The sequence below is a fragment of the Myxosarcina sp. GI1(2024) genome (assembly GCF_053543375.1).
This window is the reverse complement of sequence record NZ_JBKGTY010000004.1, coordinates 128,247-185,917: the sequence shown is the minus strand read 5'-3', so window position 1 is coordinate 185,917 and position 57,671 is coordinate 128,247. Positions and strand designations below refer to the sequence as shown.

Here is a 57,671-nt window from a genome sequence, read left to right as displayed (position 1 = left end):
AACGGTTTCTTCTTCCTGTACGACAACGACTTTAGGCACTGTAACCCTGCGCTCGGTTACTCCAACATTTACATCAGGTCCCTCAATATCGAATTCTGGTAACCTTCCGGGTTCTACCTCTACATCAGGTAAGCGACCTGCTTGTTCTTGCTCTACTCGACACGATGTTAGAGGAAAAAGGAGCAGAATTAGCGATAAAGGTAGAATTTTTGCTAGATTTAAATCTTTTCTTTGCAACATAATTGTAATTTATAAGCTGTTAAGAGTTTTTAAGTATTAAAAGAGTTCTGAAAAAACATAACATTACCAGTTCAGCCATGCTTTCAGTAAAAGTAAATCGATCTGTTTGTCTTTGATAATTTCATACTAATTAATTTGTATTCGCTTTGCATCACCCTAAAGTTACATAAGAATTTATTTATAAAGGTTTCAGCACTTGAGTTTTCCTTATCGACCAAAATTCTCGGTTGCTATATAAAGACGTTATCGCGTTTATCACTGGCAAGTAAAAGCTGGTTTAAAAGTAAAGGGTTACTCGACGATTTAGAACTCAAGATGCATTCTAATATACGCCTAATTGAAGGTCGATGGCCGTGATAGGAAGCTCACAATCGCTAACAAATTAACTATTTATTCCTCTCAATGTCGTTCTGTCCCGTCTCCAAACAAAATACTGGTTTCACTCTCATAGAGATGCTCGTTACCGTCATTGTAGTTGGCATTATCGCGATCGCTGCTCCTAGCTTCTTAGGATTACTCAATCGCAACCGAATTAATTCGGCTTGAAGCTTAACAATGCTGTCATCGCTGTAGAAGCATAATTAGTTCATACTTATCCAAAAACAGTAGTAAACGTCTATGAAAAAACAACCGCAAGGAGCGCTTTCTGGCAATGGGAGCAGTTATAGATAAAATTATTTCTAGCAGCCAGGGTGCAAAACGCTGACACCATAACGCTAAATGACTCTGCCACCCGAGACAGATTTCTTCCTGGTCTCGCTTTAATCCTGAGATCAGAGCCAGAGCAACTTGTCGAGCAGTCATCGGTTTAACCAAACGAAATCGCTTGAGTCCCCGTACCATATCGGTGTCAGTTAAAGAAGGTAGCAAAGCAACCACACGCACATTGTCGGGAGCTAGTTCGACTCTCAAAGCTTGGGTAAAACCTAATAAAGCAAATTATTTGGTGGCCGAATAAGTAGCCATAGTAGGAGCGGCAATTTTTCCCATTAGGCTAGAAACGTTGACTATAGTTCCTTCTTGCTGATGAACCATCCGTTTGGCGATTAAACGAGTGATGGTATAAGTTCCCATCAAGTTGAGGGAAACTTCGGCTTCTATCTGTGACGGGTTGGTTTGTAAAAATGTACTTTGGTGTGCTACTCCCGCACAGTTGATTAGTAACTGAATCGGACCCTCTTCACGCCAAGCTTTGATTAGAGTGATGCTAACTTCTTTGATTTGAGTTAAATCCAAGGGAAGGACAACAACTTCGATCCTGGAATTGCTCCCGTGAATTTCTGTGGCTAATTCCTTTAATTTAGTTGCATCACGGGCGACTAATAAGAGTTTTTTAAAGTCTTGTTGAGCTAAGGCTAGGGTGATCGCTCGCCCAATACCGCGAGAAGCTCCTGTGATTAGAGCAGTTTTCTGGGAAAATTTCATAGCACAAACCTTTGATCGATTATGGTTGCATTGCTTGAGAATAAAATACAAAGCTAGTAAATTAGTCCAGAAAGATTAGCTAGAGGATTAAACAAAAAATATTTTGAACGAGTCTTGAATTTATTTGGAGTTTGGCTCGTTGGCAAAGTAAGCATAAGTGCCGATAGTAACAGCTAAAAGCCAGCCTAAAAGTAAAACGCTAACTAATGCGATTGTCATGATGTTTCTCCTCAGTCAAACACTGAATTTGAGCTATAAACACAAGGTAACAATTTTGTCTAGCGATTTTAGTGTTTTTTAATAAACCAGGGAAATTGTCACATAGAGCAATAGAATTCTCAGACTGGTAAAGAACTCGAAAGTTGGCAGTTGTGATGTGGGATCGCCAAACTTTGATAGTTTCGCGATCTAGGTTGTTTGTATTTCAACACAATTGTTATGAGAAACTGATTATGCTCCGAGGTGTTTATGAGTTAAAGGTAAACCTCAATCTCGCTCAGGTGTACGACCCTAATTAAAATAAGTAAGTCCTGACGTTTGTGCCAGGACTTGTTTTTAATATAGAGATTAATATAGGTTTGTTGTTTATCCAGATTAATTATCGGCTTGAAAATCTTGAAGAGGTGCGATCGCTCTCACCGCTCAAATAATTAATGAACATCGACACCAATCCCGAAATCCAAGAGTTCCTTCAAAAATACGATTACGCTCCGCGTAGCCTACGGATCGCCTGCTCCTAGACGAACGGGGAATCATTAAACTCAAACCTGCGGATTTCTATCAGACTCTAGATTACGACGAATTTAGAGTTTGGTGTATCTGTGGGGCTATATATCAAATCCCAACTATCGAACTAATCGACTGGCTAAAAGCTAATTTTAATCTCGACAAAGCCATAGAAATCAGTGCGGGTAATAACTATCTCTACCATCACCTCGGCATCAAGGGCATTGACAACTATTCAGAGCAAATACCAGCAGTAAAGAAAGTCCATCAGCTTCTCATGTCACCTTCCACTAATCCACCACCAGCAGTAGAAAAGATTGAGGCGATAAGCCTTCGGCATAGCTTCGCTACGCTGCCATCGAGAAATACCAACCCGAGAGGTAATTACCTCTTGGATGACTTTAAAGACTGAAGATCCAGAAGATATCGATGCGGGTCATAAATACGCCCCAGATGAGGAGGAGATTTTAGATAGAGGCGTATTTTATGTGTTTATCGGTAACGAAGATATTCATGGCGACAGAGAAATTATGAATAAACCTCATAAAAACTATCACTTCGATTGGTTAGTTTCTAGAAGTAAGTATCTAGAACAGAATCGTATTTATGTATGGAATAATTTACTATAAAATTTCCGAGTTCAAATACTAAAATTGTTCGGAAGTTTTTTCAAAAGCCCAGAGGATAAGAGCCTAAATTTAGTTGAAAAAGTCTTAAAATGCCTAAATATCAAGATATATATCCATCTGAGCCACTAATACAAAGCGTTAATTTAGTGCGTCCTCTAGCAGCAGATTTACTTACTTTAGAGTATTTTGAAGCCGAACCAGCCTCAATGCCTACAGATAGGTACGAACAGCATCATATTATCCTCAATTTAAGAGATGGGCCTCATCGTTTGGAGAACTGGCGCGATGGCAAACATCGAGATTTTATCTATCACAAAAATGAAATTATCGTCACTCCTGCTGGCGTGGAAAGCGGTTGGAGATGGCACGTTAAAACCAAATGTATTATTATCACTCTCGATCCTACTAAATTTGAGAGGTTCGCTCAAACTGAACTGGGAATTCTGTTAAGCGATCGCGCCTTAAAAGATTTACCTCAGTTTCTCGATGAAGATATTACCCAGTCTGGAATTCAGCTTTTAGAAGCTCTACAAAGTGAGATGGGTTCGCAAGTAATGTTTGAATCCTTTGCCCGTGTTTTTCTTACTAAACTAATTCTCAAATACGGCTTACAGGAGGAAGAATATGATTTTTCTAAGAGCTTTACCGCCCAACACTACAAGCAGGTATTGGATTACATAGCAGCTAATTATGGCAAAAATATTTTACTAGAGGATTTAGCGGCACAAGCCGATCTTAGTACTTCCCATTTTTCTCGATTATTCAAACAAACTATCGGTCAGAGTCCCTATCAGTACTTGATGGCTTATCGAGTGGAGCAAGCTAAAAAAATGCTCGACAAACCTAACGTATTGATGATTGATATTGCCTTGAACTGTGGATTTTCCGACCAGGCGCATTTCTCTCGTACGTTCAAAAAGATCGAAGGTTTGACTCCCAAGCAGTATCGACGCAAATAACGACCGAGATTTTGTTCGGTTAGTAAAAGTAAGAATCTTCAAAAAATTAGATAAAAGCCTTCAAGAGATATGTTTTCGGCTTCTGTAAATTGAACATATAAGGTTCAACTGAAGGGGTGACAAGGGAGCTAGAAAGATTGCTGGATAATAAACATAGCTCGTAGACCCCTCTGGTAAAAAGGCAGCTTATTGAGATTGAGCCACATCAATTTGTTTATCCATTCCTTCATCAAGGTAAATGAAACCAGCCAGCTACTACCATATAAACCAAGCCAAAAGTAGCTGTTGCGAGTCAAAGATTGTTTAATTTTTCGATGGCGACCGATGTATTTAGACTGACCTCGAAGGCTAAGAGTATGTCCTTTGAACACCGAGTGAGTGTAAGCAATGGCGATGAGCAAAACTAGACGAGTAAGGCGTTCAATCTGAGCTTGCGACCCCTCGAGATTGTAGCCACCTGACTTGCAATCTTTAAACATCGCCTCAATCCCTACGCGCTTTTTATAGGCTTTGACAGCTTCAGGTAAATTGGGTAAATTTGTCAGCAGATACCAGGGTTCCTTTGCCCCCATGCCTCGGTAAATACGTCGCCAATAGACCCCTAAATAAATCCCCGAAACTTGATGCAGTTGAGTGACTTTAGTTTCTTGATAAAACCGTTGGTCTCCTGGATTAACGTCTAGGTCTTTTAAGGGAGTAAAACCTAATTGAGTTACCATTATCTTCGTACTCTTTCTCTGTCGAAGCACAAAGTAGACCTGCTGCTGGGTCAGCCACTTAGCTAGTTCAACACTCTGGAATTCTCTGTCTCCTAAAATAACGATTTGGTGTTGTTTAAACAGCTTCAATACTGGACGTAATATGGCTTTTTGTTGAGCGAAGTTACTGGCTCCTTTCTTCTCTAGAAACTGCCAGTATATAGGCAAAGCTCTTTTCGCCATCACTACTCCAACCATGAACAGATTTTTATCTTGCCATTGAGTTCTATCTAAGACTAGATAAATTGTCTGGTCTGGCAAGAATTTCTTTTGAACTACTTCTTTGACTATGGGAAACCAGACTAACGAAACTGATAAAGCTGAGGACTTCAAAAACCTTTGGATTCGGCGACGACGGCTCTCATATTTAATTGGTAAAGGGAAGTATGCAGCTAGTCTTTCTATCTTTACTTGTTTGTAGGTCTGGATAAGGTATACCAGCACTTCCAAAGTAATTAGTTGGTCATCACTCAGATAACGTGAAAGATGATTGCGGTACAATTGGTTTAACATTTTTTAGGGTTCGGTCGGATTCTCAATAACTGACCGAATCTTTTTTACCATAGGTTGTCTCTGTTCCCTACACTGTCTGACTTCTCACAGGGTTGTCACCCCGTCAGAAGGTTCAAACACAAAGAAGCAAGAATTATGAAAAATCTACTTTTAGTCACTGCCACTGCTGCCACACTACAGTTAGCACTTGTCAACAATGCCGAAGCAGCAGAGGTCAAAGAAGTTACTTTTGAGAGCAATAATCAAAACTTGGTCGGCGATCTCTATCTTCCCGACGATTACCAAGCAGGAGACAAATTACCAGGAGTAGTAGTAACTGGTGCTTGGACGACGGTAAAAGAACAAATGCCAGCAACTTATGCTGAAGCAATGGCAAATCGCGGTTATGCAGTTTTGGCTTTTGAATTCCGTAATTGGGGAGAATCAGAAGGAAACGAGCGTCAATTAGAAAATCCTGCCAACAAAACTCAAGATATTGTCGCTGCTGCTAATTATTTGACTACGCGCCCTGAAGTAATGCTAATCGGATTGCTGGCTTGGGAATCTGTGCCAGTGCTGGATACATAGCAGATGCGGTAGTACAAAGTGACGATATTAAAGCGATCTCTCTAGTTGCTCCTTGGCTACACGACCGCTAAATTGTCAACGAGGTGTATGGTGGCGAAGAGTCGGTACAAAGCTTAATTGCAACTAGTCGTGAAGCGAAAGCTAGCTACGAAGCAACTGGAGAACTGTCTTTAGTACCTGCTGCGAGTGATACCGATCCCAATGCCGTGATGCAGCAAGCACCATACTATACCGACCCAGAGCGAGGAGCAATTCCCGAATACGTCAATCAATTTAAACTTGCCTCTTGGGAAGGCTGGTTAACTTACAATGCTATTGCTACTGCCGATGAGTTGGATAAACCAGTAAAGATAATTTATTCAGAAGATGCGGCAATTCCTCAAGGGGCAAAAGAATTTTATAACCGTCTCACAGTAGAAAAACAAGAACTGTGGTTGGAAAATACTACTCAGTTTGACTTTTATAATTCTCCCGAAGTTGTTTCAAATACTAGCGATGCGGTTGCTGTATACTTCGAGCAAATTCTTTAATTTAAATAGATTATTTATTTCGCTCCACAAAATCAATTTCATTCACTAATTTCAATAACTTAATTATTCAGGAGTACATTACAAAATGCAATACAAATTACTGGGAAAAAGCGGACTTAGAGTATCCGAACTCTGTTTGGGAACAATGACTTTTGGTGAAGACTGGGGTTGGGGTTCATCGAAAAAAGAAAGTCAAAGAATTTATGATACATTTCGCGAAGCTGGCGGTAATTTTATCGATACCGCCAATGTTTACACTAATGGGACGAGTGAACAGTTTCTCGGTGAGTTTATCTCCTCCGAAAGAGAAGCTGTAGTTTTAGCAACTAAATACACTAATGGATTGGGAAATAGCAATCCTAACGGTAGCGGCAACCAACGCAAAAGTATGGTGCAGTCGGTAGAAGGTAGTCTTAAACGCCTGAATACTGATTATATAGATGTTTTATGGCTACACACTTGGGACTTTATGACTCCAGTAGAAGAAGTAATGCGAGCTTTTGACGATCTAGTGCGGGCAGGAAAAGTATTATATATTGGTATTTCAGATGCTCCTGCTTGGGTCGTAGCTCAATGTAATACCTTAGCTGAATTAAGAGGTTGGACCCAATTTATCGGTTTACAAATTGAGTATAGTCTGATTCAGCGTACTCCAGAAAGAGAACTTTTACCAATGGCTCGTACCCTCGACATCGGCGTTACGGCCTGGTCGCCTCTAGCCAGCGGTTGGTTGACTGGTAAATATACAAGGGGTAACGCAACTCAAGAAGAACGCAGATTGGATAATGAAATGATGAAAGGGTTTGTAGATAAGAGCGAGCGCAACCTAAGCATTGCTAAAGAAGTGGATAAAGTTGCAGAACAAATAGAAAATAGTTCTTCGCAAGTTGCTTTAGGTTGGTTATTGAGTAAAGGCGTAATTCCCATCATCGGAGCCAGAAAACTTTCTCATCTTCAAGACAATCTCCAATGTGTAGATGTAAACTTATCAGCAGCACAAATTAAACAACTCGATACAGTAAGTCAAATCGAACTAGGTTTTCCCCACGATTTCTTTAAAGCAGATATGGTCAAAAACTTTGTTTATAACGGTACATTTGACAAGATTTACAATCATCGTTACTCACAACTAACAGATTAAGTGGTTTTAAACCCTTCTATCAGTTAGCAGTAGGGGGTTGGCGAATCGATTCATTTCCCTTAATTAATTTAATGCCTACCGCATCTAAACAAAAGATTGGAATTTTATTTAAATAAACAGCAAGACCGATGAAATTTATTACAGGAGCTATTATAGGTGCATTGGCTATGACACTTGCAGTCAATCCCTCTAATTCTTTTAGCGTCAAAACAGCAGATCGAGCTGCGATCGACACAATTGTCGAAAGCGTTGCTAACGGTACTCAAACAAAAATTAAGCCCAAATATAGCCCAAACTATCTTTATAAGCTATGAATACGTCACGATTATGGTTGAGCCATTCAACAAAACGATACGGACAGCTCACGATTCTGAGCCAAGCTCAGAATCCGTGTCCTCAAGATATAGCTGTACGAAAAGCTTCCAAAGCTTCAGAAAAAGTGTTCAAAGGTGCGGAATGCACTGCCGCTTTCCACCTCGAATTCAATTCGAGGTGGGTCGGCAGATTGTTTGCCCAGCTTCTTCTTAATCCTCCAGTTAGCTTATGCCAAAGAATAAAAGTATAAGCACTTTAGCTTGTTTATTTCTAATTGCTTCAGAAAAGATGTATTGTTGCCATAGGATGAATCTATTAAAACTATTCCTGGTCTATATCCTCGTTTCAAACTTTTATCTATTAACTCTAGGTTCTGTTGACGTAAAGAGGCAAAGATGAGAAAGTACCTGAAGTTGCTGATTTTAGTCAAAAAATTCTTCATGAAATCTCGTGTTAAGTTGGACGATTCTGCTTGGCAGCAAATTTTCGTTGTTCTGAGCCACCAACAAGACATCCGTATCAAAGACCCCAAAGCTTGTCGTCGTTTTCTGAATGCGGTTCTCTGGATTACTCGCACAGGTGCTCAATGGCGTGAATTACCCAAACGTTTTGGCAACTGGAACAGCCTCTACAAACGATATCGGCGTTGGTGTCAGAAGGGAGTTTGGCATCGTCTCTTGCAAGAAATGTCCCACTCTGCTGACTTAGAAAGTTTAATTCCCGATAGCACCATGATTCGTGCTCATCCCTGTGCAGCAGGAGCAAAAGGGGGTCAGAAAAACACTCTTTAGGAGGTTCTTGTGGCGGATTTAGTACCAAGTTACATGCTGTGGTAGATGCGTTGGGCAATCCGCTGCGGTTGCTTCTGACTCCAGGGCAAACCGCCGATATCAGTCAAGGAGAGGCATTGGTGGCTGGTTATCGAGCTCAACAGGTAATTGCCGATAAAGGCTATGATTGTGATGCTTTTGTGGTCTTGATTGAGGAAACTGGTGCTCAAGGCGTGATTCCGCCTCGTTCTGGTCGCCTCAACCCTAGAGATTACGATTCACATCTGTACAAGGAGCGACATCTAGTTGAGTGCTTTTTTAACAAACTTAAATACTATCGTCGCGTTTTCAGCCGTTTTGACAAAACTGACGAATGTTATTTGGGATTTGCCGAATTTGCTTCGGCTTTAATTTGGTTGCGTTAATTGTGTCAACAGAACCTAAGGCTATGGCAGGCTTTTTCTTGAACTCTGGGTCTTTCTTTCCATAAAGCGGCTCTTTATCTTGCTTCCCGATACCGCAAGCATCTATCCCGAATGGGAGCGACCTATGAGGTGAAAGGAACCAAAGTTCACGATACGCGCTTGGTGGCTTTTATGCTGGTGTATCGGTTGAGTCATATTCTTACTTTTAACGGGAAAGATTTTCGACGCTTCGAGCAGGAGGAGAAGATAGTCCCCATGAGCCCACAACGGGTTATCGAGTCATAGCACGAATTCTACTCTTAATTTCTTGGCTCTTACCGCTCTAGTTAGCTAGTGCTGCCGTTACTTCTTTAGGGTTTGCTGAAAAAGTAATCGAAAAAATTGACAATAATTAATTTATTTGAAAGATAATTTTTTCTGTTAGTAAATATCTTTTGTCATTAGCTTTAATAATAAAAAGCTCCAGAAAAAAGCCTAATTTAGATTGAGCGAGAAATGAGGTTGAGTTATACTCACAATCTTTATAAAGAGAATCTATGATTTTTTCAGTCTGAATTCTGGATTGATTTAATATTCCTAGGTCTGAAGGGTAAGTTATCTCAGCAGGCGCAGCGGTAGCATCTAATATTAGCTTCCCTTTATTTTGGGTTTCTTCAACTTCTGATTCTTCGTTTTTTTTTCTGATTTGGACTCTTACCCACCGATTATCTGGTGACAATTGGACAGCAACAGGCAATTCAAAGTTTTCTGGAATCAGCTCAGGCTGGTTAGATTTACGGTACATTTGTTCTTGCCCAGTGAGTGCCAGGGGGTTTCACCAATTTTAGGGCTTTTCCGTCCCCTGAACCTAACTTTTTCGTCGCCAAAGAATGTCTGTAACCTTCTTTAGCTCAACATTTGAAACTTTTTGGGCAAAGTCTAACTACAGCCAACGAATAAATAGCCTTAAATTAACATTTAATTTGATTTATACTTAATATGTTTTGAAAGTTAATCCCATTTTATCGAACTAATTTTTGTTCATAAACGGTAAAAACTAGCAAGGCAATAAAATTTTGTAAAAAGTAAATTATTTATTTAATAGCTTTCAAGTTTACTTAAAGCTTATAATCAGAAAATTATACGGATTTGATATCAGAGTTTAACGGTAATTTTGCTTTAGCAAAAATTTCTCGAGCCAAGTTGGGGTTACTTTGCATTTGTTCGAACAGGGCAGTAATTTCTTTGAGTTTTCCTTGAATTATAAAGCTAATACCTGCATAGGTAATTCTAAAACTTTGGAGTTCATCGTTACCTTCTTCTGCCAGAGTGCCTACGTCTTCTATAAGAGAGTTGTTTTGATTTTCTTGGAATGGGTCACGCTCTTCAACTGTCTCATCAGCGATCGCTTGAGCTGCAACATTAATTGTTTGAATCGAACTTTGATGCTTCGAGTCCATTTTTGTCTGGCTTTGTCGATCTAGTTCTGGCTCTCGAACGCTGTAAATATCTTTGTAACGATTAACAATTACTTTGGCAAGAGAATAAGTAATTTGTTCTCCATGACTGGCAAGCTTTAGGGCTTGCTGTCTTGCTTCTTTTGGAGTTGAAGGAGCCGCCAAAATATAAAGAGCAGAAGTTGAAAAGTTTAAATTCGCAAAGTTTACATCTTTAAATTGTTCGCTGACTTGCATGAGTTTGGTTGCTGAAGACATACTCCAGTCAAATTCTGTCCTCAGCCAGTTTCTGAAGTTTCCATGTTGGAGTTTCTTTTTGACTTCACTAAGTTTCTGTCCTATCGATACTAGATCTTGAGCTGTTTGACGGATTAAACTCTTAATTTCTACAGCATGCTGTTCGACACTAATTTTGGTTTCACTATCTAAATTTCCATAATCGAATCGTTGTCGTTGCGACAAATTAATTTCAGATGGTCTTGATGATTGATAATTAGAAGCCATACTCATTTTCTTACTATTCGTGCAAGAGGTCTACTCAATGCATACTAGAATTTGACTTAGTTTGTTAAAAATCAAAAATCTACATTTGTCTGTGGAAAAAATCAACAATGTGTTTATTAAAAATCAAAAATCTACATTTGTCTGTTGAAAAAATCAACATTGTTGATTTTTTTTTGTGCTTTTTTAGATTTGTTTATACCCCCTTTTCTCACCCAAAAGGCGATCGGTAAAGCCAAAAATTCTACTGCATCTAGGTTTGAACCTCAATACCTAGATTTGGTGTAACGATTATTTTTGCCAGCGACTATAATCGGGAGATTGTTTGGGGTCTGATGATTTGTCTTCCTTTAATTCTTCAATATAGTTTTTGTTATCTTGTTTAGCTTGTTCATTTTCAGGAACCCAAGTCCATTTCTCTTCATCCCAGTTCCATTTACCCTCGTAGATAGCTTCATCCCAGAAACAGGCTGATTTGATTTGTTCGGGACTTAAGTTTTTGGCGCGAGATAGCTGAGCATTTTGGAGGTTTGCGTTCTTTAGGTAAGCATCGCATAAACTTACACGTTCCAAATAAGCACCATTTGATATAGACACACTAACTAAAGGTTCTTGGTCCCAGGGTGAACGAAAAAAGGTGTGGGAAAAGAGAGAAATTAGTTAGCGTAATTAATACGATAACTAAACCCCTAACCTAACTTTAAGAGCGCTCACTAATTCTACTAGCTTCCTCCAATAAATCTTCTCGACCCAATTCCAATGTATGTCGCACTTGTTCTAAAGCCGAAATAGAGCTCCGATTACGATACATTTCGACAGCTTCTAAAAAAGCTGGGCTACCTGCTTTCCCAATATATTTGTAACGAGAAGAATTGCCCTTTTTGGTCACAAAGATCGCCCTTGTAATACCAATAAGCTCCACCTTTGCCTTTAGCCCGAAAACGAACAATCCCACAAGCTTCGGCGGCAACCGCAGCGTTCGCTTTAATTGTCTCAATCTCTTGTGAAATTTCATCAATTAAAGCTTGTACCTTTTCAATTCGGTCGGCTAAATCTAATTGCTGTTGCTGTTTGGTTTTGACCACGCTCGAAATTAAAAAACCACCAAGGTTATGTTAGTTACTACGCTAACTTCCTCTTAATTGTACTTCTTTCCGACCAGTTCCAGTTTTTGTTCACCCTTCTGTTTCCAATAATCGACTTAATTCGGTAACTCCTGGTACATCCCGCCACAACAAAGTTAAGACCGCAACCACCATTAAAGGAAGTGTCAGAATCCTATCCCTAAGTCCTAATTCTCGAAAAAACCCGACTGAGAGGTAATTGTTGGAGTTAATAAAGCGGTTAAATGTTAGGCAATGACTCGATCTTCCACCATTGTTCGTTGAGTTCTTTTGGCGTGGTCTCGATTCAGTCTTTTACTCTTACCCATAGAGAAATAAAATCGCTCAATTGTTTATTCTCTATAAGTTTGACACGATTGGGTTTTTCTCTTGACTTTTTTCTGATTTCCTTGACTTGTGATAATTCCAAGTTTGAATGATTCGTGTTATTTCCCAGTGAAGGGCATCTGTGAGTAACAAGCGAGGGGTCTCACTCAAGTCTTCAGTTTCATAGGCAATAACTAATCGTCATAATTAGCTTCTGGAAAGTTATTCTCTACCTCGATTGGTTTAACTATATCGACAGCAATCTCGGTTCTCTTGCGATAAGCCAAACGATTTTTCTGATAATGGAGTAGTTCTATCAGCCTTTCTCTAACTTGCTCCATCTGGTTGTAACTTTCTTGACGAGTCATCTTTAAGTAGTTTAATTCTTCCCGCTCATAGTTGGGTTCTTGTACTACTACCTCTATTCCATCGATGATTTCTCGATTCGCTATGGTTGCTGTGACTACTGTTTGGTAGCGACTCATTTTCCCTTCTACATAATCGTATAGCTTTTTTACTCCATAGATTTTTTCTCCTTTTTCATGATGGCTCAGTGTCCAATCCAAGCTGATAACTTCTCTTTGTGTTCTGATGCTATTATTTCTCGGTGTTTGGGCATTATTTGTTCGCTATCCCACCCTGCTTCATATACTGCATGGTGCATCGTTCGTCTTTTTAATCCTGTTCCTTTTTCCCAAAACTGCTCTCGATGGATGCCTTCTAATGTTTTATTTGGACTTAGTATTAACCCTGTAATGAAGCGACTGACTGTTTCAAATCCTTTTTTTCGTTTAAATAGCTCTCTATATTTCTCTAAATACTCAGCTATTGATTTCGGCACTCCTACCAGGGAAATCATCGCTCAAGTTGATTTTTTGAATTTCATTTTTTACCTTACTCTCTTTTTGCTCTCTTTTCTTCGTAAAATTGCCAAGTCGTGAAGAAAAATAAAGCCGTAATATGCTAGAGGAATCTATTTCATCATCAGGCTCCCCAATACTAAAAGGTTTTGGTGCATCGTCTATCTCAACAAAGAACAGTAGAAAATCCTCGTCACTCCTGCCAGCTAACGATTGCGAGCAAGTCCAGAAACAATTGGTCCATCATTTTGAGGACCCAACCGACCCCCGAGGGAAGCAAGGTATTCTTCATCCGTTTATAAGTATTGTAATGATTGCCTTATTAGCAACAATTGACGGAGCTCAAGGATGGGAAGATATAGAAACTTATGGTGTGAGTCATCAGTATTGGTTGTCCAGTTTCTTAGATTTGCCTTTTGGGATTCCCAGTGCTGATACCTATCGACGGTTGTTTGAGCGAATATCGTCCACTTCCTTAGAGCGCAGCTTCAACAGTTGGTTGAGCAGCTTGGTAGCGGATTTAGGTGCACAGGTCATTCCGATTGATGGCAAAGCAGTCAATGGTTCCTATGATCGCAACCGAGAACAATCCTCCTTACATGTCGTTAGTGCTTGGGCGAGCGAGCACCGACTATTTCTCGGTTAAGTCAAAGTTGATGACAAAAGTAATGAGATTACCGCTATTCCAGCCTTATTAGAATTGTTAGATATTTCTGGATCCATCATTACAATTGATGCGATGGGAACTCAGCATGAGATTGCTCATCGGATTCGCACTCTTGGTGCAGACTACGTGCTGGCTCTAAAAGCCAACCATCCCACCTTATTTACCCAGGTTAGGCAATGGTTTGAAACTGCCCAGACTAATAATTTTGAAGGCATTGAGTACAGCTATGATCTACGCCTAGAAGCAGGGCACCACCGTCGAGAAAAACGACAGGTCTGGGCAGTTTCTATCGACCAGATGGGCGATTTGTACAAACAGGCTCAGTGGTCTGGATTACAAACCATTGTCAAGGTTGTTCGTACCCGTCATCTGTGGAACAAGACCACTCAGGAGGTGATGTTTTATCTCAGTTCACTGCCACCTTATGCTCAACAATTAGGCAAAGCGATCCGACAGCATTGGTCCATTGAGAATCAACTTCACTGGGTATTAGATGTGACTTTTGGTGAAGATGCTTGCCGTATTCGTACCGGACATGCACCAGAAAATATGGCTCTACTGAAGCGATGGAGCATTAATCTACTGAATCAAGAAACGAACTACAAACGCAGTACCCGTCAAAAGGCGAAGCGAGCCAGCATGGATGAGGGGTATTTGCTTCAAGTTTTAGAGGCTTCGATTACCCTTACAGTCTAGCCCATCTAACGCCTAAATTTTCTTGCGTTTACCCTGCGCCCTGGACAATTACCAACTGTTTTTGGGCGCACCCGTTTGATTCTTTTTGCACGGTCAATTTTACACTCAGATCTTCTGTCAAAAAAAACACCTCCTGACAAGCTCTCTGCTTGCTGATTGCTAAGCTCTGACCAAAGATTATTAAGAAATTGTTCCGTACTCATAATGTTTTCTCTCCTTTATTAATCATTTTGCCCAATCATTAGAGATAGCTGAAAAATATTTTTCAGCTATCTCTAATTTAGAGTAATTTTATGATTTACATATTTTTTTTGAATCCAAATTTATATAATTTAACGTGAGCGTCCAACGGGCGTTGCAGAATAAGCAGTGGATTTGTTAATAAAGTTGCAGCATATCGCATATTCACACAAACAAAATATAAGAGCAACAACTTGAGTGATGGAAGTATCTCAATTATTTGAAAAAATTGATAAAAAGGGATTCTGTTGCAAAAACTTGAGAAGAGCTTGTAGTATATGACAAAGCAAATTGCTATTAATATAGATGAACTTAAGGCAACCGTTTAAGTGGAAACATTTTCAAGGAGAAATTATTTTACTTTGTGTGAGGTGGTATCTCCGCTATGCTTTGAGTTATCGTGATTTAGCAGAAATAATGCTCGAAAGAGGACTATCTGTAGACCACACCACGATTTATCAATGGGTGATGATTTATGCACCTGAAATAGAAACCAGAAGCAGAAAATATCTCGGCGTTGGTAAATGAGGGTATGATTTATGGAAAGAGCGAGCGCATTATTACTTGGACTATCGGAAGTGAATTACGATTGGTCAAGTAGTGGTTCGATAACTTCTCTAGTTTCTTTGCTGCTGACTACTGGGACAATCTCAAAAGTAGCTCCCGAACCACGCCAGCTTAAAATCCATTCCTGAAGCAAACGTAGGTCATTACATTTCATAAGCTGAAAACACCTACTAAAGTTTGGTTCAACCCAGCTATCAATGTATTCAAGACCTTCGGGAAACATTCTTCCTTCGTCGCGAACACGCTGATAAATTGGCAGCATATCATTGTCTTGGAATCGCTCAATAATCATGAACAACATAAGATATTCTGGCGTTAGCAATGAAATTATAAATTATAAAAAGAGCGCAAAGCGATCGCTATTTAAGGAAAATTATTTTCTATACAAGGAACAGGAACATCTCCAAATTTAAGATAGTGAATGAGTAGTCGAATAGAATGTTTCAGCAGGGTATGTAAAATAATAAGATAGTGAATGAGTAGTCGAATAGAATGTTTCAGCAGGGTATGTAAAATAATAAGATAGTGAATGAGTAGTCGAATAGAATGTTTCAGCAGGGTATGTAAAATAAATTGTGTCAAAGGTCAAAACACACTCTAATAAATAGAATTAATGTGAGGAATGAGACTATGACCTTTCGACCAGAGTTAATTGATGAACTGCTCAAAGACTATGAAAAACCAGAAGACCTTATTGGAGAAGGAGGAATCCTCAAACAACTGACCAAAAAACTCGTAGAGCGTTGTTTAGAAGCTGAAATAGACGTACATCTAGAGACTCAGAAGGCAGAGCGGGGCAAAAAAGAGCGACAAAATCGACGCAACGGACACAGCCGTAAAACCATTAAGGGGGAGTTTGGCGAAGCGGAACTTGCCGTGCCTCGCGATCGCGATCGCCAATTCGAGCCTCAGAGGATCTGTCAATAAGTTTGTGTCAAAGAAAGTTAAAGTGGAAGCCGTCCTTCAAACTCGATGGCAAATCGATTTAAAGCAGCTTTCCAATCCCGTAAAGGTCTAGTCCATCTCTGAGATAAGTTATTAATCGCAAGATAAATAACTTTGAGCGCAGCTTCATCTGTTGGAAAAATCCGATGATTCTTCAACACTTTTCTAAGAGTCATATTCATCGACTCGATCGCATTAGTGGTGTAAATAATGCGACGGATTTCTGGAGGAAACTGGAAAAACGGAATCACGTGCTGCCAGTGAGCCAGCCAAGACCTACTAATTGGGGCATAAGTGGAGTCCCACTTGTCAGCAAAAGTTATTAGTGCCTGTTCGGCTTCAGCTTCAGTAGCGGCAGTGTACACTCGTTTGAGGTCAGCGGCAACAGCTTTACGGTGTTTGTAGGAGACATAGCGTAGGGAGTTCCTGACCATGTGTACCATACATAACTGTACGCGGGTTTGCGTAAATACCGTTTCAATCGCTTCGGCGAAGCCCGTCAGACCATCGATACAAGCAATAAAGATATCCTTGACTCCACGATTCTTTAACTCAGTTAACACCGACAGCCAGAATTTTGCCGTTTCTGTCTGGGTCATCCACAGCCCCAATAACTCCTTATCGCCTTCGATGTTGATTCCCAGAGCTAGATGGACGGCTTTGTTGATGACTCTTCCCTCCTGTCTGACTTTGACGACCAAAGCATCAAAAAAGATAATTGGATACACTGCCTCTAGGCTGCGATTTTGCCACTGGAGTCGCTCTTCATGAACCGCATTGGTTACTTGAGATACCAGGGCTGGCGATACTTCTACTCCATAAAGGTCTTGTAGTTGGGCTTGGATATCACGAGTGGTCATTCCTCTCGCATACAGGGCGAGAATCTTGTCATCGAAGCCTGTAAAACGAGTTTGTCCTTTTTTGACCATCTGAGGCTCGAATTGGCGATCGCGATCGCGAGGCACGGCAAGTTCCGCTTCGCCAAACTCCCCCTTAATGGTTTTACGGCTGTGTCCGTTGCGTCGATTTTGTCGCTCTTTTTTGCCCCGCTCTGCCTTCTGAGTCTCTAGATGTACGTCTATTTCAGCTTCTAAACAACGCTCTACGAGTTTTTTGGTCAGTTGTTTGAGGATTCCTCCTTCTCCAATAAGGTCTTCTGGTTTTTCATAGTCTTTGAGCAGTTCATCAATTAACTCTGGTCGAAAGGTCATAGTCTCATTCCTCACATTAATTCTATTTATTAGAGTGTGTTTTGACCTTTGACACAATTTATTTTACATACCCTAGAAAGATTGATGACTAAAAAAGTAATTGCAATCGAAGCTTCTGCGGTTTCAGAAAGTTTGGCCATGATACAATTAAGACTATAACGTCTCTTGGCTTGCCCAAATTTACCTTCAATAGCATTACGAACTGTTTCATCCTCTAAAGCTTGTTTTTTAGTCTGTTTACTAAGATTTTTAGGAGGTCTTCCTAATGGGGGACCACTAATTCTAATGCCTCTTTCTTGGCACCATGCTATATTTGCTCTAGTTCGATAAATTCGGTCAACATGAACAGAGTTAGGATAGTAGCCAGTGAAGTTTTTATAGGCTTCTACTTGTGTTTTAAAGTCCCCTGATTCATTGAAATTATCCCAACTTAAATGGTCTAAAAAGACATAGTTATCAAAAAGCTTACTGAGAGTTTAGCTCCAAACTCTACAGATTTACCTGCTTTTCCTCTCACTATAGGTCGGATATGAGGTTGAGTTATACTCACAATTCTATCGTCAATTCTGTTGGATTCATTCTCATACATCCACAATTGTTGGCGATATACTTCTGTAACTACCAACAACATCTTATATTTGGTATGGGTTTTCCCTAATTTGTTCTACTGTTTCTCTATCCGAAGTCCCTAGTTTTTCTTTAATAATTAAAGCTCCTAATGCCATCCGAAAGGGTTTGGCTGGGGCACCAAAGTTGGCTGAGAAATTTTCTGCATATTCTGTTTCAAAATTTGTCCGGGGAATCAATTCTGCCATGATTACCCACCGATTATCTGGTGACAATTGGACAGCAACAGGCAATTCAAAGTTTTCTGGAATCAGCTCAGGCTGGTTAGATTTACGGTACATTTGTTCTTGCCCAGTGAGTGCCAGGGGGTTTCACCAATTTTAGGGCTTTTCCGTCCCCTGAACCTAACTTTTTCGTCGCCAAAGAATGTCTGTAACCTTCTTTAGCTCAACATTTGAAACTTTTTGGGCAAAGTCTAGTTATGAATCATACTTTGGTGCGATGAAATTGCGCTCTAAGTCGCAGTAACTTAAAAAAATGGTTAATTGTCAAAAACGACCGCCTCGCTCGGCTACGAAAATAAACTAAGCATAGTTGAGGAATTTAAATATGTTTTTAAAGCACAAACAAACTGGCAACTTAATTAAAGTTTTGTCGGTAGTAGAATTATTCGAGCCTACAAATGATTCGATTACGGGAAAGTTGCAAAGTGGAGAAGACGAGCATCAACATGAGACTTACAAAAAAGAACAATTAGTTTTTCCTTCTGGCGAGGAGTTGCCTCTTTGTTGGGTAGACAGCGAATACCGTTCTAAAATTTCTCCAGAGTAATAGAGCTGGTTGACTGACAAAACTTATGAAACACAGCATGAGCAAGTTTGAACTTCAAACTCTAACTGATAAAGTCGTTGTTCATGTTGTTGGAGCGAGGCAATGGCAGGAGTGGGGTCATAATTAGTAGAGAAAGTTACAGAATGAATTAGTTTCCAACCATAACCATTAAGAAGTGCGGCTTTAACCCAATTCCAACCAATACGGAAATAGCTATTACCTCTAAACCAATGAGTGTCAACCCATCGACGTTTGCCACTATCGACTACTTCAACTCCTTGTGCGCTAACGTAGAGAGTAGCTACCGCTAAGATAAACCATAAGCGCGATAAGGCACAAACATCCCGAATCATCGAACGTTGAATATTCCAAGCTCCAGACTGGTCATCGAGTAAGTTCTCTTCAATATCGAAACGTAATCCATACGAGCGCAAAGGTTTATGGTCGCTCACATACTTGGTCTGAGTTCGAGCTACCAGACAATATAATCCTCATTTTCCAGCCACCAGACACTCCTCAAGTCAATCCCATCGAACGTTTATGGAAAAAAATTACAAAACATCTCAAGTGGGAGCTATTTGACCATTTAGAACAGCTCAGACACAAGCTTTCTAAAGTCCCATCCCGTGATGAAGTCAACTGTCGCCTCCATCACGGGATGGGACTTTATTTTAGATGCTCTATCTGTAGCAAACATTTGTGTATTTCATATTACTTCTGCTGCCATGTGCAACCAAATCAACAAACGCCTCAAGGTTCCCGATTTTTGTTGGCTACCCAACCAAGCCAAAATCCGCCTGAAACCAGATTCGGTTTCGCTACCTTTGAGCCAACGGTCCAGTCTTTTATATAGCCATTCAATGGTTTCTGCTTGAGAAGTATTGTGTCCGTTAAGCAATAAGTCCCCTAGGGCTAATCCCTGAGTTCATCGATATTTACCTAAATGATTGATTCACTAGCCGAAGTTATAGTTTATCTGTTTTTTCGAACTCTCAAGCCGATCTAGAATACTACTCAAACACGTGGCAAAATTTGATTATTGCGTGACTCGTTGCTTTTTAAAAAAGCCAAATCATTAACATTTCTTTATTTTCCCCAATTCCCTATTACCCTGCCCCTATTTCTCATGATTTATCCAGAATTAAACAGGCTTACCCAAGTTTGGGGATTATCGGGGGAAGTGCGTAACTCCTTACCCCCAAATCTCGCCAGCTTGGGAAATTTAGGGGGCTTTAATAACTTAAAGATAACCAATCAACTCTTTGGTTTCACTCCACTTTAGGGTATCATCAATTTTTTCGCCGTCGTGGTAAGCCGCGAGTAAGACTTCGCTGGTTTTACCCCAAGCAATCGTACCATCGGCAGCAATGGAAATGGCAGCCAACTCTCTATGGCGATCGCGACATTCTTGCAGGGATTTGTTCATGGCTTTTTTGAGTGACAAACCATCGGTAACGCGAACTACAATTCTCGCTGCCAGACACTCCTCCATAATATCTTCACCAATTCCCGTGCAGCTCACACCAGCGGAGACATCGGCATAATTTCCTGCTGGCATTGCCGAGTCGCTAACTCTGCCAATTCTTTCTAAGCCTTTACCTCCGGTGGAAGTACCCGCAGCAATTCGACCATGAGCATCTAAAGCTACTACGCCAATCGTACCCCTTCGGGCTTCGTGGGGTATTGTCAGTTCTGGTTCGGCGACGACTCCTGCCATGTCGTGCTGAAAATGCTCGTATCTTTCCTGCATCCATTCTTTCAGGCGAATATCTACCAAAGGATCGTGTATGGGCAGATTTAATTCTCGCAGTAGTTCGGCAGCACCATAATCGGACAAAACGCGATCGTCGTCGGTTTGGAGGAATTTGGCAATGTCGATGGGATGACGTACCCGAGAAACATTAATTACGCCGCTAAAACGCTGCACGATGCCGTCCATCAAAGAAGCACTCATGCGGATTTGTCCGTCAGATTGCAATACAGATCCAGTACCGGCATTAAATATTTGCCGATCTTCGAGTAGTTGACATCCTCGTACTACCACATCTAGAGCACTAACATCATCGAGTAACAAAGGATAAATTTTTTCCACGATGGAATGAAGAGCTTCGCGAACTACTATTTCTCCTTCTTCACTTTGAAGATGAGCACCGGCACCGCCATGAATAATTAATTTAGGTTGTATCCGTTCGGACATAGTTAATTTTCTAATTTAATCCCAATAGAGTATAGGTATTTTGTAGATTGAATATTGTCAGCTTAAACACTATTGCTCGACTATATTTCAATAGTTTTCGATTTTAGCAATATATTATGTATTAATAACTACTGGTCAGCAAATATAATTTTTAACTCGCTGCGCTCGAAGGAAGAAGGAAGAAGGAAGAAGGGCAACTTCTTCCCTCTTCCTTCTGTTCTGTTTAATGGCGATCGCCCGCCGCTGCGGATTTATGAAGGCGACATCTTTGGGAACAGTATTTCACCTCATCCCAACATTTTTTCCACTTCTTGCGCCAGGTAAACGGTCTACCACAAACGGGGCAAATTTTACTGGGTAGATCGGATTTTAATTTTTGACGCGCCATGTTCTCAGTATTAGTAGTATTTCAATAAGCGCTCGACAGCTCTAAGTGTTTGTTTTGCTACAACCTAGATAATGTATCTGGGAGAAGTTGAAATAGTAAAATTAATCGTATTACTCGCTCCAAATTTTAATAATGACTCGAAAAAAAATTTTCAACCATGATATCATGCACTGCACCCATGATGCTGTCGTGGGGAACTATCTCTATTCGGGCAGGGTGTTGGGTATGACCGAACCAGAAGACTTAATTCAACTTCACCCCGACTTGCAAAGTCAATGGGAAGCGATTGCCGCACACTATAACAATATTGGTTTGAGTCACAGCGAACATCCCATTTGGGATGTGTCTTTTGAAAGATTTCAAGAATATCCCGACTATGAATGGTCGGTATTTATCATTTGCGAGGAGATGCAAGATAATCATCCCGACGAATCGGGCGATCGCTATCGAGACTGGCTGAATGTAGTTGAATTAATCAACTCTAAAAATAATTTTATTCGTTTGGCACAAGAGTTAAATGTCTCCGTACCACTAACTATCTGTGCGTCTAATAAGGCGCAGTTAATCGATCGCAACAAGTTTCCCTTTCCTTGTTATCTCAAACCTGCCATATCTGTAGATGGAGTGGGAATCTATCGCTGCCAAGATCGACAGGAGTTGGAGCGAGCTTTAACCAATCTCGCTAATGATATCCCCTTACAAATGCAACAAGAAGTAGTTACTACTAAATTTTTAAATCTTCAATACCAAGTTACCAAAGCAGGAGTCGAACCACTAGCGGCAACCGAGCAAATATTAGAGGGTTATGCCCATCAGGGCAACCGCTATCCTACAGCTTATCAACCTTGGGATGTCGTCGAGCCGATGGCAAACTGGATGGCAGCAAAAGGAATGAGAGAAATTTTTGCTTTTGACGTAGCCGCAGTAGATAAAGAAGGAGAAACGAAGTACTATGCCATTGAATGCAATCCTCGGTTTAACGGTGCCTCTTATCCGACAGGAATTGCTCGAAAACTGGAGATTAATAGTTGGTCTAGCGAAACTTTTCTCACTAAACACAAATCTCTAGAGGAGATCGATCTTAGTGGTTTAGAATACGATGCTTCTCAAAGGAAAGGTGTAATTTTAGTTAATTGGGGAAGTGTTCTAGTGGGGAAACTTGCCGTCTTACTCGCCGGTTCGATCGCCCAACAAGATGAATTAAGACAGAGTTTGCGACAAAGATTACAATAAACAAATTTAATTTCAGCAGAGAACGAGCGATCGCAAATTATTGCGGTCTTTTTTTGACAAGTTCATCGTTATTTCAGCTCATCAATACCAAAACCCTCTGACAAAATTTGTCGAATTTGTTCGGCGTGTTGCTCTGCCTTCTGAGCTCGTTCTTCATAACGTTGTAATCTCTTGAGATTGCGATCGAATTTTGCGGTTCGTCTCGCCATCCGACGATATAAAGAGGCATTTTCTTGTAACGAGCGATAGGCTGCCCATAATGCTTCTTCTAACTGCTCTGATTGCAGTGCTTGGAAACTTTTTTCTGAATAGGCATGTCCGGTGCGACAGCGAAAATGAAGCAGATTGCTCTCTTCTTTTTCCCACAAAACTCCGCCACACTCAGGACAAACAAACTCAGACGGCTTACCCGGTTTGCGATCGCTGTTCATAACCGATTTCTCTAGTTCGGCAATCTCTGAGGCATATTCGATTGATTTGGAAATAGGTTCGGATGCTTCTGCCACTGGCTGACGAGCGAAATCAACTAAAGCGTCTGGAATTTCTGAGATAGGTAGGACTCGATCTACCTCTACATTTTCAATGGCATTGCGCGGCATCGAATTATAGAGGGCATCCTCGGGAGCTTGAACGATCGCCATGCCACCGCGATTTTTTACTGCTAATAAACCGACAGTGCCATTATCCAGAGTACCCGACAAGACCACGCCAACTACTGAAGAGCCATAGGCACGGGCTGCGGTACGAAATAGGGGATCGATAGCAGGTCGAGTTCCATTTTCTCTAGGACCGTGAGACAGACGAATAAATCCAGTCTCAACTAATAAATGACGATCTGGCGGTGCGACGTAAATTCGCCCCATGCGAATTGTTTCCCCATCTTCGGGATGAAAGGCTTTTAAAGCACCAGCACGATTGAGAATATTGGGTAAAACGCTATTTGCGTAGGGCGATACATGAAGTACTACAAATACTGCCGCTGGCAAATCTGCTGGCAAATCCGCTACTAATTGCTTTAGTGTTTCTACTCCTCCTGCGGATGCACCAATGACAATAATTTTGTATTTAGACATAATAGTTATTTTCTTTTATTTTAACGAATTGATAAATACTGCAATTTTTCTTTTTTACAGTCATACTTTGGCAATATTGTTTTGCTAAAAAATAAATTTCCTATTATGACTTTAGACCCGGTAATCTGCTTGAGAAAAAAATAAACTGAAACTACATTTTCAAGAAAATTCAAAAATTTAGGAGAAAAACATAATTGCAGATAATAAAGACCGACGCGGATTCGCATCTATGGATGAAGAAAAGCAACCCGAAATTGCCAGTAAAGGCGGACAGGTTGCTCATGAGAAGGGAAATGCCCATGAATTATCTTCTAAAGAAGCCCAAGAAGCTGGCAAAAAAGGCGGTGAAGTCACTAGCCAAGACAAAGAGCATATGTCCGAAATTGGACGTATAGGTGGTAAAAGTAGCCACTAAATTATAAATCACCTCTGTCTAAAGCTTCAGTTTTATAGTTGTTAGAAATACTGAAGCAGCAGTTAGATAAGTAAAAAAAGCGTATTCATTTTTATTTCGGTAAATTAAGATGACTACGCTTAAGTTTAATTTAGATATTGATAAGAACTCTACAAAAAAATATTATATCATTTCAGTTTTTAGTTAAAACAGATAATGTAAGGTGAACGGGAGCATACATAGCAGAAAAAAGTTTCAGGAAAAACGAAAATAGCGATTGCGCTCCGCGGACCCCAAAGGGATCGCTGATAATGCAGATGAACTAAAAGAGCAATCGATCGCCCAATTCAGTCAACTATTTTGGTACTTGCTTTAAGATGACTAGCGAGCGCTCTGTAACTGTAATTAATTTATTACCTGTATAAATAGTTCCTTCTTCGATTAATAGGGGTTGAGTAGTATCTATTACCACTACCCAATGCCGATTGGCAAGTCCCCCAGGCAAGACAAACTCAATTGGTTTCCAGTGGGCGTTAAACAAGAGGAAAAAGCTATCATCAACGATGCGTTTTCCCCTGGGATCGGGAGTAGCAATGGCTTCACCGTTCAAGAAAATAGCAATAGCTTTAGTTAAATCTTCTTGCCACTGTTCTTCAGTCATCTCTTGACCATCGGGATTGAACCAACCAATATCGCTGACTCCTAAACCGCGAATGGCTCGTCCCTGAAACCAGTTACGTCGCCGAAACACGGGATGTTGACGACGGAAGTAAATTAACTGGCGGGTAAAGTTCAACAGAGTCGCATTGGACTCGGACAAATTCCAATCGAACCAAGAAAGTTCGTTATCTTGACAGTAGGCATTATTATTACCCAACTGCGATCGCCCCATTTCATCCCCACCCAAAAGCATAGGTACACCTTGAGATAGAATTAGAGTTGCTAAAAAGTTGCGTCGCTGTCGCTCTCTTAATTCTAATACTTCAGGGTCGTCTGTTTGCCCTTCTACTCCACAATTCCAAGAACGGTTATAGTCTTCTCCATCTTGATTGGCTTCGCCGTTAGCTTCATTATGTTTTTCGTTGTAGCTAACGAGATCGTTGAGAGTGAAACCATCGTGAGCAGTAATAAAATTGATACTCGCACTAGGTCGTCTGCCGTTAATTTCGTAAAGATCGGAACTGCCTGTAAAGCGATAGGCAAATTCTCCCAGGTTGCTACCTTCCCCTCGCCAAAAATCGCGCATCGTATCTCGATACTTGCCATTCCACTCCGACCAGCGCAGGGGAAATTTTCCCACCTGATAACCCCCTTCTCCTACATCCCAGGGTTCGGCAATCAACTTCACATTCGATAGCACTGGATCTTGATGGATAATGTCAAAGAAAGTGGCTAGAGTCCCTACTTCATATAACTCTCTGGCTAGAGCTGCTGCTAGATCGAAGCGAAAACCATCGACGTGCATCTCCAGCACCCAATAGCGCAAGCTATCCATGATCAGTTTCAAAACTTGGGGGTGGCTGACGTTGAGAGAATTGCCGCAGCCGGTAAAATCCATGTAGTACCGTGGTTCGTCTTCTACCAATCGATAGTAAGCTGGGTTATCGATTCCCTTAAGAGATAGAGTAGGACCCAAGTGATTGCCCTCTCCCGTGTGATTGTAGACTACATCCAAAATCACCTCAATTCCAGCTCTGTGTAAAGTTTTCACCATTTGCTTGAACTCGGCAACCTGCTGTCCTAAGCTTCCTTTAGCACTGTAACCGGAATAGGGAGCAAAATAGCCAATGGAGTCGTAACCCCAGTAGTTGCGTAGACCTTTCTCCACTAAATGTCCTGGATAAGCCAAAAAATGATGAACGGGTAGCAGTTCGACGGCGGTAATATCGAGGGACTTGAGATGGGCGATCGCTGCTGGATGTGCCAGTCCGCCATAGGTACCGCGCAGTTCTTCGGGAATATCGGGGTGGAGTTGCGTAAAACCCTTGACGTGAACTTCGTAGATAATAGTTTCGTGCCAGGGAATTTGTAGTAGGCGATCGCCACCCCAATTAAAGGACTCATCAATTACTACTGCCTTGGGAACTACAGAGGCATTATCTAACCCAGAGCGGGCTAAATCTGCGTCCGGATCGTCCCAGGGATAGCCGAAGATTTCTTCACAGTGGCTCACATCACCGGCGATCGCTTTAGCATAGGGGTCAATTAGCACTTTAGCTGGATTGAAGCGATAACCCTCTTCTGGTGCATTAGGACCGTATACGCGAAACCCATACTTTTGTCCGGGGTTTATCCCAGGCAAGTAGCCATGCCAGACGTAGTTTTCTTGCTCAACTAAGGGTACGCATATTTCTCGTTCTTCTTCATCAAATAGACATAGCTCGACACTGGTTGCATTTTCAGAAAATAGAGCAAAGTTAGTTCCTTCTTCATCCCAGGTCGCTCCTAGAGGATAGACTTTCCCAGGCCATACTTCGAGCTTCATAGCAACAAAATTAGACTACTAAACAAATTTTAAAGTAACTAGTATTTGAGAAGAATCTCAACCACAGGAGTATCGGTTGAGCCCGGCTGTTAATTACTCTTCTGCCATTACAGAAGGATACGACAACTCAAGAACAAAAGTTGAGGGAAAAGGATAGACTCTAAAACTCTTTTCCCTTTGTCCGAACCAAATAATCCCATCCTTCGTACTTGAGATAGTTACTTTCAACCGAGATCTCGCTTTAGGAAACTTTACCATAACGGCGATCGCGCTTTTGATATGCTTGTAACGCCCGGTCGAACTGATGGCGATCGAAGTCGGGCCAAAAAACCTCGGTAACGTAGATTTCTGTATAAGCTAACTGCCATAACAAAAAATTGCTCAGACGCATTTCACCGCTAGTACGGATCAACAAGTCGGGATCGGGACTAGCGGCAGTATATAGATAGTTAGAAATTGTTTCCTCATTAATAGCTTCTGGATCTAACTCTCCTCGTCTAACTTTTTCTGAAATTGCCCGACAGGCTTTGACCATTTCGTGACGACTGCCGTAATTAATAGCTACATTAAAATATACCCCGGTGTTATTTTTAGTAGACTCCATCGATTGCTGCATTTCCCGTTGCAAAGATTGAGGCAAAATAGTTAAATCCCCAATAAAGTTAATACAAACTTCTTCCGCTTGCATTTCCTCAAGCTCTCTCCTCAAGAGCTTTTCAAACAAGGTCATTAAGAAACTAACCTCAGTATGAGGACGACCCCAATTTTCTGTAGAAAAAGCGTAAGCGGTTAGAGTTTCGATGCCCAAATCTTTACAATAGCGCAGCATTTCTTTAAGAGTATTTGCCCCACGGCGATGTCCTTCAATTCGAGGTAAACCTCTTTGTTTTGCCCAGCGACCATTGCCATCCATGATTACAGCTACGTGTCGGGGTAATATTTTTAAGTCGGTCTGGTTCGGTAGGGTAGATAGTAATTGGGCTGTCATGAGACAAGATTTTGTTATTAGTTGGTAAGTTGGTAAGCTGGAAATATCTTTTCTTATTAAAAAACTGTTAATTTGAGGTTAACGCCAATCGCCCCCTCGAACGCCAAAAAATCTAGCAAAGCACACGAAGACTTTAGTTATTCTGGTATTCTGGTGTCAAGCTACTACTACTTTATTGGCAAATACATTGTCAAATCTCAGTAAAAATTTAAATCACCTCTATTTTGCACAGTGAAGACCAAGATTGCCAGGTTTTCCCTGACATCAAGGAAGGAAAAGTAGCTCCTAAGTTGCTAATTGCTGCCAACATAAATATAAAGCGCGAGGTACGTGAAAACAGCCTTTCCATTTACCACCTTTGAGATTTAACAGAATTTCTCCTCGACGATCGCAATAGCCAAACCATTCTCCATATTCGCGATCACCAAAGTGCTGCCAGCTATATTCATGTATTCGTTCGAACCACTGCCAACATTCGCTTCTTCCCGTCAGGTTATAACCCATTAGTAAAGCCACCAAAGACTCTAGATGCACCCACCACAGCTTTCGATCCCATTCCAACTGCTGGGGAGGATGACCTTTGACATCCATAAAGTAATAAATACCCGAATATTCTCTGTCCCAACCAAAGTCGAGAATATTTAGTACTGTATCCACAGCCTGGTTAATTAATTCGGGGTTGTTGCGACGACGGGCAATATCCATCACGAACCACATCGCTTCAATACCGTGACCCGGATTGATTAGTCTGCCGTCAAAACAGTCGAGATGCCCCCCATCTGGAGTCACGTTTTCATACAGTAGTCCGGTTTCAGCATCGAGGAAATCGTTCATCACTTCGTAAACAGTGCGGTCGAGAACCGCTTCGAGTTGGTTTGCAGGTAATAGCCAAGCCATCTCCAAAGATAGATTGGCTAAAATCATTGGAACTGCCATAGTTTTCAGCGATCGCGTTCCTGGATAGATTTTATTGTATTTACCTTTAGGATTAGCTTGCCGGTGTAAAACATTCTCGTACGCCTGTAAAGCTACTTCTTTTGCCCAAGTTTCACCCGAAGCTAGAGCATACTTACTAAAAGCCATCGCCGCAAAACAGTCTGAAAAAACATTGTAAGGTTGCACCAAAGGTTTACCTTGGCGATCTAAAGCAAAGTACCAGTTGCCCTCTGCATCTCTACCGTGTTTGGCTAAAAACTCAGCTCCATTACGGGCAATTGTCAACCAAGCTTCTTTTGGTTCTATCAGGTTGTAAAATTCCGAAAACATCCATAGCTGACGATTTTGCAGCCAGATAAACTTATCCGTATCGTAGACCTTGCCCTGGCGATCGAGGCAGCTAAAATATCCTCCATATTGCCAATCTACTGAATGTTCCTCCCAAAAAGGAATGACGTTTTCTAAGAGGTTATTCCGATAAAGTTCGGCTAGATAATGCAAGTTGTTACTCATGGAAATATTGTGGTAAGTAAAACGATACGAATAATGTCGCTCCAATCGGTTGGTTGGTGATTAGTAGTTATTAGTTATGGTGTGAACCAATTTAATCATTGTTAGCATTGTTGGTTTTATTTTGCCCAACCTACTTACGAGTTAAATTTCTCTAGCTTAATAGAAACAATCGAACAGAGATATTATATGCAGAAGGTTGGTGAGCGAAAACTTTACTGTTGAAGTTCCCTTGCGTGAACAAAGATCGGGCAGAGGAGTACGAGTTCCCTTATCTAAATATCCACCGCTAGCTGATAAATTTGACGGCGAGAAAAGTTAGAAACTTTAGCTAAATGACTACTAGCTTGCGATCGCGTCATGCCTCGTGCCAAAAGCTGCTTTAATTCACCAATCAACTCTGCTTCAGTTAGAATCGTGGCTTCTGATGTCGCTCCGGCAATTACCAAGGTATATTCCCCCTTTGGTTGACGACTAGAATTATACAGGGCGATCGCTTCTTTGATTTTTCCTCGCCACAACTCTTCGTGAATTTTTGTTAATTCTCGTGCTAGGACGATTTCTCGTTCCTTTCCTAAAGCCGCCGCTAAATCCTGTAGAGTTTGTCGCAAACGATGGGGTGCTTCGTAAATAATCAGAGTTCTAGTTTCAGTTTGTAGGGCAGCTAGACGATCTTTTCTCAATTTATTTTTTAGGGGTAAAAAACCTTCGAAGGCGAATTTTTCCGTAGACAAACCCGACGCAGCTAAGGCACAAATTGCCGCTGTCACCCCAGGAATGGGAATTACCGAGATTGAATTGGCGATCGCTGCTTTAACTAGTTCGTAGCCAGGATCGGAAATACCTGGCATTCCCGCATCCGTAACTAAAGCGATTTTCGCTCCCTGTTGAAGCCGAGCTAGTAGTTTCTGAATCCGAGAGTTATGATTGTGTTCGTAATAGCTAATTTGAGGAGTATTAATTTGTAAATACTGCAACAATTTACCAGTACGACGGGTATCCTCTGCAGCGATCGCATCTACTTCTTGCAAAATACGTATCGCTCTTAAAGTAATATCTTCTAAATTTCCGATGGGAGTTCCTACTAGGTAAAGTATTCCTGGAGATGAATTTGGCATAATTTCGCTCTATTTATTCTCAAAGGCGATCGCTTTTTTTGGTCAAAGAAATACTAGAGATAAAAAATCTTATTTTAGAAATTTATTGTTTAGCTCATTATTTACTCAAAGCTGGTTTCAATTCATCTCTGCCCCCAATCGACTTAGAAACAAATTTACTCGAATCTTATCACCAGTGGCTTGCCTAAAAATCTAAAAGCTTGCCCGCTTTTTTGCCTAATTTAGCTCCTTTGTTGACAAATTGTCGCGAACTAGAGGAGCAGTTACCAAATATAATTTTAAATTTCGATCGCAAGTAATGACAGACCCTAAATTAAGTTTAAACCAAATTCAAGAACCAATAACCAGTGCTTCTCCAGAAGTCAAACTAATTATCGAACGAGTTCTCAAACTAGAGAAAGATAAATTATATTTAAAAACCCCGAGAAACATCAACGAAGAAATTATTAAAATTGTCAAACAAGTAATTCAATGAAGTTAATTTCTCTACAGCTCTGCAATTTTAGGCAGTTTTATGGCAAAACTCAAGTAATTAAATTTGCTAGTGGCGAGCGGAATACTACTGCAATCTATGGCAATAATGGTGGGGGCAAAACTAGTATATTAAATGCTTTTACTTGGGTACTATATGAAAAATTTACCGCTGCTTTTGCTTCTCCCGAACTATTAATTAATAATCGCGCACTTTATGAAGCTAAGATTAATGTTGCAGTGGAATGTTGGGTAGAACTCAAGTTCGAACGCGATCGCAAAATTTATCAACTCAAACGCAAGTGTTACGCTACTAAAACCCTAGATCGGGTTCAATACAGTTCCACGAAGCTATTTATGCTGGTAGCAGGTGATGATGGACGTTGGTATCCACCATTAGAACCACCAGACGAGATCGTAGAAAGTATTTTACCCCGCAGTCTCCATCAGTATTTCTTTTTTGATGGCGAACGAATCGATCGCTTTTTTCGCGGCGATGGAGATAATAAAATTGCTGAAGATACCAGAGAGTTGCTCGGAGTTAAAGTTTTAGATCGGGGTATCGAGCATCTCAAAAATGCCAAAAAAACTCTACAAGAAGAACTACAAACTTTTGGAGATCTCGAGACTAAAAAACTACTCCAAGCGCAAATAGCAGCAGAGGCAGAAAGCGATCGCGCCAGCCAACAGCTAACAAAAATTAGTCGAGAAATTACCAGTTTGAAAACTCAAAAAAAACTGATTTCCACTCGTTTATTAGATTTAAGCGGTGCAGATAAATTGCAGCAGCTAAAAGAAAAGCTGAGCGAGCAAGTACAAACTGCTAAAACTAGCTTACTGGAAACTAAGGCAGAATTAAAAAAAATTATCTCCCAAACTGCTTATACGGTTTATTTAGAAACTCCAAACGCCAAATTTTTAAAGTTAATTGGCGATTTGCGCGATCGCGGTATGCTATCTACAGGCATCAAACGAGAATTTGTACTCCAGCTATTAACTCAGCAACGCTGTCTCTGTGGCGAACCGTTAAAGCCAGAAACTATTTCCTATCAAAATGTTAGTTCTTGGCTCGAGCGAGTCGAACTGCAAGAAATAGAAGAAGCAGCGATTCATTTGGAAATGCAAGTTAACAAATTTTCTGAAAAGAAAGCAAAATTTTGGCACCGAGTAGACAAAATTCAGGCTGAAATTAACCAACGCTATAGTCAGCTTGCTAATTTAGAAACCGAACTCGAAAAAACTGCTAAAAAACTCAAAAATTATCCCAATAGAGATATTCGAGATTTACACTTTAATTTAGAAAAAATTGAAGACCAAATTAAAAGTTTAATTCTAGAACAAGGTGTAAATCAGCAACAACTTGCAGTCGCTCAAAAAGCGATCGCTAAAATAACTAAAGAAATTGACAAACTTAAAACAACCGAAAAGAAACAAGCTTTAGCCAAAAAACGAGTTAGAGCAACTGCCGCCTCTATAGATAAGCTGATTGAGGTTAGAACCCGTTTAGAAACTCAATTTCGACTTGCTCTAGAACAAAAAGTTAGAGAAATATTTAGCTTTATTTCTTTTACTCCCTATATTCCTCAGATCGATCCTAATTATCAGCTAACTTTGGTCGAAAAGACTTCTGGAGCTGAAGTACCAGTTGCTGCATCGACAGGAGAAAATCAAATACTCAGCCTGAGTTTTATTGGTGGAATTATCGATCGCGTTAGAGAATAGAGTGAGCGTAATACCCTGATGGGACCAGATAGTAGCACTTTTCCCGTGGTTATGGATTCTCCTTTTGGTAGTTTAGATCGAATTTATCGCCGACAAGTAGCCAGAGCTATTCCTCAATTAGCCCATCAGCTAGTAGTGCTAGCAACTAAAACTCAGTGGCGGGGAGAAGTTGAAACTGAAATCGAGAATCACATCGGTAAAGAATACATTTTAGTTTATCACACTCCTAAATCTGATTGCGAACCAGATTGGATAAAACTAGGTGAGACGAGCTATCCTTTAGTCAAACTCAGCGAAAACAACTTTGAATACAGTGAAATTATTATGGTGGAACGTTTTAGCTAATATTTTTTTTTTAATATTGGGAAATATAAGAAATGTCTTTGTTTAAAAAATATTCATCGAGAAAATTGCTTAAGTAAGAGGAGAAACTACCGATGTTGATGTTGGATTCCGAACAAGTTCGATATTGTCAAGTTACAGGCTATATAGATAATCGACAAAAAACTGTATCGGGACTAGTATATAACGGGAAAGTTTTTACCTTAGCAAAATCTTTTGAGAGAAGTGAGTTACAACAGGCAATCAAAGAATGTCGAGAAGATTACTTAGATCATGAAGTACGTTCCCAGATTCCTACTCTGTTAGTTAAAGATAAAACTAGTGTAGGTATTTGGCTTCAGGATAACCGCTATCAAACTACTCAACAAGCAGCTGCAGTATCCTCAGAATCTCATCCATCAACTACAGTCAATATCGCTCGAATTAGCGTCAGACAAATGGCGCTCGAAATGCGAGCCAAAGATGGTGTAGAAATTAAAACTCGCCGTCACAAATTAAAACTATATCAGCGTTGTTTTTTAGGTAATGAAGCTGTTGATTGGATAGTTAAAAAATATAATGTTTCTCGCGCTGATGCCGTCTTACTCGGGCAAAAACTCATCGATAAAAAAATCGCTCATCACGTATTAGATGAAAATCAGTTTGAAGATACAGATTTACTCTATCGTTTTTATGAAGATGAAGGCAAAAGCATTTGGACGGATAAAATTGTCTAGCAACAAACGACGCTCAGAGCTATAGACAATGCCAGTTCAAACCAAGTTCTTATTTGACGCGATCGCTAGTTTTATTTAAGCTGTAATTTTACTACCTGCTCGAGATAATTATCGGTCATAGTAAAATATAGCAATACGTACTGTTATTAGAACACTTCTTACTCATTACTTACGAACTAGTAATTAAACTTGTCCTAACCAATTAAGGTACTGCGATAATTGCTGGTTTGAGAAACTAAATTAACAAGAATAGCGGCTAAATTTTGACTGGCTTCGCCTATCTGCTATGAGTTTTTACTCACTAATCCCAAAATAGGCTCAACTGGACTCGAACCAGCGACCTTTGCGATGTCAACGCAACGCTCTAACCACCTGAGCTATGAGCCTATAATCACTAAAAAAACATTATACATCATCTCAAACACTTTACTTGCGCTTCCTGGATCTCTTTGACACTGAAGCTAGAGAAAATTACTGTAAAGTAAGCATCAGAACTTGGAGCTAGCGATCGCCCAATAAAATTATTACTACTAAAACTATGGGCAGAGTCAAGCCTTAAAGTTCAAAGATCTCAGTATTCCATAGCTTGACTAAACCATGACTGAGAATAACTATGTTCAAAGAATCTGGCGAATCATTCTTTGCGCTTGAGAACCATAGCCACCGCCAAAAATATTAAAGTGGTTGAGAATATGATACAAGTTGTAAATTGTTTTGCGTTGCTGATATCCACTGTCTAATTGCCAAGTTTGGTTATAGCCGCGATAAAAAGCTGCAGGAAAACCACCAAACACTTCGGTCATGCCAAGATCTACTTCGCGATCGCCATAGTAGGTAGCAGGGTCTAAAATTACTGGCTTGCCATCACTAGTAATTGCCGCATTACCCGACCACAGATCCCCATGAACTAGAGAAGCTTCAGGTTTTCTGTCAGCTAGCTTTTCTCTAACCGCTGCGACTACTTCATTAGTATCGGGAAAACTTCCCCCTTTGCGTTTGGCTAATTTCAACTGATAGCCGATGCGATGTTCGGCAAAGAAATCCGCCCAATTATCACTCCAAGTGTTAATTTGAGGAGTAGAACCAATGGTATTATTTCTCTCCCAACCAAAGCGATCGCTGGTTCCTTTTTGGTGCATCGCTGCGAGTTGCGAACCCATCAATTCCCAGGCTTTACCATTACCACTACCTAAATCTAACCACTGCAATACCAAAAAGCAGGAGTCATTTACCGTTCCCCAACAAATTGGCTTGGGTACGGTAATAGTCTGAGTATCGTACATCTGTTGAAGTCCCACCGCTTCAGCGATAAACATCTCTAGTTGCGTAGCGCGATTGATTTTCACAAAATAGCTGCTGCCATTGCCACTAATTCGATAACTTTGATTGATGCAGCCACCGCCAACCGAACGAGTATTCTCAATTTCAAAAGGTTTTTGGGTTGCTTGAGTTATTTCTTTGGTAATTTGTTGCCACATTTTTTAACGAATATATTAGTTAAGTTCGAGAGCCAAAGGATATTTTGATAAGACTTGTTTTAAATATTTACCAGTGTAAGATTTTTCATTTGCTGCTATTGTTTCTGGCGTACCTACGGCAATAATTTCGCCGCCTTTGTCCCCACCTTCGGGACCGAGGTCGATAATCCAGTCAGCACAGCGAATTACATCGAGATTGTGTTCGATAACGATCAGAGAATTGCCTTTATCAACCAAACGCTGTAAGACATTTAATAAATGATGCACGTCATAAAACGATAGACCAGTAGTAGGTTCGTCAATTAAATAGAGAGTTTTGCCCGTAGCGCGGCGAGAAAGTTCTGAAGCTAGTTTGACTCTTTGAGCTTCTCCTCCAGAGAGAGTAGGTGCTGGCTGTCCGAGTTTAATATATCCCAAACCCACATCTACGAGAGTTTGCAAGCGACTAGCAGCACGAGGAATATTTTTAAATGTCTCTACTGCTTCTTCTACAGTCATGTTTAACACATCGGCGATCGAATAATTTTTATACTTCACCTGAAGGGTTTCTCGATTGTATCTGGCACCTTTACATACGTCGCACTGAACGTAAACATCGGGCAAAAAATTCATTTCGATGACGTTGACACCTTGTCCCCCACAGGCTTCACAGCGACCACCTTTGACGTTAAAAGAAAAGCGTCCTGCTTTATAACCTCTGGCTTTGGCTTCGACAGTTTCAGCAAAAATAGCTCGAATTGCATCGAAAACTCCCGTATAGGTAGCGGTATTAGAACGAGGAGTTCTACCGATGGGAGACTGGTCGATAGTAATTACTTTATCAATAGCATTCAAGCCGGTGACTTCTCCTAAATTTGCTGGAAAAGGCACTTTACGAGTGAGATGATGTTTTAAAGCCGGATGCAGCAGTTCGTTAACTAGGGTAGACTTGCCACTGCCCGAAACCCCAGTAATACAAACAAATTTACCTAGAGGAATTTCTACATCGATATGTTTGAGATTATTTTGATGGCAATTTTGCAAGGTTATACCTACTGCTTTACCCGTTCTCCTTTCAGAAGGAGTGGGAATAATTCTTCTTCCCGATAAATAAGCGCCAGTTAGAGATGTTTCCGCATTTAATAACTCTGCTAAACCTCCTTGAACTACAATTTCGCCGCCGTGAATTCCGGCATATGGTCCGATATCGACGATATTATCGGCATTGCGGATTGTATCTTCGTCATGTTCGACTATGATTAAGGTGTTGCCTAGATCTCTGAGCTTTTTGAGGGTAACGAGTAATTTATCATTATCTCGTTGATGCAAGCCGATACTCGGTTCGTCCAGTACGTACAGCACTCCAGTTAAACCCGCGCCAATTTGAGTCGCCAAGCGAATCCGCTGTGCTTCTCCTCCCGATAGAGTCATGGCGGCGCGGTCTAGAGTTAAGTAGTCCAAACCCACATCAATTAAAAATTGTAGTCGAGCTTTAATTTCTCTGAGAGCTAGTTGGCCAATTAATGCTTGCCGCTTGGTAAGCTGAAGATTACTAGTTCTAGTCAAACATTCTCTGATGGGTACGCTAACTAAGTCGTTAATGCGGTATTGTCCCAAGCTAACCGATAGGGATGCAGGTTTGAGGCGTTGACCCCGGCAAACTTCACAAGGAAGGTCGATCAAATACTGTTCTAATTTTTGCTTGATGGTATCGGAGTTTGATTCTTGATAGTTGCGTTCTAGCATTTTAATCGCGCCAGAATAATGACGATGATAGCCGCGCCGCGAATCGGATTCAAAGTAAATCGGCTCATCACTACCGTATAGAATAACTTGCTGTTGTTCTGGGCTCAGTTTGTCCCATCTAGTTTGAATCTCAAAGCCATAAGCTCGTCCTACCCCATAGAGTAAAGATAAATAATAACTGTTGTCTCTATCCGACCAAGGAGCGATCGCACTATAAACTGGTTGAGTGGGATCGGGTACGACTAATTCGGGTGAAAAGGTGCGCAAACTTCCCAAACCGTGACAATGAGAACAGGCACCATAAGGAGAATTGAAAGAAAATAGTCTGGGTGAGAGTTCTTCAATTACCGCACCATGTACGGGACAGGCAAAGTTTTCGGAAAAGACGATTTCTTGGGGTTTAGTAATTTCTGCAGTCTCTTGAGTTTTATCTTTATCTGTTTGCTGAGTGTCATCTAAAATTTCAACGATGGCAATACCTTCTGCCAAACGCAAACACGTTGCCAGAGAATCGGCTACGCGCTCTTGAATGTTATCTTTTTTAATCAGGCGATCGATGACCACTTCGATATCGTGCTTGTGGTTTTTATCGAGATCGATATGGTCACTTAATTGTTTGACCTCGCCATTGACGCGGACTCTAACAAAACCTTGAGCGGCGAGGCTGGATAACAACTGCTTGTGGGTACCTTTTTTACCTCGTACCACTGGCGCGAGAATCAAAAACTTGGTGCGTTCGGGTAATTCCATAATGCGATCGCTTATTTCGTCGATGGTTTGAGGCAAAATCGAGCGATCGCACTGAGGACAGTGGGGTTCTCCCGCACGACCGAATAACAGTCTTAAATAGTCATAAATTTCAGTTACCGTACCGACGGTAGAACGAGGATTGTGAGAAGTTGATTTTTGATCGATGGAAATGGCAGGACTCAAACCTTCGATGGCATCGACATCTGGTTTATCTAACTGTCCTAAAAACTGACGAGCATAGGCACTTAGAGATTCTACATAACGCCTCTGTCCCTCAGCAAATATGGTATCGAAGGCTAAAGAAGATTTTCCCGAACCCGATACTCCAGTAAAGACAATTAGCTTATTACGGGGTAATTCAAGATCGATATTTTTGAGATTGTGCTGTCTCGCACCGCGAATGCGAATGGTATTATCGTTGAGACTGCTAGTAAGATTGATTGGTTTAGTGCCGTTAGTTTGGTTGCCGTCGCTCGACTGGGACATAAAGACAGTACCTTAATATTCCTTAGTAATCTTAGCGTTTTCAGACAGTCTTGAAGCTAGAACGGGCAAGTTTTTTGGATCGGAACTTACGCCAAAGTACCAGATAGAGAACGATAATTAGAGGTAAACTCAAAGAATCAAGCTCCTAGTAATGGGCGACTCATGGTGATCGCCTGCTGCCACCGTCATCTTTATTTACAGGACTTCTTTAATTTAAAACCCCCAGAGTTAGATGTTTAAAAGATAAGATGAAATTGATGTTAACCAAGATAAGATCGCGATTACGAATAATACCAACACTGAATAGTTCGACGTTTAATAGGTCGATCCTAATTATCGCGATCGCCTTCATAAACATTTTTCTTTTTATCGCGCCAGTAGCGGCAGCGACACAAACATTTCAGTGGCAAGGTGCAAAGGGATATGTAGTTAGAGGAACCTTTGAGTATGACGAGAACGGACAACCCCAGCCTATTGCCGAAGAAGGTGCCGGTCAAACCGAACGATTACAATCTCTAACCGTTAGTTTTTACGATCCTACAAACAAACTAATTGATACTTACAAAAATGTAAACGATGGTTTGGCTAAGGGAAACTATTTTGAGTTTCATTTCGATCCGACAACTCAACAGCTAATGGGAAATATCGATCTCGGTGGGGAATTTGCTGGTGAAACTTATTTAAAAGGAACAGTTGGAAAAGAATTATCTTTAATTGAGGTCGAACCTTCTGGTGCAGAACGCATTCTCGACCGCGATTTTAGCTGAACCGCATCACCAAACCAACTAAATTTATTTGTACTATAAAAAATCGAACTAACTTTCAATCGCTGTTGTCAGCTAAAATTTTATTTTGGCTTATTGGGTTGCGTCTAAAACTAAATGATGGGGAATGCTAATGACTAAATTCGTCTTTATTACTGGAGGGGTTGTTTCGAGTATTGGTAAAGGAATTGTGGCTGCTAGCTTGGGAAGACTGCTCAAATCGAGAAATTATTCGGTTTCTATTCTCAAGCTCGATCCCTATATCAATGTCGATCCTGGTACCATGAGTCCCTATCAGCATGGAGAAGTGTTCGTTACCGATGATGGTGCCGAAACAGACCTAGATTTAGGACACTACGAACGCTTTACCGATACTTCGATGTCGCGACTCAATAGCGTTACTACCGGATCGATCTATCAAGCGGTAATTAATAAAGAACGAAGAGGGGATTATCAAGGAGGAACGGTACAAGTAATCCCTCACATTACCAATGAAATTAAAGAAAGAATTCATCGGGTAGCTAGAAATACGGGTTCCGATCTCGTAATTACCGAAATTGGCGGTACTGTCGGCGATATTGAATCCCTACCGTTTATGGAAGCAATTCGTCAGTTTCGCAAAGATGTCGGCAGAAACAATGTAATTTATATGCACGTTACCCTGATTCCCTGGATAAAAGCCGCCGGGGAAATGAAAACCAAGCCCACACAGCACTCAGTCAAAGAACTACGATCTATTGGTATTCAGCCAGATATTTTAGTTTGCCGCAGCGATCGCCCCTTAAAATCGGGAATTAAAGAAAAAATCTCCGAATTTTGCGATGTTCCAGTAGAATCGGTGGTAACTTCCCGAGATGCCAGCACGATTTACGAAGTTCCTCTGATTTTAGAACAGGAGGGATTGGCGCAGCAGGTTTTAGAATTATTACACTTAGAAGTACGACAGCCAGATTTAGCAGAATGGCGAGGTTTGGTGGAAAAAATGAATTCTCCCCGTACCCAAATTAAAGTGGCGATCGTCGGTAAATATACCCAGCTTGGGGATGCATATCTTTCGGTAGTAGAAGCTTTAGGACACGCTGCCATTACCGACGAAAACGAAGTTAACTTGCGTTGGGTTAGTGCCGAAGATATCGAAACTAACGGCGCGGAAAAATATCTTAGGGATGTCAATGGGATTATCGTTCCTGGCGGCTTTGGAATTAGAGGAGTAGATGGTAAGATTGCCGCTATCGAATATGCGCGGGTTAACCAAGTTCCTTTTTTAGGTTTGTGTTTGGGAATGCAGTGTTCGGCTATTGAATGGGCGCGTAACGTAGCCGATCTCGATAATGCTAATAGTTCCGAATTCGATCCTCAAAGCCCAAACCCAGTAATAAATATCTTACCAGAACAACAAGACGTGGTAGACCTGGGAGGAACGATGCGTTTGGGGATTTATCCCTGTCGTTTGAAAGTTGATACTCTAGCTTCTTCTCTATACAAACAAGAAGTAATTTACGAACGCCATCGTCATCGTTATGAATTTAATAATGCTTACCGTCAACTGTTGTTGGAAACAGGTTATGAGATTAGCGGTACTTCTCCTGACGGACGTTTGGTAGAAATTATCGAGTTACGGGGTCATCCTTTTTTTATTGCCACTCAATTTCATCCTGAATTTCGTTCCCGTCCTAATAATCCCCATCCTCTATTTTTAGGATTCGTTCGTACTGCACTCCAACGCCAGAATGAATCCCAAAAAAAACCGGTAATGGCAAACCACAAAACATGATAATTATTATAAATATAGTCTTTGATTCTATCTGTAGAAAGAGTTCATCAACTCTGTTTTTGCCAACACTATAAATATAAATGTAGAGTTGATGGACTCAATTTCATGACTATAACAAAACTGAAAAGATTACCTCAACCTTATATCGGTCGCCTTATTCGTCAACTACGCCGAGAAACTCATTTAACTAAAGAAGAGTTTGCCTCCTATTTTCACGCAATTATACCTACAGTAAATCGCTGGGAGAGAGAACAAACCCGTCCCTCCCCAATGGCACAAAAATTAATTTTTTCAGAGTTGGAAAAAATGGGCGATCGCGGCCGAGAACTATTAGAGCGTTATCAAAATCATGCTTTAAAATAGCCAATAAAAAATAAGAATTTATTTTAGGCAATTCTACTCAGTTTGGATTTTTTTATCTCACTAGTTCAAGAAATTCGATCGAGTTCCACTGATTTAATTATCAGTTCAATTAGGTATTTCGTGTAAGTAAAATAACTTTCAACTTTTGGCAATTCACCAAGCTATAGCCGTACAAAATTAGGTTAGGTTAGGATACATAGGTTATTGGCTCAAAAGTAGCAAGTAGCAATTTTATAATGTCCTAACTCGACCGAGTACTGCTATATTAGATTTTTTCTACATCTTCTAGAATGCTTTGAATTTCTGACCTAATAGTTTCTTCTCGCTCTTGAATAGATTTAGTGAGATTAATTTGACTGTCCAACTCTTCTTGTTTGGGACGAATAACATCGGCAAACTTTTGCAAACATTTATTTAGTTCCGTAGCCAGAGTTTCTTTTAAAGTATTAGTATAATTTTCCTGTAAGGTACGGAAATTGGTTTCCAATTCCTGTTTGGCTTTGTTACGTTCTTGAGGAATAGCATTAAAACTGAGCAAACCAAAGAAACCAGCGATCGCAAAAGCCGTAGCATCGATGGTAGCAGCACTAAATATTAGTTGTCCGCCTACTCCGGTAGCGGCGGCGGTAACTCCCAGTTTCCAAAAGCGATCTAGTCCAATTTCTGCTGCGGCTTTGATTCTCGTCGCGAGCTGTTCTACGTCTAAACTTTCAGCACTAACAGTGGGAATTTTAAAAGAATCTTCAGCAATAGTGATGGCAGTTTCTAGATCTTCTTTAGCTTCTCGTACAATTCGTTCGCGGTATTTTAAAAAAGTAGACGTAGCTTCTTTAAATATCTCTTGCAAATTTTTATCTAGCTGAATTTCTTTGATCGTTTTAGCTAATCTCTCTTCTAATAAATCTTCTTCTTTAGTAAATTTTCTTTTGATGACGGTAAAAAACGAAGTATTGCTGTCAATCAATTGACTGACACCTTGAATTAAAGCGGTAAACAAATCGTCAATATTATCTCGAAAAATACCGAATAGTAAGTTATATTCTTCCAGACGCTCTTCAATTCTTTTTGAAGTGCGATCGAATAAAGTTTTTTCGGTTTGTAATTTGTTTTGTAGTTCGAGATTTTTTTGCCGTAACTTATTCAAATATACCAGCAGTGAACTTTGAGGACCTCGCAGCTTTAACTTAACTTTTTCACTTTCAGCCAAAAATGCCAAGAGAAAGTTTTTAAACTGATCCATACCAGTTCCCGTAAGAGCGGAAATGGCAAATACAGGAGGCATTTCCGATAAAATTTCTGTTAATCCCTCATTGACGAAGTTAATAACTTCTCCTACCTGCTGTTCTTCAATCAGATCGATTTTATTAATTACTACGATTATTTTGCGATCCCAGGTACGATCGACAATGGCTAAAAATTCCTGTTCCGATCTACTTAAAGGACGTTCGATAGAAGTAACGAATAAAATAATATCTGCCTGCTGGAGATAGCTCTCGGTTAATTCTTGATGCTGCTCGATAATTGAATTAATTCCAGGACTATCGATAAATACCAATCCTCCCAAGCCTTCAGGATTGTATGATTCTATACATTTAGTCGTGGGTAAAAAACCCACAGAAGCAATTTCTTCGTTGTTGAGCTGATTGAGTAAACTAGATTTTCCCGTATTGAATTCACCACAGATAAAAATCGAAAAAGGATTGGCTAGCTGTTGTTTGAAAGCTTTAATATCGGGAGCGAATTCGGGAAAAAGTTCTTTTGCCTCCACAAAAAGAGCTTCAACTTTTTCGATAGTCTCGAGGCTGCGGTCAAAAAGTTGCTGTTGTTCGGTGGAAATCGACAGAGGCATAGATATTTTCTTCTGAATGCAAGATAATTTAAATTTTAGTATTAATCGCCGATCGGGCGAGCTTATTTATCTATTTGAGGTTAAACAAGTTTTACAAAAGGCGATCGTCCTAGGTCAGGCAACGATAGAGATAATAGCGATAGCCTGTAGCTCGATCTGGATTATTTACTCTAGGGATACATTTTTTAGCTGCAAGATCTTTACCCTCAGCAAAGTTAACCAACCACAGTTGGAAGGGATGAGGCATAGTGGCGATCGCTCGTTCTAAGGTAGCGATCGCTGTTGCACTATCTGCCGTTGCTTGATGCGCCAATAAAAACTGCGGTTGCCAGTTTAGCTGGTTCTCGTTTAGCAGTTGCTGAAATTGCCAAGCAATACTCATCATTTCCCCTGTCTGTCCGTGAGTTCGATGCAGGGTAGCAATTAAAATTGGAGTTTCCATCGCAACTTGTCGCTCAGCTTGAATAATCGCTGGTACAACGAGATCGGGACGTTCGACTTTTTGAAAGGCAAAATTAGTAACTACGGTAATTGTCCCTAATGTGGCGAGACAGAGAGTGAGTAAAACATATATTTTACTTTTGTTCGCAAATCCTCTGTATTTCAAACTTTTTTGCCACATCGTCCCCAAAATTATTGCCAAAACTAATAACACTGCGGGAAAATAAACGAACTGGAAACGAGCCGACAGAGTTAAATCTGCACCAAAAATATAGGTGATGGCTAAAATCAGAGCGATCGCGCCGAGTAAGAATCTGGTTAAGATGGTAATTCCTAACTGTAGCTGAGGGGAACTATTAGCAACTCGCAAAGCTCTCAGCCAACTAGGAATCGACCAGACGATAAAGCCTAGTAGCACAACTACCGAAATAATGGCAATGCTGTCTGATACTCCCTCTACAGGCAACAGAAACACCATCGTAATCGACCACACCAACAGTCTGAGTGGGGGTAAATAGAATTCTGCTAAAGGATTACCGTCAAATATCCAGCTAGTTAACTCATCCCCCGGTATACTGCGCCAGAGAGACACCCAGACCAAACAGCCGCTCACAGTACCGGCGATCGCCCAATAAATTCTGCGCCAATAAATAGCTAATAACTCGAGCTTGTCACTACGAAGGCGATCGCACCAGAAACAGGCTAAAACTATGGTTTCGGCTACCAAAGTCAGTCCAAAAAAATAGTGAGTAGCTACACCGAGATTATTAACTATAATCCAGGACAAGACTAGAGCGATCGCCAGAGGGCGTTTTTGCTGTAGGCGGCGTATGGCAACCACCAGACAAGATAAAGATGCGATCGCCCAGAGAATAGCTAAGGTGTAGTGACGTGCTTCTTGGGATAAATAAACTCCATAAGGAGACACCGCCATTAGTGCTGCTGCTAGTTGAGTGCAAATTAAACTACGAGACAGCAACCAACCCCAACCAAACATAGCGGGAATTGCTAGTACTCCAAAAACCGCACTCAGCATTCTTCCCCACCAGATAGAAACCAAACCAGACTCGCCAGAAAATAGCCGCAGCCACCAGTGAGTCAGTACGAAGTAAAGAGGTGGATGAGTGCTTTCGGTTAGTAGGTTGCGAACGACATCTTTAGCGTTTGTAGTTGCATCCAGTTGTAGAGGAGAAAGCAGCGTATCGAGAGAAATGATTCTATCTAAAGGAATAGTACGAAAACTGTGACCGAGACTAAATACCAGCGTCGCCCACTCGTCAGACCAAGGTGGTTTGGCTTCTAAATTGGTCAAACGCAGCACCATACCTACCAAGAGCCAAAATAGTAATAGAGATATATGGAGTAAGGATTTATTCACTAGTTCGGGCGATCGCCTCGTAGTTTGACAAAAAATTACATAAGACTCCTTAATCTACCAACCTGAGGGACTTTCTTCAAATTGCCAGCTTATCTTCTTCGTCCTAGAATCGGAATGCTAAACAGCAAAAAGCGGTAATAATTTAGCAATTATTTTCTTGTCAGATATCGTTTGAACAAAAGTCCTATAAAATACCTCGGCTTTAAATTCAACCTAATTTTCAGGTACAAAACAAAACACTGGCTAATTTTGATTTTTTCGATTCTCATAATCAGTGCAACTATTCTAATATTTTCAATAATTATTAGTAATAGAACATACGCTTATGCCGAACGTCTAGCAAACCACAACGAACTAAATAAATTAAATTATACCTGTAGTTCACCTCTTGAACGACAAGTTTTATCTGTAGTTTCGATGAGTCTAGAGTATCTAACGTAGAAAAAATCTTTATCGATTATGATGCTAGTAGCATTGGTTTAGCTGCGAGCGTAATAGAATATCCGTAAATCATTATAGAAATAGAAGTGGTGCGATTGCGATTTGCCGTTGACTTAAAATTAAAATTGGTTATTGCATTATGAACAGAATTTCTGTAAATCCTCAAATACATTTTGGTAAGCCTTGTATAACAGGAACGCGCATTACCGTACAAAGTATTTTAGAACTGATTAATGAAGGGTTATCCTTTGAAATAATCATTCGAGATTACTATCCCGATTTAGAGACCGAAGATATCAAAGCTTGTATACAATATGCTATTGCTTTAATTGCTGCTGAAGATATCAACTTTGTATCTGCTTAACTGTGAAATTTTTACTCGACCAAGATGTTTATGGTGTTACAGTTAAGTTTTTAAACGAATGTGGTTACGATTTTATTCGCGTTATCGATCTAGATCTTGCCAGAGCTAGTGACGAAGAAATACTTAGGGTAGCTCAGAAGCAAAATAGAATCTTAATTACACGGGATAGAGATTACGGAAATTTAGTTTTTGTCAAATCCTTGGGTTCGGGCGTGATTTATCTGCGGATGTTACCCGCTAATATAAATGCGGTTCATGCCGAACTGATAAGAGTTTTAGAGACCTATTCCGAACAAGATTTATCCAAAGCGTTCGTTGTAGTTGAGTTTAATGGACATCGAATAAGAAGATCGCCTGTTTGAATTTTTTGTTATTCAATTTGTATCTATGACCGTTTTTCCATGTATAAAGTGGCGATCGCCCTTAAACTCGACAACAATTTATCATAATATCGCGATCGACTTGCCTAACTTTTGAACGATGAAAAGTGGGGCGATCGACTATGTAATTAAAACAGAATCCAATTTAATTAAATGAGGTTCTTCATTAGATGTGTTCGTTTGACCAACCCCCAGAGCCGTATTTGTTAGGGAAACTATGGAGTAACCTCTGATTGATTCAAATATATTTAATGAACGACTAGTTACTATGTCTCAACAATTACCATCAAAGCAGTTACAGTATGCTTGGGGTCAGTTTTCTTCTCGTCAAGCGGCAGAGACGACCAAACAAAAGCTAGAAATAGCAGGCATACCCCCAAAGCAAATTACTTTAGAAACTGAGAACCAGAAAATTCCCGTACGCATTGAAGATACTCAAGCTTTAGCCAATGCTAGAAGTGGCGCAATCGCTGGAGGATTATTGGGTGCACTTAATTGGCTTTTTTCTCAGTTTAGTTACCGCAGGATTTTTTCAAGTTGGTTTCGCTGCTTTTAATAATTTTGATGCCCTAAATTTTCTCGCTCCGTTATTGGGTGGTGTTGTGGGTGCAGTAGGAATTAGTCTAATTTCTGCCTTGGGTGGAGTCAACGTTCCCCAGTCAGATAAGTCCCCAAACCAGAGTAATGACACTTCCGACAAGTTCCGAGAAGTCTACTTAATTGAAGTAGAAGGAACTGCAGACCAAATGTCTCAGGCAAAAGAAATTATTCACCAAGAGGGAGGTAAGGTAGGCGAAGAAAGTAGAAGGTAAAAACATAGAGTTCCACAATCGATCGCAAATAGGAGGTTGTAATGACTAAAGTAGCAATTAATGGCTTAGGTAGAATTGGCAGAGCCGCATTAAAAATTATTCTCGATACGCCAGAACTAGAATTAGTTGCCCTTAACGATCTGGTTCCACCGGACAATTTGGTTTATTTACTTAAATACGATACTGTTTATGGCAAATACCCCAAAATAGTCGAAAGTAGCAGCGATGCCATAATTATTGAGGGACGAAAATATCATTACTTTCAGGAAAAAGATCCTCAACAACTCCCTTGGCAAGATTTAGGTATAGATCTGGTGTTTGAATGTACTGGGGTATTTCGCAAACAAGAAGACTTGCAAAAACATCTCAAAGCAGGAGCGAAAAAAGTCATTCTTTCAGCACCAGCTAAAAGTGAAGGAATTGAAGTTGTCGTTCCTGGGGTTAGCGAAGATTCGGCTAATGAAGATGGCTCTCTAATTTCTTGTGCTAGCTGTACGACTAACTGCATCGCGCCAGTTATGGAAATTATGAATCGCAGAATTGGCGTGAAAAAAGCGATCATGACTACTATTCATGCCTACACTAGTACTCAGGGATTGGTAGACCAACCCAGCAAGAAAATTAGAAGGGGACGGGCGGCAGCAGCTAACCTAGTGCCTACTACTACTGGCGCCGCGATCGCCACGACTAAAGTGCTTCCAGAATTAGAGAATAAATTTGATGGGGTAGCGGTTAGATCTCCAGTCCCCGTGGGCTCGATCTCCGATATTATTTTGGTTACAGAACGGGAAACCAATGTGGAGCAAATCAACCAAATTTTTCGCGAAGAAGCAGAAACGGAAAGATATCAGGGAATTGTAGGTACTTCCGATGACCAGATCGTCTCTTCCGACATCGTGGGAGATGCTCATGCTTCGATTATCGATTTAACTATGACTCAGGTAGTGGATGGAGATTTAGTTAAAGTCATGAGTTGGTACGACAATGAATGGGGCTATGCCAGTCAGATGATTCGTGAAGCTTTGAAATAACTAGTATTAGCGATCGCGAAGCGGATGCCAGAGGCTTATCGCGCTAATCCAAATGCGATCGCCAAACTAAGCAAACTGTAGCGGGTAAGGCACTGCCCTACCCATAATTTATGCCCCGAATTTTTGCAGTCGCCCGGCATGAGCCAAGGCTAACCCCATTAAGTGAGTACCCGGACGAGTGCCTAGAGAACCATGAATACAGGCATATTCATCAAAGCTGTCTACGGCATCAGCTTTGGCAGTAGCAGCAGCAAGCATTACGGGAACTGGATGCCAGCTATGTTCCCCCATAATTGCAGGAGTAGAATGATCGGCAGTTACAATTAAAACCTCTGGCTTGAGAGCGGTTACTTGAGGCAGCAAGTTATCTACAGTCTCAATTAACTCGACTTTGTGGTCGAAATCGGCATCTTCTCCATAGCTATCGGTTTTTTTAATGTGAAGAAAGTAAAAGTCATAGTCATCGCCATAGCAGTCTGTTAGGGCTTGAAAACGCTTTTTAATACCCCCCGGAGGAGCTAAGACTTTCATACCTAACAGGCGACTAACGCCGCGATACATCGGATAATCGGCGATACAAACACCATCGAGCTTGAAGCGATTGCTCAGACTGGGTAGGGGATGATACTTTTCGAAACCCCTCAGTAGGATCGTATTGGCTGGTTCTTCATCAGCGAGAACTTCGCGAACGCGAGCGACAAAAGTACTTACTAAGTGCGCTGTAAGTTGAGCGGCTTCGGAACCCGCTTGAGGTTGTCGGGGTTCGACTCCAGTACGCTGAGGGTCGGTATCGGGCAAATCTCCGCTCAATCCTTCTCCTCTCAGCACCAGTACGGCCCGATGTTCGCTGACGGTTTCAAAGAAAAATTCGCCGTCAAAATCTAGCTCGACTTTATCGCGAATTTTTTGACAGAGCCGTTGGTTGAGTTCGGTAGGGATTCTTCCCGCACGGCGATCGCTCACTTTTCCCGTTTCATCTACCGTAGCAAAGTTGGCACGAGCAGCTACATCTCCTTCTTGCAGTTGGAAATCAATACCTAAAGAAGAGAGGACGCCTCTACCCAGACTGTATCTCAGGGGATGGTATCCAAAAAGAGTTAAATGACCAGGTCCACTACCGGGAGTGATACCAGGACCGACGATTTCTAGTAAACCACAGCTAGATTTTTTGGCTAAGGCATCTAGATTAGGAGTTCGTGCCACCTGTAATTCAGTGCCGCCTCGGTTGGGATCGGGCAAACCACCCACACCATCGAGAACTAGGTAAACGATTTTACCTCCTCTGGGTATAGCTAGTTTTTCCCAGATTTCGCTGATATCTAATGGTATGGTCATAAATAATTTGGCTGATAGGAAAAATGTACTGAGTCGATCGAGAAACTGCTACTCAGTATTTAGTAAACAAACACCGAGTCGCGATCGCATCTATCTCAGGCTGGAAATCTGTTCGCTTGTCATCAGGCGGTAGGGAAGTAGAAAGACTTTTAGGTAAGAGGTAATCTTAAAGATTAGAGCTTATATTATCGAGTCCACTTCTCAACGAGCTCGGACAATTTTTGCATATCCACAGGTTTGCTTAAGTAGTCATCCATACCAGCAGCCAAACATTTTTGGCGATCGCCTTCCATCGCATGAGCGGTTAAGCCGATAATTACTGTATGACACTCTGAATTTGATTCGGATTGTCTTAACATTTGGGTAGCTCGATAGCCATCCAGTACTGGCATTTGACAGTCCATTAACACGAGATCGTATTCTTTTTTTGCCAGCTCATCTAATGCTTCTCTACCATTAGCGACAGAGCTAGCTTGGTAACCCATTCCTTGTAGCATAAAGATTAACAGATCGCGATTATCGGGGTAATCCTCGACAACTAATATAGAAATTTCTCTAACAGGTTCGGCAGTCATTGCTTCTGCATCAGCAGTCGTAGGTAATTCGGAATTATCTTGCTGGGAACCGACTTCTAAGGGAACCGTAAACCAAAAAGTCGAACCTCGACCGATAGTGCTTTCCAAACCAATTTTGCCTCCCATTAACTCGACAATACGCCGACAGATAGTCAATCCCAACCCCGTACCTCCATACTGGCGAGTTGATGAGTTATCGGCTTGAGTAAAAGGTTTGAACAATTGTTCTTGGTCTTCGGCGGCAATACCAATTCCCGTATCCTTAACCCTAAAACGAAGAGTTATAGTATCTCCTGGTTCTGCTGTCGAGTGCTCAGAAGAATCGACTAGTACTGCCACTCGACCACTGGAGGTAAATTTTAGGGCATTACCGATGAGATTGCTCGACACTTGGTGGAGACGAAATTCATCGCCAATTAGATGTAACGGTACATTAGAAGCAATATTGGTAATTAACTCGATACCCTTGGCTTCAGCCTGGGGTAAAAAAGAGTCGAGCAGATTTTGCAAGACTGTCTGAATTGAAAATTCCTCAGAGTTGAGCTTTAGTTGTTTGGCTTCGATTTTAGAAAGGTCGAGAATGTCATCGATTAGGGTTAATAACCTTTTGCCGTTAGAGTTTAAAGTCTCCAAGAGACGACGCTGGTCTGAATTGAGTTCGGTCCGGTCGAGCAACTGGCTAACGCTGAGAATAGCATTCATGGGAGTGCGAATTTCATGACTCATGTTCGCCAAAAAATCGCTTTTTGCCTGATTGGCAGAGTCAGCAGCCTGAGCAACGGCGATCGCTTCTTCCAAGGCGCGGTTTTGGCGCATTAGTTCGGCTTCAATTTCTTTGCGATCGCTAATATCCATTATCGTCCCATAGAGTTTAATCGGTTTAGTACGAGGAGTATCTTGGCAGACTCCTCGACCGATACTATTGAGATAGCTTATCTTCCCGTCGGGACGTTGATAGCGAACGTCTATGTTATAAGAAGTACATCTAGATAGTAACTCCTCGAATTCCTGGCGAATTGCCCGGCGGTCTTCTGGTGGATGTCGCTTGATTAGTTCGCTAAAAGTAGGTACTGGCTGCTGGGGATCTAAACCATAAATCTCAAATAATTCTGCCGACCAGACTGCCCTAGCTGAATCTAGTTGGAAGTCTTCGCCCACCTCCATTTCCCAATTGCCTAAATTAGCTAGTCGCTGTGCCTCTAGTAACTTGGTTTTACTATCTCTTAAAGCTTCTTCTACTTGTTTGCGTTCGGTAATTTCCATTACTACCGACCCTACCCCCCGTTTACCATCGAGCAGATCGACGGGATAATAGCTGGCGTTCCAACAGCGTTCTGTGTTTGGGTCTGCGGCAATGCTGCCACAAATTTCTACGTTACAAATCGGTCGCTCGGTTTCGATAACTCGGCGTAAGTTTGGCTCGATGAGATCGGCTAGATCTGGGACTATTTCTCTGGTAGTTTTACCAATATGTTCTTCAATAGAGTGAACGTTGATATCGGCTAGTGCCTGATTGATTCGCAGGTATTTTAACTCTGAGTCTTGAAGGCTCAAGCCAGCGGGACTAGTAGCGTATAAGTTTTCGAGTAGGGAATTGGTTTGATGCAGTTGTTCTTCAACCTGCTTCAATTCTGAGATTTTGATAAAGGTAACCACTACGCCATCGTTGCGTCCATTTTCCTTTAGATAGACATTGACCCGCATTAATAATGTCTCGCTCGTTCGAGTAATCGTTACCTCTTGCTGATATGGCTCTTGGCGCTCGATAACCTGATGCAAAGTTTCTGTAAGATTAGGATAGTTTAAATTATTAGTTAGATCGGCTATGGAACGACCGATATCTTTAGATTTAATATTAATTGCTTCAGTTGCCGCAGGAGTGAACTTGCGAATATTAAGTTCGCTGTCTAAAAATACAACCCCGATATCGGTGCTGCGGAGTAAGTTGTCAATATCATTATTTAGCTGGGTTAGTTCGTCGATTTTATTTTGATGTTCGGCATTGACCGTGTATAGTTCTTCGTTGACCGACTGTAGTTCTTCGTTGGTACTTTGTAACTCTTCATTGGAGGCTAACAGTTCTTCATTAGTTGCCTGCTGTTCTTCATTGGTGGTTTCTAGCTCTTCAATAGTAATCTGCAGGTTTTCCCTCGTTTGTTGCAATTCGTACTCTAGTTCGGTAAGCTGTTGAGCTGCTTCTTCATCTACTTCAAATCGTCTGGTTGAAGCCGACGATCCGGTGGGTTCTTCTATTTCTAAGACGACAATTAGATAATCTTCTAAAGCAGTATCGTCTGCCTTAAATCCAATACGCAAACTAACAGTGAGTTCTTCTGAGTCGCGCTCGATTTTAATTCCCGTATAAAGTACTGACTGGTGATCGCGTTTGGTACGATGGAGAGCGGTAGAAAGTGGTAGTTTCAAACTAGGATGAACTATCTCGGTAACGTCTAATACTGCCTCCCCAATAGGAAATTCTAATAGCTGCGCCGCATTATAAAAAACCCGTAATAATTGATTGTCGCGATCGACCAGCAAACAGGTTATCTTGCGATCGCTCAGACAGTATTTAAATACTTCTTTTAAGAGCCGCTCTAGCCTAGCGTTTTTAGATTTGTTACGAGTTACAGATTGAATTGGAATGACTACAGTGCGTCGAGCGAGCTGACCTAGAGAAAGAGATATATCTCGCCGTTTGCGAAATACTTTCCATTTCGATTCGAGACAGACAAACTCATCGCTTAAATCTCCCAAAGTTTCCGAACTGCCTAAAAATAAAATTCCTTGTGGAGCGAGGGCAAAGTGTAGTAGGCGCAGTACCTGCTGCTGTAGCTGAGGCTGCATATAGATCAGTACGTTACGGCAACTAACCAGATTCATTTGAGAAAATCCGGCATTTTTGGTCAGGTTATGGGGAGCGACAATCAACATCTCCCGTAAAAACCGCTTGACCTGAAACCGATTGCCATTATAGGTAAAGTATCTTTTCAAACGTTCGGGGGAAATATCGTTGCTAATAGCTTCGGGATAAATTCCTTTAGCGGTAACTTCTAAGGCATTGGTATCGAGATCGGTGGCAAAAATTTTTACCTTGATGGATTTATCGACCTTGGCGATCGCTTCATCCACTAGCATTGCCATCGAATAAGCTTCTTCACCAGTAGCACAGGCTGTGACCCAAATCCTCAGTTGTTCCTGCGGCTCGATCTTGGCAATTATTTTGGGCAGTATCCGAGATTCTAAAAATTCCCAGGCTTCTCGATCGCGAAAGAATTGAGTTGCGCCAATCAGCAGATCTTGGCGTAGTAGTTTTTGCTCTTCTGGAGAAGTTTCTAGTAATTCAATATATTTTTCAAGCTTTTGAGTTCGGGTTAAGGCGCAGCGGTGGTGGATGCGACGGCAGAGCGTACTAATTTTGTAATGGGAAAAGTCAATGTCTTCTCGTTCGGCAAGAATATTTAAAATTTGCTGTAGCCGTTCTGTGTCGATTAAAACTGCTTCTTCTGGCGAAGCTTCGGGAAAATTCTCTGAGTAGCGAATCAGTTCGTATACTGTTTCGGCAAGTTCTTGAGGAGAAAGAATTTCATCTACCGAACCAGAGGGGATAGCACTACTAGGCATACTGGTAAACTGAGCACTTTCTGGCGACTGTACCAGTCCGATACCGCCTGCACTACTAATTGCCTGGATTCCCTGGGTGCCGTCGCTACCGGTCCCTGAAAGCACGATAGCGATAATCTTTTCTCCCCATTCTTTGACTAAAGACTGAAAAAATTTATCAATGGGATAATCGAAAGAATCTGGGGATTCGATTAAATGTAAACGACGATTTCTTAAGATTAAATGTTTTCTGGGCGGTAAAACGTAAACTCGACTCGGTTCGATCTCTACTTCATCTTCTATGGTACTGACGCGCATCGAGGTTTTGCGCTGTAGGATTTCGCTCATCATGCTTTCAAAATTTGGCGAGAGATGCTGTACCACCACAAAAGCAGCGTTAGGATTGTCGGGTAAATTGCTAAAAAAAGACTCTAACGCTTGTACTCCTCCTGCTGAAGCACCGATGGCAACGATAAAAAAGTTATTTCTTTGTGAAGCAGATTCACTCATAATAACGAGAGCTAAATTTGCCCTAAAACTCTTTTGTCTTTGAGTTACTTCACTGAAGAATAACTCAAAACCTGTCAGAGCGTATCGAACAAAAACTACTGAGATCTTACTTAATTTTATTCTTTATATTCGTGGTATTTATGGAAACTCAAATTAAAATCTGAGCATCCCTATCTAAAATTAGATTTTACAAACTAACTCCCCGAAGTGCGATCGCTCGCCCGTAAGTTGGGTTAAGCGTAAGCGAAACCCAAAATTCACTTATCATTCCATCCCAATTTTATTATCTGTAATGATGGGTGCGATCGCTCTTTTTAAATTGGAATGGTAGAGCGACCGTCTTGTAATTAACTCTCAACTTGAGATTTAGCTAATTTAATTAAATAAAAGGACTTTTATTAATTGATAGATAAGCTTTAAATTTTATGGAAAAAATTTGGCTTCAGCGATCGCCTTGGCATTGAATTACGTAATATGCGATCGCCATAACTTTGGCAATACTACTCTACAAACTAACTCCCCGAAGCTCACTACGAGGATTTTCACTGCGTATGGCGCGAATTTTTTCGTAGTATTCTCGTTCTTGGCTGCTAATTTGTTGTGGCGTAGCGATAATAATTTTGACTAGCTGATCGCTTCTTCCGCCTTTAGGTAAAGACCAGCCTTTACCTCTCAAGCGCAGAGTTTGACCTGATTGAATTCCGTCGGGAATTTTCATCGTTACCGTACCATCAGGGGTAGGTACGTCGATCAATGCACCTAAAACCGCTTCATCTGGAGCAATGGGCACTTCGCAGACGAGATTATCTCCCTCAAACTCGTAGAAAGAGTGGGGTTGTAATTCTACATTGAGATACAAATCTCCTCTTCGTTGAGTGTAGGAATTAATCTGTCCTTTGCCCTTGAGACGGATACGGCTCCCTGGTTTGACTCCAGGGGGAATACGAATTTCTACAGTTTCGCTACCAAGATTGAGACGCTTGGTGGTTCCTCGAAACGCTTCGCCAAAACTCAGAGTAATATTAGCTTCGCTATGAACGGGAACGGTGCGAGCTCTAGGGTTGCTAAAGTCGCTAAAATCCCGCACATTACTATAGGCAGTTCTCGCATTTTTATTGCCAGTAGTCTGATATGAATAGCTGCGGCTACTAGTGCCTTCTGGAGTTGAAAAACGTCCTAACAATTCGTTGATAAATTCTTCGAAGTTACCGTACTTACTAAAATCGAAGCCATTGACATCTACTCCCGTTGCGGTTCTGCTTCCCGACCATCCTGAGGTTCCCGTCCGCTCTGCTTGCTGCCAGTACTGACCGAAGCGATCGTACTTAGTTCGTTTTTCCTCATCAGAGAGGACTTCATAGGCTTCGCTAATTTCTTTGAATTTGGTTTCTGCTTCTCGATCGCCAGGATTGCGATCGGGATGATATTTTAAAGCTAGTTGGCGAAACTTTTTTTTAATTTCATCACCACTAGCTGTTTTACTTACCCCCAAAATAGCGTAGTAGTCCTTAAATTCAGCAGAAGGCATTTAAAGCGTTCTCCTTACGGTTTTAATTGATGTCTAATTGTTCGGTCTAAAAAAAATTGGTCTTGCCAATCTCAAGTTAAATAAATTTTTTCCTGGGTTCATTTTAATCTAATTTAATTTTTCCAAATTCGTGAGCGACCTCGGCAAATAGCTCGACCATTATCTAGAAGGGAGTTTGACAGTTAATCCCAGCAATCTCTGTTTTGCTAATTCAACTTGGTGATTAAGTAAGATAAAAGGCATGGTAATCATTACCATACCTCAGAAAAACGGCTGTTTTGGCTTTGATTCAGCTTTATTTGGCCAAATATGTTTTTCTTTCAAACTAATAACGGTGAAGTAAACTGTTTACCGTCCAAAAATCTAGTTTAAATTACCGTACCGTCGGTAATCGTGGCATTTTTTAAAATGACTACTATGCCGCCACGAATATAAAAACCTTCATCTTCCTTTTGTGATTCTTCTACGCGATCTTTATTAACGATTTGCACCTTCTGTCCGATCCGAGCATTTTTATCGACGATCGCTTTACGAACTGTCGAGTTAGCCCCAATTCCTACGGGAATGCGCCCATTTTTCAATCCTGATTCGCGTTCGGGCAAAGATTCGTAAAAATCGGCACCCAAAATCAAAGTATCTTCAATGGTACAGTTGGCTTCTACACGAGAACGAAGTCCAACTACAGAATGATTGATGCGACAGTCTTTCAGAATACATCCTTCAGCAATCATCGATTCTGTGATACTACAATTTAAAAGCTTGGTTGGAGGTAAGTAGCGAGAACGAGTATATATCGGAGCTCGTTCTTCAAAAAAGCTAAAAGGTGGTTTGGGTTGCCTGGTCAAAGCTAAATTTGCTTCATAAAAAGATTCGATAGTTCCGATATCTTCCCAATATCCTTTAAATAAGTAGGCTTGAACTCTATGGTCTTTAGATGCATTGGGAATAACTTCCTTACCAAAATCAGTTTGTTCGAGATTTTTTTCTAATAATCGAATCAAAACATCTTTCTTAAATACATAGATTCCCATAGATGCAATATAGGGACTTTGTTTGGCTTGGTCGGCATTGAGTCCCAAAACGGTAGTATCTACCTGCATTTGCTTTAGAGCTTCGCCTTTAGGTTTTTCCGAAAAATCGATGATTCTTCCTTCGCCATCTATTTTCATCAAACCAAAACTAGAGGCTCTTTTTCCATCAATTGGCACTACAGAAAGAGTGATATCAGCATTAGTTTGACGATGGTGTTCGATAAACTTAGCGTAGTTCATCCGATAGAGATGGTCTCCCGAAAGAATCAGACATTCGTCTACATCATCCCACTCGCGAATTATATTGAGATACTGGCGAACCGCATCGGCAGTACCTTGAAACCATCCTGCATTATCTTTAGTTTGCTGTGCGGATAGTACTTCTACAAATCCTTCTCTAAATCCAGAAAAATTATAGCTGCGATTTAGATGGCGATTGAGAGAAGCAGAGTTGAACTGAGTTAAAACGTAGATTTTGACGATGTCTGAATTGATACAGTTACTAATCGGGATGTCAATTAAACGATATTTACCGGCTAGTGGTACTGCTGGCTTTGCCCTTAGTTTAGTTAGGGGATATAAACGAGTACCTGCGCCGCCTCCGAGAATAATTCCTAATACTTGTTTCACTTAATAAAACCTCGCAACTGGCTTTGCCTCTCCAAGTCAAGTTTATCTGACTGGGGGACAGATTCGATAATCAGTTACTATTTATTTATCTGAGCCAAAATCTCTTCAAGAGCGATCTAGTTTGGTAGTGCTAAAGATGTAATGAAGCATTATAGTAATGCACGAAGTGCCAGATAGCACCTAGATGATTCTCTAATGATTTGGAAAATGATAGGGTTTTTCCCACTAATCGAGATACTCTTTGTCTAAGAGTATTGTTAAACCGTTCAATATAACTTGTTCTTCCTGTTTCTTTTCCCACTGCTTGATGGGGTTGTTGAGGAAATACCGTCTCATAAGCTGCCCAAAAATCAGACGATAGACAGGAGGTAGCGAATTCCACAGTTCTGGCGCTGCTTGTTCGCTGCGATTGCGCTCCGCGCAGTGGCAAAGCCAATCGCCAATTGTTACCCCAACGATTTCACGAGTTTTGGAATCCAAAGCTAACCAGACCCATTGTTTATTTCCTTGATGGTCTACAAATGACACGGGGCTTTCAAGGTGCGGAACCTGTGTCCGCACACAGCCCCTCCACATTGCATCACACTGCTTCGTCAATTTCCCCTTTTTTTGGGTGTGACTTTTATTTCTCTGGGAACTAGAGCATATTTATTTATGGTTAACATAGGTTTGAAGCCACTTTTCTGACACTTCAACTGCTCGTGCAATACCTGCCAAAGAAATTCTTTCTAATCAGAGCCTGTCAATCAACTCCCGTTTCTCTTGATTAACGACGATTTTTTGCGGTTTCTCTACAAATTGACGATGACATTGATTACATCTAAACCTTTGTTTTCCGTTGTGAATCCGACCATTTTTGACAATTTTCTCAGAATGGCAGCTTGGACAAGTAGGCTTTGCTCTC

49 protein-coding genes, 1 tRNA gene and 11 pseudogenes (1 of these 61 only partly in view) are annotated in these 57,671 nt (G+C 41.0%); 26 read left to right on the top strand and 35 right to left on the bottom strand.

The features are described 5' to 3' along the window. Positions 1-240, bottom strand: the 5' end (the start) of a protein-coding gene (locus ACLFKQ_RS18380; RefSeq protein WP_449001211.1) for a hypothetical protein. It extends 369 nt beyond the left edge of the window; only the first 240 of its 609 coding nucleotides appear in the window; its start codon is at positions 238-240; its stop codon lies off the left edge, out of view. A 402-nt stretch (positions 241-642) separates the two neighbouring features. Between ACLFKQ_RS18380 and ACLFKQ_RS18375 the strand changes: the two genes are divergently transcribed. Then, entirely contained in the window at positions 643-786 is a 144-nt protein-coding gene (locus tag ACLFKQ_RS18375; protein WP_449001210.1) for a pilus assembly FimT family protein, read from the top strand. 15 nt (positions 787-801) lie between these two features. Here the strand turns inward: ACLFKQ_RS18375 and ACLFKQ_RS18370 are convergent. After that, positions 802-1,665: pseudogene (locus tag ACLFKQ_RS18370) on the bottom strand (SDR family NAD(P)-dependent oxidoreductase). 120 nt (positions 1,666-1,785) lie between these two features. Then, positions 1,786-1,884: an endonuclease gene (locus ACLFKQ_RS18365; RefSeq protein ID WP_449001209.1), complete on the bottom strand. Its 99-nt coding sequence runs from the start codon at positions 1,882-1,884 to the stop codon at positions 1,786-1,788. Positions 1,885-2,786: 902 nt separating this feature from the next. Between ACLFKQ_RS18365 and ACLFKQ_RS18360 the strand changes: the two genes are divergently transcribed. Both ACLFKQ_RS18360 and ACLFKQ_RS18355 read left to right on the top strand, forming a co-directional pair. Then, entirely contained in the window at positions 2,787-3,020 is a 234-nt protein-coding gene (locus tag ACLFKQ_RS18360; protein ID WP_449001208.1) for a hypothetical protein, read from the top strand. A gap of 89 nt (positions 3,021-3,109) precedes the next feature. Continuing rightward, the gene (locus tag ACLFKQ_RS18355; protein WP_449001207.1) at positions 3,110-3,979 is read left to right on the top strand and encodes a helix-turn-helix transcriptional regulator; all 870 of its coding nucleotides are present in this window, start codon (positions 3,110-3,112) and stop codon (positions 3,977-3,979) included. 128 nt (positions 3,980-4,107) lie between these two features. Here the strand turns inward: ACLFKQ_RS18355 and ACLFKQ_RS18350 are convergent, their stop codons facing one another. Beyond that, entirely contained in the window at positions 4,108-5,250 is a 1,143-nt protein-coding gene (locus tag ACLFKQ_RS18350; RefSeq protein WP_448998311.1) for an IS4 family transposase, read from the bottom strand. A 135-nt stretch (positions 5,251-5,385) separates the two neighbouring features. Between ACLFKQ_RS18350 and ACLFKQ_RS18345 the strand changes: the two genes are divergently transcribed. The 4 genes from ACLFKQ_RS18345 to ACLFKQ_RS18330 all read left to right on the top strand — a co-directional run bounded on the left by ACLFKQ_RS18345 (position 5,386) and on the right by ACLFKQ_RS18330 (position 7,802). After that, on the top strand, positions 5,386-5,817 hold the full coding sequence (locus ACLFKQ_RS18345) for an alpha/beta hydrolase (protein WP_449001206.1): 432 nt from the start codon (positions 5,386-5,388) through the stop codon (positions 5,815-5,817). A gap of 83 nt (positions 5,818-5,900) precedes the next feature. Then, positions 5,901-6,347, top strand: coding sequence for a hypothetical protein (locus tag ACLFKQ_RS18340; protein ID WP_449001205.1), 447 nt, complete (start codon positions 5,901-5,903; stop codon positions 6,345-6,347). An 85-nt stretch (positions 6,348-6,432) separates the two neighbouring features. Then, positions 6,433-7,488 (top strand): aldo/keto reductase, encoded by a 1,056-nt coding sequence (locus tag ACLFKQ_RS18335; protein WP_449001204.1) that lies wholly within the window; start codon positions 6,433-6,435, stop codon positions 7,486-7,488. Positions 7,489-7,616: 128 nt separating this feature from the next. Further along, a complete protein-coding gene (locus ACLFKQ_RS18330; protein ID WP_449001203.1) occupies positions 7,617-7,802 on the top strand; it encodes a hypothetical protein in 186 nt (61 codons plus the stop codon). On the opposite strand, the pseudogene ACLFKQ_RS18325 reads toward ACLFKQ_RS18330, so the two are convergent. Further along, positions 7,762-8,055: pseudogene (locus tag ACLFKQ_RS18325) on the bottom strand (hypothetical protein); the annotation flags it as partial. The gene ACLFKQ_RS18330 and the pseudogene ACLFKQ_RS18325 sit on opposite strands and share 41 nt — an antisense overlap. A 188-nt stretch (positions 8,056-8,243) precedes the next feature. Between ACLFKQ_RS18325 and ACLFKQ_RS18320 the strand changes: the two are divergent. Both ACLFKQ_RS18320 and ACLFKQ_RS18315 read left to right on the top strand, forming a co-directional pair. Further along, positions 8,244-8,998, top strand: a protein-coding gene (locus tag ACLFKQ_RS18320) for an IS5 family transposase (RefSeq protein ID WP_448998612.1) whose coding sequence is annotated in 2 segments (ribosomal slippage) — positions 8,244-8,564 and positions 8,567-8,998 — 753 coding nt in all. Because the reading frame shifts where the segments join, the coding sequence is not laid out codon by codon here. 129 nt (positions 8,999-9,127) lie between these two features. Continuing rightward, positions 9,128-9,283 (top strand): hypothetical protein, encoded by a 156-nt coding sequence (locus tag ACLFKQ_RS18315; protein ID WP_449001202.1) that lies wholly within the window; start codon positions 9,128-9,130, stop codon positions 9,281-9,283. A 106-nt stretch (positions 9,284-9,389) separates the two neighbouring features. Here ACLFKQ_RS18315 and ACLFKQ_RS18310 read toward each other — a convergent pair whose 3' ends face one another. The 6 genes and pseudogenes from ACLFKQ_RS18310 to ACLFKQ_RS18285 all read right to left on the bottom strand — a co-directional run. Then, complete coding sequence (locus ACLFKQ_RS18310) at positions 9,390-9,782, bottom strand: hypothetical protein (protein WP_449001309.1); 393 nt, start codon at positions 9,780-9,782, stop codon at positions 9,390-9,392. 334 nt (positions 9,783-10,116) lie between these two features. Next, the gene (locus ACLFKQ_RS18305; protein ID WP_449001201.1) at positions 10,117-10,938 is read right to left on the bottom strand and encodes a DUF3102 domain-containing protein; all 822 of its coding nucleotides are present in this window, start codon (positions 10,936-10,938) and stop codon (positions 10,117-10,119) included. A gap of 288 nt (positions 10,939-11,226) precedes the next feature. Beyond that, complete coding sequence (locus ACLFKQ_RS18300) at positions 11,227-11,532, bottom strand: pentapeptide repeat-containing protein (protein ID WP_449001200.1); 306 nt, start codon at positions 11,530-11,532, stop codon at positions 11,227-11,229. A gap of 239 nt (positions 11,533-11,771) precedes the next feature. Further along, positions 11,772-12,020 carry a hypothetical protein gene (locus ACLFKQ_RS18295; protein ID WP_449001199.1) on the bottom strand — a complete coding sequence of 83 codons (249 nt, stop codon included), beginning with the start codon at positions 12,018-12,020 and terminating at the stop codon, positions 11,772-11,774. Positions 12,021-12,113: 93 nt separating this feature from the next. Beyond that, positions 12,114-12,313, bottom strand: a pseudogene (locus ACLFKQ_RS18290) (IS4 family transposase); the annotation flags it as partial. Positions 12,314-12,449: 136 nt separating this feature from the next. Continuing rightward, positions 12,450-13,224: pseudogene (locus ACLFKQ_RS18285) on the bottom strand (hypothetical protein); the annotation flags it as partial. Between the two features lie 137 nt (positions 13,225-13,361). On the opposite strand from ACLFKQ_RS18285, the pseudogene ACLFKQ_RS18280 reads away from it, so the two are divergent. Beyond that, a pseudogene (locus tag ACLFKQ_RS18280) lies at positions 13,362-14,588 on the top strand (ISAs1 family transposase). Positions 14,589-14,593: 5 nt separating this feature from the next. Here the strand turns inward: ACLFKQ_RS18280 and ACLFKQ_RS18275 are convergent. Beyond that, the gene (locus ACLFKQ_RS18275; RefSeq protein WP_449001198.1) at positions 14,594-14,791 is read right to left on the bottom strand and encodes a hypothetical protein; all 198 of its coding nucleotides are present in this window, start codon (positions 14,789-14,791) and stop codon (positions 14,594-14,596) included. 343 nt (positions 14,792-15,134) lie between these two features. Here ACLFKQ_RS18275 and ACLFKQ_RS18270 point away from each other — a divergent pair. Further along, positions 15,135-15,341: pseudogene (locus tag ACLFKQ_RS18270) on the top strand (IS6 family transposase); the annotation flags it as partial. Positions 15,342-15,411: 70 nt separating this feature from the next. On the opposite strand, the gene ACLFKQ_RS18265 reads toward ACLFKQ_RS18270, so the two are convergent. Both ACLFKQ_RS18265 and ACLFKQ_RS18260 read right to left on the bottom strand, forming a co-directional pair. Beyond that, complete coding sequence (locus ACLFKQ_RS18265; RefSeq protein ID WP_449001302.1) at positions 15,412-15,696, bottom strand: DUF3303 domain-containing protein; 285 nt, start codon at positions 15,694-15,696, stop codon at positions 15,412-15,414. Positions 15,697-15,758: 62 nt separating this feature from the next. Then, a pseudogene (locus ACLFKQ_RS18260) lies at positions 15,759-15,875 on the bottom strand (IS1 family transposase); the annotation flags it as partial. 150 nt (positions 15,876-16,025) lie between these two features. On the opposite strand from ACLFKQ_RS18260, the pseudogene ACLFKQ_RS18255 reads away from it, so the two are divergent. Beyond that, positions 16,026-16,304 (top strand): annotated as a pseudogene (locus tag ACLFKQ_RS18255) (transposase); the annotation flags it as partial. A 35-nt stretch (positions 16,305-16,339) separates the two neighbouring features. Here the strand turns inward: ACLFKQ_RS18255 and ACLFKQ_RS18250 are convergent. Beyond that, positions 16,340-17,551: an IS256 family transposase gene (locus tag ACLFKQ_RS18250; protein ID WP_448998010.1), complete on the bottom strand. Its 1,212-nt coding sequence runs from the start codon at positions 17,549-17,551 to the stop codon at positions 16,340-16,342. A 29-nt stretch (positions 17,552-17,580) separates the two neighbouring features. Next, positions 17,581-18,459 (bottom strand): annotated as a pseudogene (locus ACLFKQ_RS18245) (transposase). Positions 18,460-18,727: 268 nt separating this feature from the next. Between ACLFKQ_RS18245 and ACLFKQ_RS18240 the strand changes: the two are divergent. Beyond that, entirely contained in the window at positions 18,728-18,949 is a 222-nt protein-coding gene (locus ACLFKQ_RS18240; RefSeq protein WP_449001197.1) for an acetyltransferase, read from the top strand. Between the two features lie 23 nt (positions 18,950-18,972). Here ACLFKQ_RS18240 and ACLFKQ_RS18235 read toward each other — a convergent pair whose 3' ends face one another. The 4 genes from ACLFKQ_RS18235 to ACLFKQ_RS18220 all read right to left on the bottom strand — a co-directional run bounded on the left by ACLFKQ_RS18235 (position 18,973) and on the right by ACLFKQ_RS18220 (position 21,534). After that, positions 18,973-19,401 carry a hypothetical protein gene (locus ACLFKQ_RS18235; RefSeq protein ID WP_449001196.1) on the bottom strand — a complete coding sequence of 143 codons (429 nt, stop codon included), beginning with the start codon at positions 19,399-19,401 and terminating at the stop codon, positions 18,973-18,975. A 254-nt stretch (positions 19,402-19,655) separates the two neighbouring features. Beyond that, positions 19,656-19,847: a hypothetical protein gene (locus ACLFKQ_RS18230; RefSeq protein WP_449001195.1), complete on the bottom strand. Its 192-nt coding sequence runs from the start codon at positions 19,845-19,847 to the stop codon at positions 19,656-19,658. A gap of 342 nt (positions 19,848-20,189) precedes the next feature. Next, complete coding sequence (locus ACLFKQ_RS18225; RefSeq protein WP_449001194.1) at positions 20,190-21,146, bottom strand: isoaspartyl peptidase/L-asparaginase; 957 nt, start codon at positions 21,144-21,146, stop codon at positions 20,190-20,192. Positions 21,147-21,369: 223 nt separating this feature from the next. After that, a complete protein-coding gene (locus ACLFKQ_RS18220; RefSeq protein ID WP_449001193.1) occupies positions 21,370-21,534 on the bottom strand; it encodes a DUF2256 domain-containing protein in 165 nt (54 codons plus the stop codon). 132 nt (positions 21,535-21,666) lie between these two features. Here ACLFKQ_RS18220 and ACLFKQ_RS18215 point away from each other — a divergent pair, with 132 nt between their 5' ends. Continuing rightward, positions 21,667-22,767, top strand: a complete 1,101-nt coding sequence (locus ACLFKQ_RS18215; protein WP_449001192.1) for an ATP-grasp domain-containing protein — start codon at positions 21,667-21,669, stop codon at positions 22,765-22,767. 68 nt (positions 22,768-22,835) lie between these two features. On the opposite strand, the gene ACLFKQ_RS18210 is transcribed toward ACLFKQ_RS18215, so the two are convergent. After that, entirely contained in the window at positions 22,836-23,840 is a 1,005-nt protein-coding gene (locus tag ACLFKQ_RS18210; RefSeq protein WP_449001191.1) for a chemotaxis protein CheB, read from the bottom strand. Positions 23,841-24,030: 190 nt separating this feature from the next. Between ACLFKQ_RS18210 and ACLFKQ_RS18205 the strand changes: the two genes are divergently transcribed. Next, the gene (locus ACLFKQ_RS18205; protein WP_449001301.1) at positions 24,031-24,255 is read left to right on the top strand and encodes a KGG domain-containing protein; all 225 of its coding nucleotides are present in this window, start codon (positions 24,031-24,033) and stop codon (positions 24,253-24,255) included. A 334-nt stretch (positions 24,256-24,589) separates the two neighbouring features. Here the strand turns inward: ACLFKQ_RS18205 and glgX are convergent, their stop codons facing one another. The 4 genes from glgX to rsmI form a co-directional block, all read right to left on the bottom strand. Next, positions 24,590-26,719, bottom strand: coding sequence for a glycogen debranching protein GlgX (glgX, locus tag ACLFKQ_RS18200; RefSeq protein ID WP_449001190.1), 2,130 nt, complete (start codon positions 26,717-26,719; stop codon positions 24,590-24,592). 241 nt (positions 26,720-26,960) lie between these two features. Then, a complete protein-coding gene (locus tag ACLFKQ_RS18195; RefSeq protein WP_449001189.1) occupies positions 26,961-27,707 on the bottom strand; it encodes an isoprenyl transferase in 747 nt (248 codons plus the stop codon). Positions 27,708-27,992: 285 nt separating this feature from the next. Next, entirely contained in the window at positions 27,993-29,156 is a 1,164-nt protein-coding gene (locus ACLFKQ_RS18190) for an AGE family epimerase/isomerase (protein ID WP_449001188.1), read from the bottom strand. Positions 29,157-29,428: 272 nt separating this feature from the next. Then, a complete protein-coding gene (rsmI, locus tag ACLFKQ_RS18185; RefSeq protein ID WP_449001187.1) occupies positions 29,429-30,271 on the bottom strand; it encodes a 16S rRNA (cytidine(1402)-2'-O)-methyltransferase in 843 nt (280 codons plus the stop codon). A 298-nt stretch (positions 30,272-30,569) separates the two neighbouring features. On the opposite strand from rsmI, the gene ACLFKQ_RS18180 reads away from it, so the two are divergent. The 3 genes and pseudogenes from ACLFKQ_RS18180 (at position 30,570) to ACLFKQ_RS18170 (ending at position 33,522) form a co-directional block, all read left to right on the top strand. Then, positions 30,570-30,746 carry a hypothetical protein gene (locus ACLFKQ_RS18180; protein ID WP_449001186.1) on the top strand — a complete coding sequence of 59 codons (177 nt, stop codon included), beginning with the start codon at positions 30,570-30,572 and terminating at the stop codon, positions 30,744-30,746. Then, a pseudogene (locus ACLFKQ_RS18175) lies at positions 30,743-32,809 on the top strand (AAA family ATPase). The gene ACLFKQ_RS18180 and the pseudogene ACLFKQ_RS18175 overlap by 4 nt, the downstream one beginning before the upstream one ends. A gap of 92 nt (positions 32,810-32,901) precedes the next feature. Continuing rightward, positions 32,902-33,522, top strand: coding sequence for a DEP domain-containing protein (locus ACLFKQ_RS18170; protein WP_449001185.1), 621 nt, complete (start codon positions 32,902-32,904; stop codon positions 33,520-33,522). Between the two features lie 313 nt (positions 33,523-33,835). Here the strand turns inward: ACLFKQ_RS18170 and ACLFKQ_RS18165 are convergent. The 3 genes from ACLFKQ_RS18165 to uvrA form a co-directional block, all read right to left on the bottom strand. Then, positions 33,836-33,909, bottom strand: a tRNA-Val gene (locus ACLFKQ_RS18165). A gap of 230 nt (positions 33,910-34,139) precedes the next feature. Further along, on the bottom strand, positions 34,140-35,000 hold the full coding sequence (locus ACLFKQ_RS18160; RefSeq protein WP_449001184.1) for a fructosamine kinase family protein: 861 nt from the start codon (positions 34,998-35,000) through the stop codon (positions 34,140-34,142). A 15-nt stretch (positions 35,001-35,015) separates the two neighbouring features. Further along, positions 35,016-37,961: an excinuclease ABC subunit UvrA gene (uvrA, locus tag ACLFKQ_RS18155; RefSeq protein ID WP_449001183.1), complete on the bottom strand. Its 2,946-nt coding sequence runs from the start codon at positions 37,959-37,961 to the stop codon at positions 35,016-35,018. Positions 37,962-38,218: 257 nt separating this feature from the next. Here uvrA and ACLFKQ_RS18150 point away from each other — a divergent pair, with 257 nt between their 5' ends. The 3 genes from ACLFKQ_RS18150 to ACLFKQ_RS18140 all read left to right on the top strand — a co-directional run bounded on the left by ACLFKQ_RS18150 (position 38,219) and on the right by ACLFKQ_RS18140 (position 40,862). After that, on the top strand, positions 38,219-38,728 hold the full coding sequence (locus ACLFKQ_RS18150; RefSeq protein ID WP_449001182.1) for a hypothetical protein: 510 nt from the start codon (positions 38,219-38,221) through the stop codon (positions 38,726-38,728). A gap of 130 nt (positions 38,729-38,858) precedes the next feature. Further along, positions 38,859-40,499, top strand: coding sequence for a CTP synthase (locus ACLFKQ_RS18145; protein WP_449001181.1), 1,641 nt, complete (start codon positions 38,859-38,861; stop codon positions 40,497-40,499). Positions 40,500-40,604: 105 nt separating this feature from the next. After that, positions 40,605-40,862, top strand: a complete 258-nt coding sequence (locus ACLFKQ_RS18140) for a helix-turn-helix domain-containing protein (RefSeq protein ID WP_449001180.1) — start codon at positions 40,605-40,607, stop codon at positions 40,860-40,862. 265 nt (positions 40,863-41,127) lie between these two features. On the opposite strand, the gene ACLFKQ_RS18135 is transcribed toward ACLFKQ_RS18140, so the two are convergent. Next, positions 41,128-42,711, bottom strand: a complete 1,584-nt coding sequence (locus ACLFKQ_RS18135; RefSeq protein ID WP_449001179.1) for a dynamin family protein — start codon at positions 42,709-42,711, stop codon at positions 41,128-41,130. Positions 42,712-42,820: 109 nt separating this feature from the next. Next, the gene (locus ACLFKQ_RS18130; protein WP_449001178.1) at positions 42,821-44,530 is read right to left on the bottom strand and encodes a glycosyltransferase family 39 protein; all 1,710 of its coding nucleotides are present in this window, start codon (positions 44,528-44,530) and stop codon (positions 42,821-42,823) included. A 580-nt stretch (positions 44,531-45,110) separates the two neighbouring features. Between ACLFKQ_RS18130 and ACLFKQ_RS18125 the strand changes: the two genes are divergently transcribed. From ACLFKQ_RS18125 to gap, 5 genes are all read left to right on the top strand, one after another. Next, positions 45,111-45,335, top strand: coding sequence for a DUF433 domain-containing protein (locus ACLFKQ_RS18125; protein WP_449001177.1), 225 nt, complete (start codon positions 45,111-45,113; stop codon positions 45,333-45,335). A gap of 2 nt (positions 45,336-45,337) precedes the next feature. Then, positions 45,338-45,697, top strand: coding sequence for a DUF5615 family PIN-like protein (locus ACLFKQ_RS18120; protein WP_449001176.1), 360 nt, complete (start codon positions 45,338-45,340; stop codon positions 45,695-45,697). 286 nt (positions 45,698-45,983) lie between these two features. Next, on the top strand, positions 45,984-46,271 hold the full coding sequence (locus ACLFKQ_RS18115; protein WP_449001175.1) for a hypothetical protein: 288 nt from the start codon (positions 45,984-45,986) through the stop codon (positions 46,269-46,271). Further along, entirely contained in the window at positions 46,201-46,527 is a 327-nt protein-coding gene (locus tag ACLFKQ_RS18110; protein ID WP_449001174.1) for a hypothetical protein, read from the top strand. Before ACLFKQ_RS18115 ends, ACLFKQ_RS18110 begins: the two co-directional genes overlap by 71 nt. A 41-nt stretch (positions 46,528-46,568) precedes the next feature. Then, a complete protein-coding gene (gap, locus tag ACLFKQ_RS18105) occupies positions 46,569-47,558 on the top strand; it encodes a type I glyceraldehyde-3-phosphate dehydrogenase (RefSeq protein ID WP_449001173.1) in 990 nt (329 codons plus the stop codon). A 108-nt stretch (positions 47,559-47,666) separates the two neighbouring features. Here gap and ACLFKQ_RS18100 read toward each other — a convergent pair whose 3' ends face one another. The 5 genes and pseudogenes from ACLFKQ_RS18100 to ACLFKQ_RS18080 all read right to left on the bottom strand — a co-directional run. Beyond that, on the bottom strand, positions 47,667-48,893 hold the full coding sequence (locus tag ACLFKQ_RS18100) for a 2,3-bisphosphoglycerate-independent phosphoglycerate mutase (RefSeq protein WP_449001172.1): 1,227 nt from the start codon (positions 48,891-48,893) through the stop codon (positions 47,667-47,669). 185 nt (positions 48,894-49,078) lie between these two features. Further along, entirely contained in the window at positions 49,079-53,578 is a 4,500-nt protein-coding gene (locus tag ACLFKQ_RS18095; protein WP_449001171.1) for a chemotaxis protein CheB, read from the bottom strand. Between the two features lie 505 nt (positions 53,579-54,083). After that, positions 54,084-55,106, bottom strand: coding sequence for a DnaJ C-terminal domain-containing protein (locus ACLFKQ_RS18090; RefSeq protein ID WP_449001170.1), 1,023 nt, complete (start codon positions 55,104-55,106; stop codon positions 54,084-54,086). 368 nt (positions 55,107-55,474) lie between these two features. Further along, positions 55,475-56,767 (bottom strand): glucose-1-phosphate adenylyltransferase, encoded by a 1,293-nt coding sequence (locus tag ACLFKQ_RS18085; protein WP_449001169.1) that lies wholly within the window; start codon positions 56,765-56,767, stop codon positions 55,475-55,477. A 130-nt stretch (positions 56,768-56,897) separates the two neighbouring features. Beyond that, positions 56,898-57,671 (bottom strand): annotated as a pseudogene (locus ACLFKQ_RS18080) (IS1 family transposase); the annotation flags it as partial.

Coding starts and splice junctions, on each gene's coding strand:
- ACLFKQ_RS18215 (WP_449001192.1), top strand. CDS start 21,667: ATGACTCGAAAAAAAATTTTCAACCATGATATCATGCACTGCACCCAT.
- ACLFKQ_RS18265 (WP_449001302.1), bottom strand. CDS start 15,696: ATGTTGTTCATGATTATTGAGCGATTCCAAGACAATGATATGCTGCCA.
- ACLFKQ_RS18240 (WP_449001197.1), top strand. CDS start 18,728: ATGTTTTTAAAGCACAAACAAACTGGCAACTTAATTAAAGTTTTGTCG.
- ACLFKQ_RS18100 (WP_449001172.1), bottom strand. CDS start 48,893: ATGACCATACCATTAGATATCAGCGAAATCTGGGAAAAACTAGCTATA.
- ACLFKQ_RS18375 (WP_449001210.1), top strand. CDS start 643: ATGTCGTTCTGTCCCGTCTCCAAACAAAATACTGGTTTCACTCTCATA.
- ACLFKQ_RS18170 (WP_449001185.1), top strand. CDS start 32,902: ATGTTGATGTTGGATTCCGAACAAGTTCGATATTGTCAAGTTACAGGC.
- ACLFKQ_RS18135 (WP_449001179.1), bottom strand. CDS start 42,711: ATGCCTCTGTCGATTTCCACCGAACAACAGCAACTTTTTGACCGCAGC.
- ACLFKQ_RS18345 (WP_449001206.1), top strand. CDS start 5,386: ATGAAAAATCTACTTTTAGTCACTGCCACTGCTGCCACACTACAGTTA.
- ACLFKQ_RS18095 (WP_449001171.1), bottom strand. CDS start 53,578: ATGAGTGAATCTGCTTCACAAAGAAATAACTTTTTTATCGTTGCCATC.
- ACLFKQ_RS18305 (WP_449001201.1), bottom strand. CDS start 10,938: ATGGCTTCTAATTATCAATCATCAAGACCATCTGAAATTAATTTGTCG.
- ACLFKQ_RS18220 (WP_449001193.1), bottom strand. CDS start 21,534: ATGGCGCGTCAAAAATTAAAATCCGATCTACCCAGTAAAATTTGCCCC.
- ACLFKQ_RS18140 (WP_449001180.1), top strand. CDS start 40,605: ATGACTATAACAAAACTGAAAAGATTACCTCAACCTTATATCGGTCGC.
- ACLFKQ_RS18355 (WP_449001207.1), top strand. CDS start 3,110: ATGCCTAAATATCAAGATATATATCCATCTGAGCCACTAATACAAAGC.
- gap (WP_449001173.1), top strand. CDS start 46,569: ATGACTAAAGTAGCAATTAATGGCTTAGGTAGAATTGGCAGAGCCGCA.
- ACLFKQ_RS18350 (WP_448998311.1), bottom strand. CDS start 5,250: ATGTTAAACCAATTGTACCGCAATCATCTTTCACGTTATCTGAGTGAT.
- glgX (WP_449001190.1), bottom strand. CDS start 26,719: ATGAAGCTCGAAGTATGGCCTGGGAAAGTCTATCCTCTAGGAGCGACC.
- uvrA (WP_449001183.1), bottom strand. CDS start 37,961: ATGTCCCAGTCGAGCGACGGCAACCAAACTAACGGCACTAAACCAATC.
- ACLFKQ_RS18145 (WP_449001181.1), top strand. CDS start 38,859: ATGACTAAATTCGTCTTTATTACTGGAGGGGTTGTTTCGAGTATTGGT.
- ACLFKQ_RS18115 (WP_449001175.1), top strand. CDS start 45,984: ATGTCTCAACAATTACCATCAAAGCAGTTACAGTATGCTTGGGGTCAG.
- ACLFKQ_RS18335 (WP_449001204.1), top strand. CDS start 6,433: ATGCAATACAAATTACTGGGAAAAAGCGGACTTAGAGTATCCGAACTC.
- ACLFKQ_RS18150 (WP_449001182.1), top strand. CDS start 38,219: ATGTTAACCAAGATAAGATCGCGATTACGAATAATACCAACACTGAAT.
- rsmI (WP_449001187.1), bottom strand. CDS start 30,271: ATGCCAAATTCATCTCCAGGAATACTTTACCTAGTAGGAACTCCCATC.
- ACLFKQ_RS18225 (WP_449001194.1), bottom strand. CDS start 21,146: ATGTCCGAACGGATACAACCTAAATTAATTATTCATGGCGGTGCCGGT.
- ACLFKQ_RS18330 (WP_449001203.1), top strand. CDS start 7,617: ATGAAATTTATTACAGGAGCTATTATAGGTGCATTGGCTATGACACTT.
- ACLFKQ_RS18090 (WP_449001170.1), bottom strand. CDS start 55,106: ATGCCTTCTGCTGAATTTAAGGACTACTACGCTATTTTGGGGGTAAGT.
- ACLFKQ_RS18210 (WP_449001191.1), bottom strand. CDS start 23,840: ATGTCTAAATACAAAATTATTGTCATTGGTGCATCCGCAGGAGGAGTA.
- ACLFKQ_RS18360 (WP_449001208.1), top strand. CDS start 2,787: ATGACTTTAAAGACTGAAGATCCAGAAGATATCGATGCGGGTCATAAA.
- ACLFKQ_RS18125 (WP_449001177.1), top strand. CDS start 45,111: ATGAACAGAATTTCTGTAAATCCTCAAATACATTTTGGTAAGCCTTGT.
- ACLFKQ_RS18180 (WP_449001186.1), top strand. CDS start 30,570: ATGACAGACCCTAAATTAAGTTTAAACCAAATTCAAGAACCAATAACC.
- ACLFKQ_RS18160 (WP_449001184.1), bottom strand. CDS start 35,000: ATGTGGCAACAAATTACCAAAGAAATAACTCAAGCAACCCAAAAACCT.
- ACLFKQ_RS18275 (WP_449001198.1), bottom strand. CDS start 14,791: ATGAGTACGGAACAATTTCTTAATAATCTTTGGTCAGAGCTTAGCAAT.
- ACLFKQ_RS18250 (WP_448998010.1), bottom strand. CDS start 17,551: ATGACCTTTCGACCAGAGTTAATTGATGAACTGCTCAAAGACTATGAA.
- ACLFKQ_RS18365 (WP_449001209.1), bottom strand. CDS start 1,884: ATGACAATCGCATTAGTTAGCGTTTTACTTTTAGGCTGGCTTTTAGCT.
- ACLFKQ_RS18195 (WP_449001189.1), bottom strand. CDS start 27,707: ATGACAGCCCAATTACTATCTACCCTACCGAACCAGACCGACTTAAAA.
- ACLFKQ_RS18310 (WP_449001309.1), bottom strand. CDS start 9,782: ATGTACCGTAAATCTAACCAGCCTGAGCTGATTCCAGAAAACTTTGAA.
- ACLFKQ_RS18190 (WP_449001188.1), bottom strand. CDS start 29,156: ATGAGTAACAACTTGCATTATCTAGCCGAACTTTATCGGAATAACCTC.